At 37.1% G+C, this 57,671-nt stretch carries 43 protein-coding genes (1 of these 43 running past the window's edge); 32 read left to right on the top strand and 11 right to left on the bottom strand.

Annotated features, from left to right (window positions below; all coding sequences use genetic code 11):
- From FNW07_RS12315 to FNW07_RS12275, 9 genes are all read left to right on the top strand, one after another.
- Positions 1–1,251: the 3' portion of an efflux RND transporter permease subunit gene (locus tag FNW07_RS12315; RefSeq protein ID WP_126744543.1), read on the top strand. It extends 45 nt beyond the left edge of the window; only the last 1,251 of its 1,296 coding nucleotides appear in the window; its start codon lies beyond the left edge, outside the window; the stop codon is at positions 1,249–1,251.
- Positions 1,248–3,185 (top strand): efflux RND transporter permease subunit, encoded by a 1,938-nt coding sequence (locus FNW07_RS12310; protein ID WP_126744542.1) that lies wholly within the window; start codon positions 1,248–1,250, stop codon positions 3,183–3,185. The genes FNW07_RS12315 and FNW07_RS12310 overlap by 4 nt, the downstream gene beginning before the upstream one ends.
- Positions 3,172–4,428, top strand: coding sequence for a TolC family protein (locus tag FNW07_RS12305; RefSeq protein WP_126744541.1), 1,257 nt, complete (start codon positions 3,172–3,174; stop codon positions 4,426–4,428). Before FNW07_RS12310 ends, FNW07_RS12305 begins: the two co-directional genes overlap by 14 nt.
- Positions 4,429–4,430: 2 nt before the next feature.
- Positions 4,431–5,678 (top strand): efflux RND transporter periplasmic adaptor subunit, encoded by a 1,248-nt coding sequence (locus tag FNW07_RS12300; RefSeq protein WP_126744540.1) that lies wholly within the window; start codon positions 4,431–4,433, stop codon positions 5,676–5,678.
- Between the two features lie 2 nt (positions 5,679–5,680).
- Positions 5,681–6,790: an efflux RND transporter periplasmic adaptor subunit gene (locus FNW07_RS12295; protein WP_126744539.1), complete on the top strand. Its 1,110-nt coding sequence runs from the start codon at positions 5,681–5,683 to the stop codon at positions 6,788–6,790.
- A 29-nt stretch (positions 6,791–6,819) separates the two neighbouring features.
- The gene (locus FNW07_RS12290; protein ID WP_126744538.1) at positions 6,820–7,380 is read left to right on the top strand and encodes an AraC family transcriptional regulator; all 561 of its coding nucleotides are present in this window, start codon (positions 6,820–6,822) and stop codon (positions 7,378–7,380) included.
- Positions 7,381–7,457: 77 nt separating this feature from the next.
- Positions 7,458–9,995, top strand: a complete 2,538-nt coding sequence (locus FNW07_RS12285) for a heavy metal translocating P-type ATPase (RefSeq protein WP_126744537.1) — start codon at positions 7,458–7,460, stop codon at positions 9,993–9,995.
- A gap of 84 nt (positions 9,996–10,079) precedes the next feature.
- A complete protein-coding gene (locus FNW07_RS12280) occupies positions 10,080–10,565 on the top strand; it encodes a DUF305 domain-containing protein (protein ID WP_255512769.1) in 486 nt (161 codons plus the stop codon).
- A 39-nt stretch (positions 10,566–10,604) separates the two neighbouring features.
- Positions 10,605–13,274: a multicopper oxidase domain-containing protein gene (locus FNW07_RS12275; RefSeq protein WP_126744535.1), complete on the top strand. Its 2,670-nt coding sequence runs from the start codon at positions 10,605–10,607 to the stop codon at positions 13,272–13,274.
- 338 nt (positions 13,275–13,612) lie between these two features.
- Here the strand turns inward: FNW07_RS12275 and FNW07_RS12270 are convergent, their stop codons facing one another.
- Positions 13,613–16,174 (bottom strand): PAS domain S-box protein, encoded by a 2,562-nt coding sequence (locus tag FNW07_RS12270; protein WP_126744534.1) that lies wholly within the window; start codon positions 16,172–16,174, stop codon positions 13,613–13,615.
- Between the two features lie 537 nt (positions 16,175–16,711).
- On the opposite strand from FNW07_RS12270, the gene FNW07_RS12265 reads away from it, so the two are divergent.
- The 4 genes from FNW07_RS12265 to FNW07_RS12250 all read left to right on the top strand — a co-directional run bounded on the left by FNW07_RS12265 (position 16,712) and on the right by FNW07_RS12250 (position 20,123).
- Complete coding sequence (locus FNW07_RS12265) at positions 16,712–18,238, top strand: PAS domain S-box protein (RefSeq protein ID WP_126744533.1); 1,527 nt, start codon at positions 16,712–16,714, stop codon at positions 18,236–18,238.
- 105 nt (positions 18,239–18,343) lie between these two features.
- Positions 18,344–18,886, top strand: coding sequence for a response regulator (locus FNW07_RS12260; RefSeq protein ID WP_126744532.1), 543 nt, complete (start codon positions 18,344–18,346; stop codon positions 18,884–18,886).
- 293 nt (positions 18,887–19,179) lie between these two features.
- Complete coding sequence (locus FNW07_RS12255; RefSeq protein WP_126744531.1) at positions 19,180–19,647, top strand: Gmad2 immunoglobulin-like domain-containing protein; 468 nt, start codon at positions 19,180–19,182, stop codon at positions 19,645–19,647.
- A gap of 134 nt (positions 19,648–19,781) precedes the next feature.
- Positions 19,782–20,123: a hypothetical protein gene (locus tag FNW07_RS12250; RefSeq protein ID WP_199745238.1), complete on the top strand. Its 342-nt coding sequence runs from the start codon at positions 19,782–19,784 to the stop codon at positions 20,121–20,123.
- A 170-nt stretch (positions 20,124–20,293) separates the two neighbouring features.
- On the opposite strand, the gene FNW07_RS12245 is transcribed toward FNW07_RS12250, so the two are convergent.
- The 4 genes from FNW07_RS12245 to FNW07_RS12230 form a co-directional block, all read right to left on the bottom strand.
- Positions 20,294–22,285: a PAS domain-containing sensor histidine kinase gene (locus tag FNW07_RS12245; protein WP_126744530.1), complete on the bottom strand. Its 1,992-nt coding sequence runs from the start codon at positions 22,283–22,285 to the stop codon at positions 20,294–20,296.
- Positions 22,286–22,304: 19 nt separating this feature from the next.
- A complete protein-coding gene (locus FNW07_RS12240) occupies positions 22,305–22,646 on the bottom strand; it encodes a circadian clock KaiB family protein (protein WP_126744529.1) in 342 nt (113 codons plus the stop codon).
- A 55-nt stretch (positions 22,647–22,701) separates the two neighbouring features.
- Positions 22,702–24,210, bottom strand: a complete 1,509-nt coding sequence (gene kaiC, locus FNW07_RS12235) for a circadian clock protein KaiC (protein WP_126744528.1) — start codon at positions 24,208–24,210, stop codon at positions 22,702–22,704.
- A gap of 136 nt (positions 24,211–24,346) precedes the next feature.
- Positions 24,347–25,390 (bottom strand): alpha/beta hydrolase, encoded by a 1,044-nt coding sequence (locus FNW07_RS12230; protein ID WP_221931747.1) that lies wholly within the window; start codon positions 25,388–25,390, stop codon positions 24,347–24,349.
- An 813-nt stretch (positions 25,391–26,203) separates the two neighbouring features.
- Here FNW07_RS12230 and FNW07_RS12225 point away from each other — a divergent pair.
- From FNW07_RS12225 to FNW07_RS12215, 3 genes are all read left to right on the top strand, one after another.
- The gene (locus FNW07_RS12225) at positions 26,204–26,851 is read left to right on the top strand and encodes a hypothetical protein (RefSeq protein ID WP_126744527.1); all 648 of its coding nucleotides are present in this window, start codon (positions 26,204–26,206) and stop codon (positions 26,849–26,851) included.
- 107 nt (positions 26,852–26,958) lie between these two features.
- On the top strand, positions 26,959–27,726 hold the full coding sequence (locus tag FNW07_RS12220; protein ID WP_126744526.1) for a ferritin-like domain-containing protein: 768 nt from the start codon (positions 26,959–26,961) through the stop codon (positions 27,724–27,726).
- 25 nt (positions 27,727–27,751) lie between these two features.
- Positions 27,752–28,552 (top strand): ferritin-like domain-containing protein, encoded by an 801-nt coding sequence (locus tag FNW07_RS12215; protein WP_126744525.1) that lies wholly within the window; start codon positions 27,752–27,754, stop codon positions 28,550–28,552.
- A gap of 138 nt (positions 28,553–28,690) precedes the next feature.
- Here FNW07_RS12215 and xth read toward each other — a convergent pair whose 3' ends face one another.
- The 3 genes from xth to FNW07_RS12200 form a co-directional block, all read right to left on the bottom strand.
- A complete protein-coding gene (gene xth / locus FNW07_RS12210; protein ID WP_126744524.1) occupies positions 28,691–29,467 on the bottom strand; it encodes an exodeoxyribonuclease III in 777 nt (258 codons plus the stop codon).
- A 144-nt stretch (positions 29,468–29,611) separates the two neighbouring features.
- The gene (locus FNW07_RS12205; RefSeq protein WP_126744523.1) at positions 29,612–30,295 is read right to left on the bottom strand and encodes an SIMPL domain-containing protein; all 684 of its coding nucleotides are present in this window, start codon (positions 30,293–30,295) and stop codon (positions 29,612–29,614) included.
- Between the two features lie 51 nt (positions 30,296–30,346).
- The gene (locus tag FNW07_RS12200) at positions 30,347–30,988 is read right to left on the bottom strand and encodes a rhomboid family intramembrane serine protease (protein WP_126744522.1); all 642 of its coding nucleotides are present in this window, start codon (positions 30,986–30,988) and stop codon (positions 30,347–30,349) included.
- Positions 30,989–31,095: 107 nt separating this feature from the next.
- On the opposite strand from FNW07_RS12200, the gene FNW07_RS12195 reads away from it, so the two are divergent.
- Positions 31,096–31,980 carry a lysophospholipid acyltransferase family protein gene (locus tag FNW07_RS12195; RefSeq protein WP_126744521.1) on the top strand — a complete coding sequence of 295 codons (885 nt, stop codon included), beginning with the start codon at positions 31,096–31,098 and terminating at the stop codon, positions 31,978–31,980.
- A gap of 50 nt (positions 31,981–32,030) precedes the next feature.
- On the opposite strand, the gene FNW07_RS12190 is transcribed toward FNW07_RS12195, so the two are convergent.
- Positions 32,031–33,518 (bottom strand): aminotransferase class V-fold PLP-dependent enzyme, encoded by a 1,488-nt coding sequence (locus FNW07_RS12190; RefSeq protein WP_126744520.1) that lies wholly within the window; start codon positions 33,516–33,518, stop codon positions 32,031–32,033.
- 156 nt (positions 33,519–33,674) lie between these two features.
- Between FNW07_RS12190 and FNW07_RS12185 the strand changes: the two genes are divergently transcribed.
- The 3 genes from FNW07_RS12185 to FNW07_RS12175 are packed head-to-tail and all read left to right on the top strand — an operon-like array spanning position 33,675 to position 35,513.
- The gene (locus FNW07_RS12185; RefSeq protein ID WP_126744519.1) at positions 33,675–34,448 is read left to right on the top strand and encodes a hypothetical protein; all 774 of its coding nucleotides are present in this window, start codon (positions 33,675–33,677) and stop codon (positions 34,446–34,448) included.
- Between the two features lie 22 nt (positions 34,449–34,470).
- Entirely contained in the window at positions 34,471–34,941 is a 471-nt protein-coding gene (locus FNW07_RS12180) for an SRPBCC family protein (protein ID WP_199745237.1), read from the top strand.
- 35 nt (positions 34,942–34,976) lie between these two features.
- Positions 34,977–35,513, top strand: coding sequence for a hypothetical protein (locus tag FNW07_RS12175; protein ID WP_126744518.1), 537 nt, complete (start codon positions 34,977–34,979; stop codon positions 35,511–35,513).
- 53 nt (positions 35,514–35,566) lie between these two features.
- Here the strand turns inward: FNW07_RS12175 and glmM are convergent, their stop codons facing one another.
- Complete coding sequence (gene glmM, locus FNW07_RS12170) at positions 35,567–36,955, bottom strand: phosphoglucosamine mutase (RefSeq protein ID WP_126744517.1); 1,389 nt, start codon at positions 36,953–36,955, stop codon at positions 35,567–35,569.
- Positions 36,956–37,071: 116 nt separating this feature from the next.
- Here glmM and FNW07_RS12165 point away from each other — a divergent pair, with 116 nt between their 5' ends.
- The 12 genes from FNW07_RS12165 (at position 37,072) to FNW07_RS12110 (ending at position 55,993) form a co-directional block, all read left to right on the top strand.
- The gene (locus tag FNW07_RS12165; protein ID WP_126744516.1) at positions 37,072–37,656 is read left to right on the top strand and encodes an ACP phosphodiesterase; all 585 of its coding nucleotides are present in this window, start codon (positions 37,072–37,074) and stop codon (positions 37,654–37,656) included.
- Positions 37,656–38,324 (top strand): DNA alkylation repair protein, encoded by a 669-nt coding sequence (locus FNW07_RS12160; RefSeq protein ID WP_126744515.1) that lies wholly within the window; start codon positions 37,656–37,658, stop codon positions 38,322–38,324. The genes FNW07_RS12165 and FNW07_RS12160 overlap by 1 nt, the downstream gene beginning before the upstream one ends.
- A gap of 44 nt (positions 38,325–38,368) precedes the next feature.
- Complete coding sequence (locus FNW07_RS12155; RefSeq protein ID WP_126744514.1) at positions 38,369–40,153, top strand: chloride channel protein; 1,785 nt, start codon at positions 38,369–38,371, stop codon at positions 40,151–40,153.
- A gap of 218 nt (positions 40,154–40,371) precedes the next feature.
- Positions 40,372–41,109: an outer membrane lipoprotein-sorting protein gene (locus FNW07_RS12150; RefSeq protein ID WP_199745236.1), complete on the top strand. Its 738-nt coding sequence runs from the start codon at positions 40,372–40,374 to the stop codon at positions 41,107–41,109.
- 60 nt (positions 41,110–41,169) lie between these two features.
- Positions 41,170–44,250 (top strand): hypothetical protein, encoded by a 3,081-nt coding sequence (locus FNW07_RS12145; RefSeq protein WP_126744513.1) that lies wholly within the window; start codon positions 41,170–41,172, stop codon positions 44,248–44,250.
- A 308-nt stretch (positions 44,251–44,558) separates the two neighbouring features.
- Positions 44,559–47,390, top strand: a complete 2,832-nt coding sequence (gene uvrA, locus FNW07_RS12140) for an excinuclease ABC subunit UvrA (protein ID WP_126744512.1) — start codon at positions 44,559–44,561, stop codon at positions 47,388–47,390.
- 141 nt (positions 47,391–47,531) lie between these two features.
- Positions 47,532–48,260, top strand: coding sequence for a TIGR00730 family Rossman fold protein (locus FNW07_RS12135; RefSeq protein ID WP_126744511.1), 729 nt, complete (start codon positions 47,532–47,534; stop codon positions 48,258–48,260).
- Between the two features lie 202 nt (positions 48,261–48,462).
- Complete coding sequence (locus FNW07_RS12130; RefSeq protein WP_126744554.1) at positions 48,463–51,207, top strand: aminopeptidase; 2,745 nt, start codon at positions 48,463–48,465, stop codon at positions 51,205–51,207.
- Positions 51,208–51,397: 190 nt separating this feature from the next.
- Positions 51,398–53,797, top strand: coding sequence for a thiamine pyrophosphate-dependent enzyme (locus FNW07_RS12125; RefSeq protein ID WP_126744510.1), 2,400 nt, complete (start codon positions 51,398–51,400; stop codon positions 53,795–53,797).
- Between the two features lie 267 nt (positions 53,798–54,064).
- Positions 54,065–54,487: a response regulator gene (locus tag FNW07_RS12120; RefSeq protein ID WP_126744509.1), complete on the top strand. Its 423-nt coding sequence runs from the start codon at positions 54,065–54,067 to the stop codon at positions 54,485–54,487.
- 119 nt (positions 54,488–54,606) lie between these two features.
- Complete coding sequence (locus tag FNW07_RS12115; protein ID WP_126744508.1) at positions 54,607–55,695, top strand: class I SAM-dependent methyltransferase; 1,089 nt, start codon at positions 54,607–54,609, stop codon at positions 55,693–55,695.
- A gap of 76 nt (positions 55,696–55,771) precedes the next feature.
- On the top strand, positions 55,772–55,993 hold the full coding sequence (locus tag FNW07_RS12110; protein ID WP_126744507.1) for a hypothetical protein: 222 nt from the start codon (positions 55,772–55,774) through the stop codon (positions 55,991–55,993).
- Positions 55,994–56,099: 106 nt separating this feature from the next.
- Here the strand turns inward: FNW07_RS12110 and FNW07_RS12105 are convergent.
- A partial coding sequence (locus FNW07_RS12105; protein WP_144265637.1) for an MBG domain-containing protein occupies positions 56,100–57,671 on the bottom strand: 1,572 nt, incomplete at its 5' end.

Genomic DNA, 57,671 nt, shown 5'->3' with positions numbered 1-57,671 from the left:
GTCCTTCTCGTGTCAGCCTGCTTATTTGCTTGGGGTATTTATAGTGTACAACAAAATCCTATAGATGCAATTCCTGATTTATCAGAAAATCAAGTTATTGTTTTTACAGAATGGATGGGAAGAAGTCCACAGGTTATAGAAGCCCAAGTAACTTATCCTTTAGTTTCTAACCTGCAAGGAATACCAAAAATTAAAAATATACGCGGGGCATCTATGTTTGGGATGAGTTTTGTCTATATCATTTTTGAAGATGATGTAGATATATATTGGGCACGAACCCGTGTACTGGAAAGATTAAATTATGCCCAACGATTGCTGCCTCAAAATATTGTTCCAACATTAGGTCCCGATGGCACGGGGGTTGGACATATTTTTTGGTATCATTTAGAAGCCAACGGGATGGACTTAGGAGAGCAACGTGCCCTACAGGATTGGTATGTGAAATTTGCATTGCAAACCGTTCCTGGTGTGGCTGAAGTAGCTTCCTTTGGAGGTTTCGAAAAGCAATATCAGTTGGTGTTAGATCCTTTAAAAATGCAATACTACAATGTAAGCATGATGGAGGTGATGAATGCTGTAAAGGCAAATAACAATGATGTTGGGGGCAGAAAATTTGAAATGAGCAATATGTCCTATATTATAAGGGGATTAGGCTATATTAAAAACATCAAGGATGTCGAAGATATTGCTATTAAAAATTATAATGCTGTTCCTGTTAAAGTAAAAGACATTGGTTCAGTACAAATGGGAGGCGATTTGCGTTTGGGAATTTTTGACGAAAATGGCACAGGCGAAGTCGTAGGCGGAATTGTAGTCATGCGATATGGTGAAAATGCTGATGAAGTAATAAAAGCAGTAAAAGAAAAAATGAAAGAAGTCGAAAAAGGACTGCCAGAAGATGTTTCATTTAAAACTTCCTATGATAGAAGCGAACTAATAGAACAAGCGATTGAATCTGTTAAAGGAACTTTAATCGAAGAAATGATTGTAGTCTCTATTGTCATTCTCCTTTTTCTTTTTCATTGGAGAAGTGCATTGATTATTCTTATACAGTTGCCAATATCCGTTGCTGTCGGGTTTATTCTACTTCAGGCGTTTGGTATTTCATCCAATATTATGTCATTAACTGGTATTGCTCTTGCAATAGGGGTTGTAGTAGATGATGGAATTGTGATGGTAGAAAATGCCTATCGGAATATTTCGGAAAAACAGGAAGAAATGGATAATAACCAGCAATCAATTGAAAAATGAAAAGCTTTCTGAAAAAAATATTCAAAAAAGAACACGACTCATTATCTTCTGAAGAAAAATTGAAGATCATTGAGGCATCCTCCAAATTGGTCGGGCCAGGTGTTTTTTTTTCAACGATAATCGTAATTACTTCGTTTTTGCCGGTATTCCTTCTTACGGGGATGGAAGGCAAATTGTTTAGTCCGCTGGCTTGGACAAAATCTTTTATACTTATTGTGGATGCGTTTTTGGCCATTTCACTGACGCCCGTTTTGATAAGTTTTTTACTTAAAGGCAAACTTCGCCCGGAAGCAAAAAATCCAATTAACAAAAAACTGGAAAGCATTTATACTCCTATCCTTATTTTTTGTTTAAAATGGAGAAAAACGGTGTTGGGTGTAAATATCATTGCATTACTAATTGGCGTGTTGATGTTTACACGTTTGGGTTCCGAATTTATGCCACCATTGGATGAAGGCTCCATTCTGTTTATGCCCGTCACCCTACCCGATGTGTCAAATTCGGAAGTAAAACGAATTTTACAGGTACAGGACAAACTGATAAAATCGGTACCCGAAGTAGCCCATGTCCTTGGTAAAGCCGGAAGGGCGAACACGGCAACAGACAATAGTCCCATAAGCATGATTGAAACCATTGTTTTGCTAAAACCCCAAAGCGAATGGAGAGAAGGAAAAAGCAAAAATGATATAATAACTGAAATAAACAATAAGCTGCAAATACCCGGTGTCACTAACGGTTTTACACAACCCATTATTAATCGTATCAATATGCTTTCTACCGGTATCAGAACTGATGTAGGCATAAAAGTTTATGGAGCAGATTTAGATACTATAAATGCTTTATCTCAAAAAATAAAAAAAGCATTGGAAGGTACAGCTGGAGTAAAGGATTTATATTCAGAACCTATAACTGGAGGGAAATATATAGATATTGAAGCAAAGAGAGAAGCAATTGGCAGATATGGACTTACCATTGATGATGTAAATAGCGTTGTCGAGGCTGCCATTGGAGGTATGAAACTGACTACGACGATTGAAGGAAGGCAACGTTTTTCGGTAAATGCACGATATGCACAAGAATACAGAAATAGCATAGAAGCTTTGAAAAAACTACAAGTGCAAACCATGCAATTCGGACCAATCCCATTAGAAGCTATTGCTGACATAAAAATAAGTGACGGACCTCCAATGATAAATAGTGAAAATGCGATGCTTCGTGGTAGTGTCTTATTTAATGTTCGGGAGCGCGATTTAGGAAGTACCGTAAAAGATGCACAGAAAAAACTCAATGCAATGATTTCAAAAATGCCTAAAGGATATTATGTGGAATGGAGCGGACAATGGGAAAATCAAATCAGGGCCAATAAAACATTACGCATGATTTTGCCCATAGTTGTTGTTATAATTTTCCTTATTTTATTCTTTACCTATCATTCGATGAAAGAAGCTTTAATCACAATGATAACAGTGCCATTTGCCTTAATAGGAGGAATTTTTATGGTCTATTTCTATGGCATCAATTTATCGGTCGCAGTAGCAGTTGGTTTTATTGCACTATTCGGAATGGCCATAGAAACAGCTATGCTAATGACCATTTATTTGAATGAAGCCATGAATAAAATGGTAGCAAAATATGGCAACAGTAAAGAGGCGATCACCGAAGCTATTTTACGGCAACATATTATTGATGGCTCGGCAAAAAGATTGCGGCCAAAACTAATGACCGTTTCCGTTTCTCTATTTGGATTAATCCCGATTCTGTGGGCAACAGGAACGGGGGCCGATGTGATGCTTCCCATTACAGTTCCGCTCATCGGAGGAACAATCACTTCAACTATTTATGTATTATTGGTAACACCGGTTGTTTTTGAAATAGTAAAGCTACGTGAATTAAGAACAAAAGGTAAAATAGAACTTATAGATGTTAAAGAATAATTATTTTCTCGTTATAAGCTGTTTGCTTTTAAACACTGCTAATATAGTAGCGCAAAAACTTTCGTTGGAGAATGTTTTGACTACTATCAAAGTAAGTAATCCACAGCTAAAAATGTATGATGCAGATATACTAAGTATGGATGCAGCAGCAAAAGGGGCTAAAAGTTGGATGCCGCCACAAGTCAGTACAGGCTTTTTTATGACGCCATACAATCCCAAAATGTGGAAGGCCGACGAGATGACGCCCGGAATGGGATTTTATATGTTAGGTGTTACTCAAATGATACCTAATTCAAAAAAATTAAAGGCAGATTACAATTATATGAGCACCATGTCTTCGGTGGAAACCGAAAATAAAAACTATACCAGTAATCAATTGTATGCTATTGCTAAAACAAATTACTATCAGTGGCTGATACTGAATAAAAAAATAAAACTTGCCAATGATAATTTATTGCTTTTAGAATATATGATTAAAAGCATGGAGATACGATACCAGTATAACATGGATAAATTACCCACGTATTATAAAGCAAAATCGCAATACGGCACATTGGAAAGCATGATAGTAATGTTACAAAATGATATTTATCAAAAACGAATTATGCTTAATATGTTGATGGCGAGAGATAAAAATACCGCTTTTGAAATAGATACAATCTATAAATTAAACGATTTTAATTTGTCGAAATCAGATACAACATTCCTTTCTCAAAATCGAAGCGATGTAAAAGCTATTGAAAAAACAATGGCATTGAATCAATTGAAAATAGCTGCTGAAAAAGCAAAATTATTACCAGAGTTTGGGGTCAAATATGATCACATGTTTGCATTTGGAGAACAACCACAACAATTCTCTTTGATGCTGATGGTTAATATTCCTTTTGCACCATGGTCAGCGAGAATGAGTAAAGCCAATATCAATAGTTTTAAACTAAAAAACGAAAGCCTGAACTGGCAGAAACAAATGGTTTTGAACGAAGCTTCAGGAATGATTTCAGGAATGAATGCAGAACTTGTGAACTTAAAAAAGCAATATGACATTGCCGAAGAAAGTGTCATCCCGGCTCTTCGCAGGAATTATGATACTTCAATAATAGCCTGGCAAAATAACACTGGCGATTTATTTGTTGTTCTGGATGCCTGGGAAGCATTCAACATGTCACAAATGGATGCTTTGGATAAATTACAAGCTATTTTGACAACACAAATAGAAATAGAAAAACAACTGGAAACTAAATAAATATGAACAGGTATTTAAAATATAGTTTAGTGGTTATTGTAATTTCAATTATTGGATTGGCAATTTATTTCTTTGCAGTAAAGTCAAATAGGCCAGCTGATAATCAGCATCAAAAAGAAGTGTACACCTGTTCCATGCATCCTCAAATTATTCGCGACAAGCCTGGAAATTGTCCTATTTGTGGAATGACTCTGGTAAAAAAAATAACTCAAAATCATCTTGTAGAAAATGACTCCATTGAAAACCTTTTAAAGCCTACGGATAATTTTATTGTAGGTAATTATCAAACCACGACACCAAAAGACACCACGATAAGCAGTGAAATCAATTTACCAGGAATAGTTGCCTACGATCCAACTGCTGCAGTAAATATTGCCGCGCGTATAGGTGGCAGAATAGAAAAAATATATGTTAACTATAAGTACCAACAAATTAATAAAGGGCAAAAGCTTTTTGACTTATACAGTCCGGAATTGCTGACTGAACAACAAAATTTTATCTACTTAATCACCAATGATGCTTTAAATGGTTCCATTATCAAAGCTGCCAAACAGAAATTAAGGCTTTATGGGATGACTAATAATCAAATAAATTCACTCTCTGTAACCAAAAGAGCAAACCCTATAGTTTCTGTTTACAGTCCTGTCTATGGAATTGTCCAAGGAAAGGATAACATGACCAAAAGTGCTGATGATAGCATGCAAAATACTAATGTAACTCCAGAATTTTTGACAGTAAAAGAAGGTGATTACGTTAAAAAAGGCGAAGTCGTTTTTAAATTACTGAATACCAATAAAGTATGGGGTATTTTTAATATCTCACAAGGATCGAATAGTCTTATTAAGATCAATCAATCCATTAGTATTTCAACAGAATTAGATGAAACTGAAACCATTACTGCAAAAGTAAATTTCGTTGAAACTCAATTTAATCCGGAAGATAAGACGAACAGAATTAGGGTTTATTTAAATAACAGTACGCTAAAATTACCCATTGGTTTACGATTACAAGGCATAATTAAAACAAACCCTTTAAAAGCAATCTGGTTGCAAAAACAGGCTTTTGTGAGTATTGGAAATAAAAAAATAGTTTTCATAAAAATGCGTAATGGTTTTAAAGTAAGAGAAATAAAAACAGGAATTGAAACCAACGATTTTGTTCAAATTATTGATGGAATTTCAACTCAGGATACAATTGCTGAAAATGCACAATATTTAATTGATAGCGAAAGCTTTATAAAAACCGAGTAATCATGAAAAATAAAATCAGCATTCTGTTTTTGATTTGTATTGCTTTTGCAGCATGTAATTCTAAAAATAAGGATGAACAAATTAACCCAATGAAGAATGAGGATACTTCTTCAAACGAAATAAGTTTGACTGACCAGCAAATACAATTGGGTAATATCACTACACAAACTATTGCAGAAACTCAAAGCAATTTAGAACAAACATATACCGGTATTTTAACGATTAATCAGGGAAAAATTAAAACCATATCAGCAAGAGCAATGGGGCGTATTGAAAAGTTATATTTCAAAACTACAGGCGATTATATTAAAATAAACGACCCCGTATGTGTACTGTATAGTGAAGATATTGCAATAGCCAAACAGGATTATTTTACCGCTTATAAACAACTGGCAATGCCCGGAGATTTTGGAAAAAATGCACAAAGTATGTTAAATGCAGCCAAACAAAAACTTTTGTTTTATGGTTTATCACACAAACAAATTGAAAGTATAAAAACAACCTCTGAAGTTTCTCCTTACACTACTTTCTACAGTACATCCAGTGGATATGTTACAGAAATAGTGGCTACAGAAGGCAGTTATATTATGGAGGGTTCCGCTATAATTAAATTGACTGATTTAAGCAATCTTTGGCTTGAAGCACAAGTAAATGTAAACTATGCTAAAAGTTTACACCTTGGTCAAAACGCAAAAATTTCATTTTCCGATTATCCTGACAAGACTATAAATGCAAAAATATCATTTATTGACCCTGAAATAAATCCTGATACCAGACTGTTATTAATACGCCTGGAAGTGCCTAATCCAAACGTACAATTAAAACCAGGTATGCAGGCGATGGCAAAATTATCGCAACCTAATATAGAAGGATTATTTATTCCAACTGATGCGGTTATCAGAGAAGAAAATGCATCATATATATGGGTAGAAAAAAAACATGGGTTATTTGAAAGCCTGATGGTGGAAACAGGAGCGGAAACCAATGGCATGATTGAAATTAAATCTGAAATGGACCCCTCAAAAAAAGTAGTGATTACGGGAGCTTATGCTATAAACAGTGAATATAAATTCCGCAAAGGAAGTGATCCCATGGAAGGAATGAAGATGTAGAACGTCTTAAAAATAACAACGAACAACGAATGAAATTACATATAAAAAACATGGTCTGTAGCCGTTGCAAAATGGTAGTAAAGTCGGTATTTGAAAATTTAAGCATTAGTACTATTTCGGTTGAATTGGGGGAAGTCGAATTGAAAAATGACATTCAGGAAAAGCAAAAACAGGAATTACTAAAAAACCTCCGGGTAATTGGTTTTGATTTAATTGATGACCGAAAAAGTAAAACTATTGATAAGATTAAAACGATTATTATTGATTTGGTTCAGAATAAAAACAATGATTTGAAAACGAACTTGTCAGATTTTCTATCGCAACAAATACATCAGGATTACAATACATTGAGTAACCTTTTTTCAGAAGTTGAAAATACCACTATCGAGAAGTATTTCATTAATCAAAAAATAGAGAAAGTAAAAGAATTGATTATTTATGACGAACTCTCATTAAGCGAAATTGCTTATTCTTTAAACTACAGTAGTGTTTCGCATCTGAGTAACCAATTTAAAAAAGCGACGGGCTTTTCGCCAACCTATTTCAAAAATTTAAAGTCCATCAAAAGGAAGCAAATTGAAGATTTATAAATCTTGCAAATCAAACCCAAAATTGTGCAAATGCAATAAACAGTTAAACTGGAAATTTGTATTAAAATAATAGAAAGATGATACATACTTACAACATTACCGGAATGACTTGCGATGGTTGCCGTACCAAAGTCGAAAAAACATTGAATGCTATTGATGGCGTTGAAGCAAAAGTTTCATTAAACCCACCCATAGCCACTATATCTATGGAAAAGCACATTCCAACGACACATTTTCAGGACGCATTAACAGCAGCGGGAAAATACACTATAGAAATGACCAATGTCAAAATGCCCCAGGATTTAACAACAAATGAAGCCGCTGTAAAATCCTGTTGCTCCATGCATTCTCATAGCGATGAAAAAGAAATCAAAATTCCCGTTAACGCGAATGGCAAATATTATTGTCCAATGCATTGTGAAGGCGAAAAAGTCTATGACAAAGCAGGTGACTGTCCTGTGTGTGGAATGGATTTGGTCATAGCACCCGAGTTGGCGGTTAGCAAAACATTATATACTTGTCCGATGCATCCCGAAGTAATCAGTGAGACTCCAGGTTCATGTCCTATTTGTGGTATGGACTTAGTACCAATGGAACCAAGCGAAAGCGAAGACCAAAAGACATATAAGGATTTGGTTAAGAAAATGAAAATAGCGGTAGCATTTACTGTTCCCATTTTCGCTATTGCAATGATAGAAATGGCACACAACAATCCTTTATTTAGAATAATGGATGCCTCAAAATGGAATTGGGTGCAATTAATATTGTCGCTTCCTGTTGTTTTTTATGCCTGTTGGATATTCTTTGTTCGGGCTTGGAAATCAATAATTACATGGAATTTGAATATGTTTACCCTTATCGGAATTGGCACTGGTGTAGCATTTCTATTTAGTTTGGTTGGAATGTTTTTCCCTGATATTTTTCCAAGCGAATTCAAGACGGATCATGGTACAGTACTATTATACTTCGAAGCGACAACAGTTATTCTAACTTTAGTTTTATTGGGGCAACTATTAGAAGCAAGAGCACACAGTCAAACCAGTGGAGCTATAAAAGAATTATTAAAACTCGCGCCAACCGAAGCAACTTTGGTTATTGACGGGAGCGATAAAGTAATCTCTATCCACGACATCAAAAAAGGTGACTTACTACGAGTAAAACCCGGAGACAAAATTCCGGTTGACGGAAAAATAACCGATGGCGAAAGCAGTATCGATGAGGCCATGATTACAGGAGAACCAATACCCGTTGACAAAAAGAAAGATGATAACGTAATTGCAGGAACAATTAACGGCAATAAATCTTTTGTGATGATAGCTGAAAAGGTAGGTTCGGAAACATTGCTTTCTCAAATCGTACAAATGGTCAACGATGCTTCTCGTTCGAGAGCGCCAATTCAGAAATTAGCAGACAGTATCGCTAAATATTTTGTTCCAATTGTTGTGATTATTTCTGTAGTGACCTTTTTCGTTTGGGCTAACTTTGGTCCAGAACCTGCGCTCGTTTATGGATTCATCAACGCGATTGCGGTATTGATTATCGCGTGTCCTTGTGCGTTAGGGTTGGCTACGCCAATGTCTGTAATGGTTGGTGTTGGTAAAGGTGCTCAATCAGGAGTTTTGATTAAGAATGCCGAAGCACTGGAAAACATGAATAAAGTAAATGTATTAATTACAGACAAAACGGGAACAATCACCGAAGGAAAACCATCTGTCGAGAAAGTATACGCTTCCATTAATGACCAAGATAACTTGTTACAAAATATTGCTTCATTAAACCAATACAGTGAACATCCATTAGCACAAGCGGTAGTGAATTATGCCAAATCAAAAACAGTTTCATTAATCGAAGTAAAAGATTTTGAAGCGGTTGCCGGTAAAGGAGTTACTGGAACAGTGACCAACAAAAAAGTGGCATTAGGGAATAAAAAGCTAATGGAGCAAGTCAAAGCAACAGTTTCTGACGATTTAGAAAACAAAATCATAGCTGAACAGAAATTAGGAAAAACGGTTTCATACATAGCTGTTGATGGAATTGCTGTTGGTTTTGTATCAATCACAGATGCTATTAAAACTTCAAGTAAGGAAGCAATAAAGGAATTAATGCGCCAGGGTGTCGAAGTAATTATGCTCACTGGCGATAATGTCAATACAGCCAAAGCTGTTGCCGATGAATTAGGTTTGTCATCTTACAAAGCTGGTTGTTTGCCGGAAGACAAACTAAACGAAATTAAAAGATTGCAGGCAGAAGGTAAAATTGTAGCCATGGCAGGGGATGGTATAAATGATGCTCCGGCATTGGCACAAGCTGACATCGGAATAGCAATGGGAACAGGAACAGATGTAGCCATAGAAAGTGCCAAAATTACTTTAGTCAAAGGAGATTTACAGGGAATTGTGAAAGCAAAAAATCTAAGTCATGCGGTCATGAGAAATATTAAGCAAAATTTATTTTTTGCATTTTTCTACAATGTACTTGGTGTGCCAATCGCAGCAGGGGTTTTATATCCGGTTTTCGGTATTTTACTATCGCCAATGATAGCAGCTTTAGCAATGTCTTTCAGCTCAGTATCTGTAATCGTAAATGCCTTGCGATTAAGAAGTTTAAAACTCTGAAATGAAGTAATATAATATTCAAATCTAGATTATCGATAATGGAAAGAATAACGTTTAATAACTTTTAAATCAAAAATTATGGAAATGAAACACACAACACAGCAACACATAAAAGAAGCAGGTTCATCAATGTACAAAAAATTAGCACTTATGATAGTATTGTCGTTTGCAGCGATGTATGCGCTAATGTATGCAATGGTAGATATTTTTGCTAATGTAATACCGAATGTAAACCAATTTTATATGGCTGGGCTTATGACAATGCCTATGATTATACTTGAAGTTATCATAATGGGTGGAATGTACAAGAATAAGAAATGGAATATTTCATTAATAACCATTGCTTCCATTGGTTTGATCCTATTTTTTATAGGCATCAGGCAACAGATAGGAGTTGGAGATAAACAGTTTTTAAAATCAATGATACCACATCATGCTGCTGCCATATTAATGGGTAAAGAGGCATCAGTAACCGACCCTGAAATAAAAGAATTGATTAAAAACATCATTACCAGCCAACAGGCCGAGATTGATCAAATGAAAGCAAAGCTTAAAGAATTAGATAAATAACTCCATAAAAATTAGTAATTCATCTTTAAATTAAAATAAATGAAAAAAATAGCAATTATTTCATTCATACTCGCAATATTTTCTTTTGCACAAGCACAGGAGATGAAAGGTATGGATATGTCAAAAAAAGAAAAGGTGCAAAAGGTACAACCCACAACGTATACTTGCCCAATGCATCCCGAAATCCATTCACCCAAACCCGGTAAATGCCCAAAATGCGGAATGGCACTGGTAAAGGAAAAGTCAAAGTCAATTAAGCCGAAAGCAAGTGCAAAACCAAAAGCCGTAACTCGGGTTAAAAAGGAAAATCCTGAAAAAGCAAAATCTTCCTCTACAGATAAAATCGACACGGATAAGGGCCATGATATGAAAAACATGGAGAAGGTAACGGTTAATCCACCCGTAAAAAAAAGAGTGCTAAAAGATGAGCCGCCAAAAGTAGTCCGATACGATTTATATGTCCGCGATACAGTGGTAAATTTTTCCGGAAAATCAAGAAGAGCAATAGCAGTGAACGGACAAATACCAATGCCTAGATTAACCTTCACTGAAGGTGATACCGCAGAAATTTATGTTCATAACGAACTCAATGAGGAAACTTCATTACACTGGCATGGCTTGTTTTTACCAAATAAGGAAGACGGTGTGCCTAATCTTACTCAAATGCCAATAAAGCCACACAGTACATACAAATATTCTTTTCCAATCCGGCAGCATGGGACACATTGGTATCATAGCCATTCCGGATTGCAGGAGCAAATCGGGATGTATGGTTCGTTTGTGATGAATAAAAGAAACTCCGATCCGAATTTCCGGGATGGAATAGATGATCTTCCTACAATTCCGATTGTTTTAAGCGAATGGACTGACATCAACCCGGAGAATGTACATAGGATGTTACATAATGCTTCCGATTGGTTTGCAATAAAAAAAGGCACAACCCAAAGCTATAGGGAAGCCATACAACAAGGTTATTTCAAAACGAAGGTTATTAATGAATGGAAGCGTATGAACGCCATGGATGTAAGTGATGTTTATTACGAGAAATTCTTAATCAATGGAAAAAATGAGAGCCAGCTTTCGCAGTTTAAAGCAGGTGATAAGGTAAGATTACGTGTGGCGAATGGTGGTGCTTCCAGTAATTTTTGGCTTACGTATGCCGGAGGCAAAATTACCGTGGTGGCAAGTGATGGAAATGATGTTGAGCCTATTGAGGTAGATCGTTTGCTTATTGCAGTTTCTGAAACCTATGACGTTATCCTGACCATTCCCGCAGAAAATACCTCCTATGAGTTTTTAGCTACACCAGAAGACCGTACAAAGTCCACTTCCCTCTACATTGGTAATGGCATCAAACAACTCATCTCTCCTTTACCCAAACTGAAATACTTTGAAGGGATGCAAATGATGAACGATATGATGAAGATGAATGGCGACCTGGATGATATGGGAATGCAAATGTCGTTGAACCAAATGGACATGAACGCCGTGATGTATCCCGAAATTACAGGCCCACAAGAAAAGGGTTCCGAGGAAATGCCGATGGACATGAACAAAGGGGAAACCAAAAAAGAGACTCCTGATAAAATGCCAATGGACATGAATAAAGGGGAAACCAAAAAAGAGACTCCCGGTAAAACGCACGATATGCACAATATGGAGAATAAGTACAATCCCAATGAGCTTGCCGATATCGTGACATTAAATTATGCGATGCTAAAATCCCCTACAAGCACAGCACTATCAAAAGATGCTCCGGTAAGGGAACTCAAATTTGAGCTTACGGGAAATATGAATCGATATGTTTGGAGCCTGGATAACAAAGTGGTTTCGGAATCTGATAAAATCCTGATTAATAAGGGAGAAATTTTACGAATTGTTTTGCATAACAATTCAATGATGCGTCACCCAATGCATTTGCACGGACACGATTTTAGAGTCATTAACGGGCAGGGTGATTATGCTCCATTGAAAAATATTATCGACATCATGCCAATGGAGACAGATACGATTGAATTCTCCGCAAGCGAAGATGGCGGTGATTGGTTTTTTCATTGCCATATTTTGTATCACATGATGAGCGGAATGGGAAGAGTTTTTAGTTATGAAAATTCACCTGCAAATCCGGAAATACCAAATCCTAAATTAGCACAACGAAAATTATTTGCTGATGATAGAAGGTTTCATTTCATGGCAGAAAATGATTTTGCTACTAACGGAAACGATGGTATGGCAATGTTAAGCAACACACGTTGGAGCATTGCAACAGAATGGCGATTGGGATACAATGACCATCACGGTTACGAAACAGAAACACATATTGGTAGATATATTGGAAAAATGCAATGGCTGATGCCATTTATAGGTTTCGATTGGCGTTACAGAGAAATGGAAGATGGTGAAATGGAAGAAAACCTTTTCAATCAGTCTAATACTAAAGATAATCGCTCCGTTTTTAGTGCAGGTATCGAATATACTTTACCCATGCTTATTAAAGCACAAGCGGAGGTCTTTACTGATGGGAATTTCAGGTTTCAGTTAGAACGAATGGACATACCTGTTTCTAAAAGAGTAAGAATGGATTTGATGTGGAATACAGATAAAGAATACATGGCAGGATTACGATACATTGTTAAAAGAAATTTTAGCATTAGAACCCATTATGACAGTGATATGGGATTTGGAATTGGTTTGAATTTGAATTATTAAAAATTTAAGTTTAAATTACACTTGTGAGTTCAATGAATAAAAAGTTCTAAAAAATTATATTATAGAGTAACGAGAATTCAAAAAGCAATATATTAGGTAACTAATTAATAATCAATTAAAAATAAAAATAATGAACATAAAATAACCTCAATTATTTTAGCAGCAATGATATCCATGTATAACAAGATGTAAAAATTCTGACGATGCTGAAACTATAAATTTAGAAGGTAACTGCTATGACAGAATCTTAAATAGATGCGTGACATATAGAATCCTTTTTAATTCCTTTACGATGCTTTGCACTCCAATTGTTTTTTCCTGTAGAGCACTTTCGCTCTTCAATTACAGTCCTCATCTAAAGGTTTATTAATAGGTAACGTGAAATAAAAAGATGACCCCATTCCTTCCTCACTTTCAACCCAGATGCGGCCTCCATTTTTTTCTAAAAATCCTTTGACCAGTAACAATCCAATTCCGGCTCCTTTGCCACCTTCTCTCTCTTTGGACAATGAATCCAGTTGCGGGGTAAAAAGTCTTTCCCGCGTTCTCATATTCATTCCGATTCCGGTATCCTTTATCTCCACCACTATTTCCTCTTCTACTTTTTTTGCAATAACTGTTATTGTATCACAGGGAACCGAATGTTTTATTGCATTTGAAAGCAGGTTCTGCAGAATGGAAAGCACCATTTTTCTGTCGGCCCAGACAGTTATTTGCTCTTCAACTTCATTATGAAGCGTGACGCCGTTTTGAGCAGCACTTTCGTTTAAAAGGTCAAATACTTTTTTTACACAAGATCCTAATTCTATTTCTTCGGGACAAAACACTTCCGAAGCATATTTTATACGGGCCCATTCCACCAGATAATCCAGCATATTTAACTCTTTTGTCGATGCTTCATACAAGAGTCCCAATAGTCCTTTTACTTCAGCAGGGTCCATTTTTTCTATATTTTCCTGCAGGTATTCCGCTGCACCGATAATCCCGGCTAATGGACTTCTTAAATCATGTGAGAGAATGGCAAGGATGCTGTCCTTGTGAGCAATAAGTTCCTCTTTCTCTTTCAGATCAGTATTGGCCGCAGCTAATTCGGCATCCTTTTTATCTTTCTCCTCGATGTGATAAATAAGTTCCTGATTGGTTGCACTTAATTGTGCTGCTCTTTTTTCATTTTCTTTATTTTTCAGTGCCAGTTCCTTATTGAGGAGGACCAACTCCCTGGATGTTTGCTTTACCTTTTCTTCGGCTATTTTTCGGTCGGTAATGTCCTGATAGGAAGTTATGGTATAGCTTTGATAACCAAATCTGATAGTTTCATAAAACACAAGGGCATAGAAGGTTTCTCCGTTTTTTTTGGTGTACTGAACTTCAAAATCATTCATGGCATTGGTCTGCTTCAATTTTATAAGCAATGCTTCTGTATCTTCCACAGTCATGGATTGCAACTCGGATATAGGACGTTCTTCCTGGAGATAATTCAAAATGAGGGAAGTTACTCTTTCTAACTCTTCGGGCGCCATCAAGCCCAATTCTTCCGAAGTTTGGCCAATAACTTCTTTAGCCGTATAGCCAAAAACATTATAAAAAAGCTGATTGGCATACGCAATTTTATTGGTTTTTATCTCGGATAAAGTCATAGCAACCGGGCTGTTGTCAAATATTTTTAAAAACCGTTCTTCGCTTTCTTTCAGTTTATCTTCTGCAATTTTACGTTTTGTAATGTCTTTTAGAAAGCCGATAAAAAAATCCTTTTTCTTAAATTGATAATGTGAGATGCTTAACTCTATCTGAATTTCGGAATTGTTTTTTCGCAGAGCAGGAATCTCGATCGGTTTGTTTAAAATAGGTCCTTCACCTGTTGCCAAAAAGTGTTTCATGCCATTGAGATGCGCTTCACGAAAACGTTCAGGAATAAGTATTTCGTGCAGCGGCTGACCTATCACTTCGTCAGCATTCCAGCCGAAAACTTCTTCTGCTCTGGGATTCCATTTCGTAATGATTCCGTCATGGTCAATAACAGTAACTGCATCAGGTGCTCTTTTAAAAATAGTCCGGATTTGCGTTTCGCTGTCTTTAAGTTTATCTTCTGTTAATTTTCGGTTAGTAATATCACGAGTTAATTTGGCATAACCCTGAAAATTATCATTGGCATCATATAAAGAGCTAATAATGACATCGGCAAAAAAAGTGGAACCATCTTTACGTACACGCCAACCTCCACTTTCGTAACGGCCGAGCTCTTTCGCCATTTTCAGGTTCCGCTCGGGCTCCTTTCTGGAAATCTCCTCCGGGGTATAAACAATAGAAATATGCTTTCCTATAATATCGTTTGATGTATATCCTATAATTCGTTCTGCACCTTTGTTCCAGGTTTTAATATTTCCATTGGCATCCAGCATAATTATGGAATAATCTTTCACATTCTCTACAATCAGCTTGTATCGCTCTTCGCTTTCTTTTAATCGAAGCAGGTTTTTCTCCAATTCTTCTGTTTGTCGATTTAATTCATTTTGATGTCTATTACGGATGGAAACATCAGTCAGAATAACACTCATTAGCGCTTTATTATCCTGTATAAAAGTCGCTGTAGAAATAAGTACCGGCATTACCATTGCAATATTAGGATTTAAATGTATTTCGTCCTTTACAGGTTCACTCCAACTCTCTTTATATAAAGTATCAAAATGGTCTTTTGAAGCGTCAGCAATATAAGTTTTGAATTTTGTTCCTGTCACTTGCTCAGGTGTTAGGTTTACCATCTGTGCAAAACTCGGATTACAATAGAGAATCACTCCTTCTTTATTAAGGGTCGCCACCCCCTGAGCCATAATATCGAGTATTAGTGGATTCATGTCGGGATTTTGGTTTACATCTTCTGATTGGTATTTAATGCTTCTCATAATCTTTTAAAATTTAATTTAATTAAAAAATAAGATAACCAGCTAAAAGTTTGTGTTGGGCACAATGAAAAATTCGATTTTTCGAAATCGACAAAAAAATTTTATTACTTGCAAAAAGTATATTTTCTTCAGATTTATAAAGAAAGTTTGACAAGATAATTATATATTATATGCAATTAGTACGGTATTACCGTATATTTTGTTAAATTTTAGTCCATATACTTAATGATTTTAAGCCAAAGAAAAAAATTAATTACCTTTATAAAGATAAGTATTTAAATTCCAGATACATAGAGCTTTCAGATGTTTTTTTATATGTGAAATCAAACTGACAGTTATTTTTGATTTACGGTAAAACTCCGGAATTATTTCCAATTGGACTCTATACTTTTAATTTAAAGATGTTCATGTGAAATAACAAATAATTATATAAAAATCATCTGTATATACATAACACTTCACGCCGGTTAAAACTATAATTTTACTATTATATTAATATATCCCAGAGTGTTAATATTACCTTTTAATTAATAAGTTATGAAACCTACAGCAAAAGGGTCTTCAAAAGCTGAAATCACAGCAGCAGAAAATGCGCTCAGCGAAAAATATCTGTTTGAGAACAATCCGCTTGCAATGTGGATTATTGATGTAAAAACCGCTAAATTCCTTGATGTCAATAAAATGGCCATCCTTCAATATGGTTATAGCCGTGATGAATTTTTGCAGATGACTGCCATAGACATACGGCCCGAAGAAGATAAGGAGCTATTTAGGCTATCAAGGTCATCACAGCAAGGTGAAGCACCTAATTTTAATAAGGGTATATGGAAGCATCAAAAGAAAAATGGAGAAATTATACTGGTTGAGATTTTTGCACAGGATATAGCATTTGAAGGAGCCCCGGCCCGAATTATTCTGTCAAATGATGTCACTGAACGGAAAAAAACTGAAACAGATTTGGAATTGCGTAATAAAGAACTGGCTGATTATAAATTTGCTTTGGATGAAACATCTATAGTAGGTATTACAGACAATAAGGGAAAAATAATATATGCCAATGACAATTTCTGTAAAATTTCAAAATACAGCAGGGAAGAACTAATAGGCCGCGACTATAGAATCATTAAATCCGGTCATCATTCTAAAGCATTTATTAAAAATTTGTTGGAAACGATACGTATCGGAAAAACATGGAAAGGTGAAATTAAAAACAGGGCAAAAGACGGATCAACCTACTGGGAAGATACGACAATTGTACCCTTTCTCGACGAACAAGGGGAGCCTTTCCAATATGTCTCCACCAGGTTTGACATTACTAAAAGAAAAGAAGCGGAATTAAAACTACGCCATCGAAATAAAGAGCTCGTAAGGATCAACAATGAATTGGATCGCTTTGTGTATAGTGTCTCCCATGATTTAAGATCTCCCCTTACGTCCATCCGTGGTCTGCTGTCCTTTATTGAAGAAGAAAGCAGCGAAGCAGATACAATAGAATATGCTAAAATGATTCGTAGCTGCATTAATCGGCAGGACGCATTCATAGAAAATATCCTGACTTATTCCCGAAACAACCGTCTTAAAGTGGTGTCGGAAAAGATAATTATACAGCAAACCGCAGCGGAAATAATTAATTCACTTCAAGGCACAAAGGAAGCCGAAGGAATTACTTTCGATATCGATATTACGGAAGATGAACCTTTTTATTCGGACCGTCTGCGCTTTTACAGCATTATGGAACATCTTATTTCGAATGCGGTAAAACACCATAAGCAACGGGTAAGTGGAAGATATATAAAAATATCCGGGAAGTCCGACCCCGACAAATTAAAGCTCAGCGTCGCCGATAATGGTATTGGTATTGATAAGGAGTACCACAAAAAAATATTTGAAATGTTTTTTCGCCTATCGGGTCAGGCAGACGGTTCAGGTATTGGCCTGTACATCGTAAAGGATACCATTGACAAGTTGCAGGGATCTATAGAGGTTCAGTCTGAAAAAGGAATTGGCAGCATTTTTAATATTACTTTGAAAAATTTAAATAAAGTAAAAAGAATCAAAACTTAAATAATAATTGACAAGTACGTATAATGATATAAGGCATTCACCTAATAAAAACATAACCTAAGAATTCAACCCATGTAGGGCTATTCCAGGATAAATTAAAAAATAATGAAAGAAGAATCCAAAAGTATATTCCAAAAGGTAATGATTGTCGATGATAATAATATTGATGTTTTTATCTCGTCTCGTATGATTATAAAAAATTATTTTAGCAAAGAGGTACTCCAATATACAAATGCACCGGAAGCACTCCAATATCTGAAGGATAATCAGGAAAATATAACGGAATTACCACAGATTATTTTTATCGACATCTACATGCCAATGATGTCCGGCTTTGAATTTTTTGAAGAGTATGAAAGGCTGTCTGATACTTTAAAAAATCACTGCAAAGCCTATATGCTGTCTTCCACTATTGATAAAGAGGATATTTCTCTGGCAGAGAAGAATAAAAACATAGTCGGTTTTTTGGCTAAACCTATCACAAAAGAATTCTTTGAAGAATTTAATAGCGAAGCATCAAATAACTTTTATCCCTATAAAAAACCTTGTAATATGATTTACAAGGCTTTTTTTCAGGTTTATCTACAATTATCTCCCAGCTTGAAATTCCTTGTTAGAATACAATCGCCTCCGCTTTCTTCAATTTAGAATCAGATTTGGCTTTGCTCCGTTCTGCTGCGTCTTGGGTTTGATTTGCTTCTTTTGCAGCAGCGTCAATTTTAAGTTGAAATTCTTCTTGAGCTTTTCAAATCGTTGAAGTGAACGGAGTATCTATTCCTATTGGCAGAGACTACCGCGGTATTATAGAAGACTTATAGTCTCAAAACTATTGCCTCGAACTTATATTGTAAAATTTTAATTATGACAATTAAACTAATAAACTGTATCCGAACGAAGTTTTTGCTCCAAAATCCAGTATTGAATTATTTAATTTTACCGACATGCAACACCATTTATTTTTCAGAAAAAAAATCATCTTGCTATTCGCAATTGTATTGACCGCCTGTAATAACCGGCAGAATGACACTATAACCAATGATACAGAGACATTAAGACCAGCATCACATGAAAAAATAATACCGCAGAAACCAACGATTCCTTTACCAAAGGTTTTTTCCAATGAAAGGTTTAAAGAAGTAACTGTCGTTAAAGCAGAAGAGAATAAATATGTGATAAAGGGTAAAGGACAAATATTTGAGGCAAGTTTCAGCTGGGTAGTCGATGATGGTCACGAAGAATTGCAAAAAGGTTTTCAAATGACCGATGCCGGTGCGCCCGAATGGGGAAATTTCCTATTTACTGTGGAGGTGAATAAAAAACGACCAAATTCAACGTTAACTTTAATCTTATTTGAATCCAGCGCTAAAGATGGGAGCCGTCAATACGAACTGCCGATTATTTTATACTAAACCGATAATTTCAAATCGTGTAGAAAACAATTTAACGCAATGCGCTTAAAATTAACAAGTTAGTGTGACTATATCCCCCAATCTATTTGTAAATTTATAATATTAGAATTAGTAATAATATAAATATTTACAATATGGAAACTAAAGAAAGTGCTCGTTCAGAAGGTAAAGTAGCAAAAGCTATCGAAAGCCAGACTGCTAAATTACCCTCCGATTTATTCCTTTGGGCCGCTGCAGCCTCAATAGGAATATCTGCAACATTTAAATTATTTGGGCAAAAAAACACGGCGTTGTTTATTGGCCAATGGGCACCAACATTTTTATTGCTTGGTGTGTATAATAAAATAGTAAAAGTGGAGGGTCACGACCAGCAGGATCGCGGTACAACTCAAAGTACCTCAAGAGAAGAAAATGCAGGTAAAATGGGAACTAAAAGTGTTCCTGAAAGTGATTATAAACCACATTATCATAACTAGTTTTTTCTTGTAGTACATTTTTACCCATTCATCAGAATGAAATCACTAAGCTATATTGAAAATTTGATTTAGAATTTACAATACAGCAGTTTTAAATCCTGATGAGTGGGTATATTTGTGATGAAAAATGACTCGCTTATCCGTTCTTCTATGAAGATTTCCTGAATTTATTAAATCTTATTTAATGGGCTGTTAATCGGTAATGTGAAATAAAAGGACGAACCAACTCCCTCCACACTTTCAACCCATATTCTGCCGCCATTTTTTTCTAAAAACCCTTTTACCAGTAACAGTCCGATACCGGCCCCTTTGTCGTCTTTTCTCTCTTCGGTAAGCGAGCTCATTTGTGGGGTAAAAAGATTTTTTTGTATTTCTTCAGACATGCCGATTCCGGTATCTTTTATTTCAACAATAACCTCATCGTCGGTTCTTTTGGCTGTGATGGTGATTTTTCCATCCGGGCTGGAATGTTTGATGGCATTAGAAACAATATTCTGAAGAATCGATAGTAACATTTTACCATCAGCAAACACAGTCGTATTTTCTTCAATTTCCTGATGCAGGTTAATGGTGTTTAAGGCTGCAGTGTCTTTTAAGGTTTCAAACACTTTTCCAACATATTCCAACAATTCTATTTTTGTGGGAGAAAAAACATCTGATGCATATTTTATCCGGGCCCATTCCACCAGATAATCCAACATATTCAACTCTTTATGGGAAGATTCATAAAGGAGATCGAGCATCTCTTTGATGTCAACATTGTCCATATCTTCGAAATTGGATTTCAAAAATTCGGCAGTTCCGATAATACCGGCCAGCGGACTTCGTAAATCATGGGATAGAATGGCAAGTATGCTGTCTTTATGCGCCACGAGTTCTTCGAGTTCTTTAACATTGGTGTTAGCAATGCTTAAATCGGCCATTCTCTTTTTTTTCTCGGCAATTTGAAAAGTAAGGTCTTTATATGTGTTTTCAAGTTCCTCATATTTTTCCTGAAGGGCTTTATTACTTTCAGCCAATAATTTTTCATGTCTTATCCGTTCCATCTCTGCCTCCACCCGTTTGGCCACAATTTTTAAAATGGACGTTACGGTTTCGGGATCTTCAATTTCCTTTTTATGCATCACGGCAATTAATCCTATGGCAGCTCCGTGTATATCGTATAAAGGATAACCTATATATCCCTCTACATTAAATTGTACCAATGTTTGGTTTTTAGGAAAGAGTCCCCGACAATTTTCAGGATAAGAATATGATGTCCCTCTTGTCACTTGTTCGCAGGGACCATGGGGCAAAGGGTATTCGATATTTTCAACCAGCTTCCCTGCGGCAGCAATCGCGACGGTACGTATTAAAAAATCTTCCTCGGTGAATTGTTTCATTTCACCTACCAGTACATAATCAAGCCGCGTGATGTCGGATATGTATAAAACCATGGAATTAAAAAAATCATTGTGGCTCGCATAGGTAGAAAATTGTTCCGAGAATTGGGTTAAAAACCTTTTGTTATAAAAGCTTAGGGCGATTTCCTGATTTTTTTGTTGCAACTCATCATTTTGATTGGCAATTTCTTTATTTGCGTTTGCCAATTCTGTAATATTTTGTTCCAAGTGACTTGAACTCAGTTTCAATTCCTGTTGGACACTATTCAGAATAGAGATATCAGTCAGAATAATACTTAGGACCAAATGCTCGTTAAGCATAAAAGTACTTGCCGATAGCAGTACTGGCATAACAATAGACTTGTTGCCATTCAGATGAATTTCACCCTTGACATTGTCTTCCCATCCCTTTTTTAATAAAGCATTAAAAGTGGTTTCGGAGGCATCCGCAATAAAAGAACTGAATTTTGCCCCAATTACTTTTTGCAAAGGCAATTCCAGCATTTCTGCAAAACTGGAATTACTGTATAAAATAATTCCTTCTTGATTGAGCGTAACGGCGCCTTCATGCATTTTCTCAACGATAGTCCGGTAGTTTTGGTCAGCGGTTTTTTCTGTAAAAATCTTGATTCTATTTTTATCGGCCTCCACCAAGGCATCAATATTTCCAGCCTTAATCAGGTCAATAGTAATCTGTGCCTCACTAAGCTTTAGGTGAAGTGCTTCAATTTCTTTTTTCAGATTTTGAGTATCCTGACTATTTCGCTCCGTGTTTTTCATATCTATTTTACAAATAGAATTAGTAAATGAGATCAAGGTCCTTGAGCACCTTTTTAATATCAGACAAATCGCCAATCACCCTTCCTTCAGGTAATGGAAATTTTTTTATAAGGACTGGTACCGCAATTATATCTTCCGCAAGGGCGTATTCCGGCTGCTGGTATATATCAATGATCTCCAGCTCATACCTGTTTTCTAAATATTTTTCGCAAAGCGCCTTACAGTTTATTATGGCACGAACGGAGTTGGGCAGAATGCCTGTAACAAATAGTTTGAAAACATAGGTTTCCTCAGCAACATCAGTGGCATCTGTCTTAGCTTGGTTAACAGCTTTTACATTTATGAGGCTTTCTTTTGACATGAGAATTGATTTCCTTTTTTAAATTATAAAAGATTGCTTCCGTGATGGATTCATCCTAATTTTTCGATGTCGATATATTTTTATTTTCCTTCTCTGTTCTTTTGGTCCCCGGTATGTCTTCTGCTACATTCCGGACAATTTCGGACATGGTAATTCCTTTTTTTGAAATATTAAATTGCCTTAATGAAGTGGAGTGTGACATACCTCTCGATTTCATGACACAGATACTTCGCAGACGTTCCTCCTCCACTTCTATATCCTGGACCATAACCCACGTATCTACCATCGAGGAGATACCTTCATCACTTGGATTTCGGGATATCGACCCCACCGTTATTGCGGCGGTAAACAGTACTGTTATTTCCTCCAGTTTTAGATAATCGACTAACCGGGTGAGCATAGACCGTATATCACTGTTGGGCCCCTCGGTCATCAGATTGGTAATGGGATCCAGAATAACAACCGTAGGTTTTAACTCTTTTATTAATTTCCTGATGGCGATAAAGTGCATTTCCAGATTCTGTAAGGTGGGTCTGGAATAGTAAAAAGTCAATATCCCTGAAGTGACGAAAGGTTTTAAATTAAGTCCGATGGATTTCATATTCCGGATAATCTGATTGGGCGCTTCTTCAAAGGCACAATAAAGGCTGCGCTTTTTAGCTTCACACACACTGAGGGCAAATGAAGCCGCCACGCTCGTTTTACCTGTTCCTGCCGTTCCTGATATAAGAACACTACTTCCCAGGTAAAATCCTTTTTTGCCAAGCATCTCGTCTAAGGGTTCAATACCCGAAGATATTCTATCTGTGCTTACTTTTTGGTTAACGATTTCGCTTACGAGGGGCAGTACGGTAATTCCTTTATCATCAATGGTAAACGGATATTCATTGTTGCCATGAAACGAACCCCGGTATTTGACAATGCGTAATCTTCTGGTGGAGACTTGATTCGTAACACGGTTATCCACTACAATAACACAATCGGCTATATACTCTTCTAAACCATGGCGGCTGAGGTATTTCCTTCCGATCTCCCCGGTGATGATTGCGGTGACTTTCTTTTCTTTGAGCCAGGATACCAGTCTCTTGAATTCCTGTCTTAGTACCCGAATATCGTATCCGGCAAAAAGCGCATCGAGCGAATCCAGCACGACACGTTTGGCTTTAACCTTATCAATAGCCAGTCCGAGTCTTATAAACAACCCTTCCAAATCGTATTTTCCGGTTTGTTGGACCTCATCCGGATTAATCTTTACCGAATCCAGATATAATTTATTATTGGCAATAAATTTGTCGAGTTCATATCCCAAGGAACTGACATTCGTAACCAACTCCTCCGTTTTTTCTTCAAACGTCATGTAAACCCCACTCTCATCAAACAATCTGATTCCATTAAGAAGAAATTCCATGGATAGGACGGTTTTCCCACAACCTGCATTCCCCAGTAAAAGCGTTGGACGATTTTTAGGCAGCCCTCCGGTAGTAATATCATCTAAACCCAATATTCCGGTCGGGGACTTTGGAAATGTAAAACTGTTTGTTTTGGTTTTGGTATCTTTTTTCATGCGGTTCGTATTGAAGATAACTTAATGCAGATGACTCATTTAAAGGTACGCAAATTTTCTTACATAGGGCTTAAAAAAGCAATGGTAAATTACTCATTATCAAGCGTAAAGACTTAAAAAAAACAGATATTATACTTTATTTAAATGCTTTTTTTAATTCTGCCGCAGCTTGTAGCAATGCCGATTTGGTACCCGGAACTGTACTTAATCCGTTAAGCAATCCCCAATCATGAATCATCCCATTATAGCGGGTTGCTGTCACTTTGACTCCGGCAGCATCAAGTTTACGGGCATAAGCTTCTCCTTCATCCCGCAACACATCATTTTCGGCAGTTTGTACCAATGCAGGCGGCAAATTCTTGAGTTGCTCTAATGAAGCTAATAAAGGCGAAGCATAAATTTCTTTTCGCTGGTTAGGATCACTGGTATAATTTTCCCAAAACCATATCATCATGTTTCTGGTTAAAAACCGTTTGGTTGCGAACAGATTGTAAGATTCCGTTTCGAAATTAGCATCCGTTATAGGCCAAAATAAAATCTGCAACTTTATTTCGGGTCCCTTTTTATCTTTAGCCATCAGCGCTACAACTGTGGCCATATTACCACCCGCGCTATTACCGGCTACAGCCAGTCGTTTACCGTCCAAACCGACTTGTTTTCCGTGTTCTGCTACCCATTTGGTTGCCGCATAAGCCTGATTGATCGCTACCGGATAATGAACTTCCGGGGATAAGCTATAATTAACAAACACCGCTGCTGCGCCGGATGCTACCACGATATCCCGTATCATTCGCTCATGCGTTGGAAAATCCCCCAATACCCAACCCCCACCGTGAAAGAACATGAATACCGGTAAAAGTTCTTTTGCATTCGATGGTTTAACAATATTTAGCTTAATGGATAAACCGTCCTGGCTGATTGTTTTTTCAGTAACGGTTATACCTGATAAATCTACTTTGACAGAGGACTGGGCCTTAGCCAAAACCGCTCGTGCATCAATGGGTGCTAATTGTTCTATTGGTTTACCAGGTGCTGAGTTAAGGGCTTTTAAAAATGTCTTAACGTTACTTTCTATATGTGGATCCTGCGACGGATCAACAGTTTGCGCCGAAATAGTATCGCTGGCACTCACTAATACCATTATTATGGCGGCTTTACTTAAAACGGAATGTCTTTTCATATCATTTAATGTTATATTTATTATTACTCTTTTAAACTTGATGCATTAATTAATCTCATATATCCTACATAGATATTTGAGCTGTTAACTTTTGGAAAATGAAAATATGTAAACAGTATTTATAACTGCTACTTCATATAATACAATGCAGGTAATAAAAATTGGGAAGAAGGTTTTTGTGAACAATGGATAATCGTAAAATAAATCTTAAGGAATAATTTTGAGAACAGTACCTATTACAGTACGGGTATTTCTTTTTTAATTTGGAAAACTTATCATTAAGTTCAGTCTTTAAAGAACATAGTTTCCAATGTAGGAAATAGGTTTCCAGCTCCACGTAAACGAAATGTTTACTTTGTACGATTTTTGATTAGTAAATAATCCACCCTATAACACAAAGTTATTAAATTAGATTCAAATATTTAATTATCAGGTAATTAATAAAAAATATTTTTCTGCTTATCCAAATTAATTGATGAATTATTTATTTATTCTAAGAAACAATTATGAAATACCTGCGATAGTATTTTTCCAAAAATAAAACTTCAAAAAAGAAGAGGTTATATGTCATTTTCATGTTTAAATACAACATAACTTGTTAATAAAGAGGCACTTATATTTTCTTGTTAATTTTATTTTGTAAATTTATACTCCCAAAAAGTACAAAGCCACTCCAATTGTTTCAACATAATTATATCAATGTATTTGAAGGTCTAAACAATTAATACCGCCGGGATAATACATACTTCCGTTAAAATCACTAAATCAAAAGGCAAATAATTATAAAATAGTAATCATCCAAAAATAATCACAATGAAAAAAGCAATAGTAATTCTTTCGCTGATTCTCACAGCAGGATTAGGAAATTTATCAGCTCAGGACACTAAAATGTCCAAGGATAAAAAAGTAATGATGATGCCCAATTTAAGCAATTGGCCAGAAGCCTCACGTATGGCGGTAAAAGAAATCACCGGCAAATACGGTAAAGCCGATGCGGTTACAAAAGACGAACTCATCTGGATGAACAAAGGCATTTGGAAAAAAATATGCATCAATAAAAAGGAAACCAAACATAGTTTTCCAATTGAGCATACCGATATGATGCAGACCACTATAAGTTACAAAGTGCCTGTGGATATGATGGACGAACTTGGTAAATTCGATGGCAGTGTAACATTTGACCGTACGCAAGGAACCATGAGCGCCCGCTGTGATCAGGAAGGAAATAACTTTCTGGCTTTAAATCTGGCTCATGATATCATTACAGGTAAAAAGTCTGTGGAGCAGGCTAGAACGGCCTATGGCGATATTGTAAAAGAGAAAATGAATGGAGCCAACCCAGTATATATGCAAAAACTCACCTTTTCGACCCAAGAAAACGCAGCCGATCCCGATACAAACACTACAGGATTAACCAAAGAAGATGTAATGAAAGGTATTAAAAAAAGCGAGGCAAAATAAATGATTCATAAACAAAAATAGTAACAAAAATTTAAACAAATCCCAAATACATTCAACCTACTATATCATTATTAATACAATTAGTAACCTTTTAAATATAGTGAATTATGAAAAATGTAGTAAAGATTCAAGAAGTAAAACCTTCATCCACAGACAGGAGAAGCTTTTTAAGAATCAGTGGACTCACGCTTGTGAGTTCGGGATTGTTATTAGCGGGCTGTAATAAGGAAGAAGATTTTTATGCTGATCCGGATATGCTTTCAAAACCCGGACGTGGACATTTTCCCGGAGAAAAAAATGGCGTGTTTGATTTAGGCGGTGGCGACTTAGGTGTTCTGACTTATGCCTATGCTTTGGAACAGTTAGAAGCAGATTTTTATACCAGAGTAGTTAATACCACTGGTTTTACCACAAATTTTACAGCCGAAGACCAACAAGAACTAACCGATTTATATTATCATGAAGTAATTCATCGGGAATTCTTTAAAGCGGTATTGAGTAGTGCGCTTCCCAATCCAAAAAGACAATTACTTCCTGATTTAGCTTTTGATTATGGCAGTTTAAATTTCAGTAGCCGCGACCAGGTTTTGGCTACTGCCAAAGCCCTGGAAGATACTGGTGTTGCAGCTTATAATGGAGCAGGAAGATTAATCTCGAACCCAACTTATTTGTTATTGGCCGGAAAAATTGTTTCTGTTGAAGCCAGACATGCCTCTGCTATCAGAAGTCTGATAAATCCAAATTCTAAAGATTTTGCCGGCGATGATGTGGTTGATCCTTCAACAGGACTCGATGTAAAGAAAAATCCATCAGAGGTTCTTGCGATTGCTGACGGTTTTATTACGACTGAATTTTCTGCTTTATACTTACCATAACACTTAACATTAAAATATAGAAATTATGAACTTATTAAAATTTATAGAGTCTTTTACTAATGAAGGTGTAATGCAAAGTAAAGGCTCCAGAAGAGAGAGTTTGGACCAATTTGGTCAATTGGGAAAAAATTTCGCGTTGGCTTCCATTCCATTTGGATTGGCAACTCTAACAAATTCCGCCTATGCAGCAGATATTTCCCCTACACCTAATACTCCGATAGGTGCCTTACAACTTGCCCTCACCTTGGAATACCTTGAAAAAGAATATTACATCATGGGATTGGAATCTGGCGTTATACCAACTGGAAGTAGGGATGAGAAAGTATTTATGCAGATTTCAGATCACGAAACGGATCACGTTGCTTTTTTAATCAATGGATTAGGTGGTGTTGGCAGCCCAAATTTTGTTGCCAAGCCAACCTTTGACTTTACAGTGGGCGGAGCTTTTGATCCATTTAATGATTATCCAACATTTCTGGCGTTGGCTCAGGCATTTGAAGATACAGGGGTAAGAGCTTATAAAGGCCAAGCCGGAAATTTAATTTCGACTCCTGATTTATTGACTGCCGCTTTGCAGATTCATTCTGTTGAAGCCCGCCATGCCTCTGAAGTAAGAAGATTACGAGGCCAAAAGGGATGGATTATACGCAATGATCGTGGCGGCTTACCGGTTCAGGCCCAAGGAACATATGACGGCGAGCAAAATACCAATCAGGCAGGCTACAATACTGCTGCTTTATTTGGTGTTGACGCTGGAACAGAAGCATTTGACGAGCCACTAACAACCCAACAAACGGTTTCTATTGCCAATTTATTTATTGTGTAATATTTTGAATCCATTTAAAACCCATCTAAAAATCTATTTAGATGGGTTTTTTATTAAGGGTTGATTTTTTGTTAATGTTCAAAAAATATACCTAACATTCTTGTTATCGACTACAAAATTTTTATCCGTAACCTGAGTTTATTTGTCAAGCAATTCAATCCACACCGGCGCATGATCACTCGATTTTTCCCAACCGCGTACATCACGATTCACGCCGGCAGCTATCAGCCGTTTATCCAATTTTGGACTTAGCAGGAAATGGTCAATACGCAAACCGGCGTCACGTGCGTAAGCATTTCGGAAATAATCCCAAAAGGTGTAGATTTTCTCTGTCGGATACAAATGCCGTATGGCATCGGTCCATCCTTGCGAAACAAGCGCTTCATAAGCCTCCCGGGTCTCCGGACGGAACAACGCATCTTTGACCCATCTTTCTGGTTTGTAAACATCGTTCTCTGTCGGGATGACATTGAAATCCCCTACTAATATGACAGGAGTATTAAACGCCAGCAGTGTTGCTGCCCGTTCGGTTAACCGTTGAAACCATCGCAGTTTATAATCGAATTTGGGGCCCGGTGCAGGATTGCCGTTAGGAAGATAAAGACAGCAAATTACGATGCCATTAATCATCACTTCCAAATAGCGGCTTTGGATATCTTCGTCCTCGCCGGGCAATCCCCGGCCAATTTCCTCCATTTCAGCTTCCCGCGAAAGAATAGCGACACCGTTCCAACTTTTTTGTCCGTGCCAGATGGCTTTATAACCCGCATCTGAAATGGCTTTTTCAGGAAATTTTTCCTGAGGTGCTTTCAATTCCTGAAGACAAACTATATCAGGCTTTGTTTCCTCAAGCCAACGGAGTAAAACAGGAAGCCGACCATTGACACCATTGACATTATAAGTAGCTATTTTCATAGTATTCAATTAAGTTCCATTCTTAATACAACCTTGAAGATACGAAAAATCATTGAATTTCAGAGTGTTGCAGTTAATGGAAACTGTGCGAAACAGAAAAGCCTGAACAATTGTCCAGGCTTCTTATTTTATAGTTGAAGGTGTTTATTCTAAAACAAAACTTACGGCTACATTAATGATGATTTCGAGTTCACCAACGGCTAATGTTTCTCTTTGCATAGTCCCATCGGCCATTTCAGCTTTCATGCTGCGATACATTGGCTGTGGATAATACGGTTGCGAATTATCGGTAATTGTAAACACTTTCCCAACTTTCTGACTCAGCACCGAAACATAATCATCGGCTTTGGCCTTAGCATCTTTTATCGCTAGTTTTCGGGCTTCCGATTGCAGCTGTGTCAATTTTGAAGTTTTGAATTCCACCCCGTTAATTCCATTGATTCCGGAATCAACCAGACCTTCCATCAATTCATCGTATTTGGATAAATCTTTCAAAAGAATCTTAACCGTCTGGTTCGCCAAGTATTCGTGCTTCTTTTTTTGATAATCATAATTAGGATTTAAAGTAACCCGCTGCGTCTGAAAATCTTCTTTGGCAATAAATTTTTTGATGTATTTTAAGACCGCGTCCATCTTCGCATCATTGTCTTTCTTAACGGTGACAGCATTGGTTCCTTTGGTTTCCACCGAAACAGAAATGGCGGCCTGATCCGGAACTGTTTTAATCTTTCCTTCTCCTGATACATTAATCATCGGAATCGGTTTTAGTTCTTGCGCCTGCGACACTGTTAAAAACAATGTCATCAAAATTAGAAATGATTTTTTCATGGTATAGAATTTATATTTAGTTGTGTAATTTCTTTCAAATTTTATGCCAATTTATAGCTTGCCCATTTTTTCCAAAACAAAAAGCAGTACAATCGGAATTGCCAATAAGACAACCATCCCAATATTATCGGTAAACATATGCGGCTCTTTTATCAATGTAATCACGTATCCGCCGATAGCGCCGCCAAAATGCGCGGTATGCCCAATGTTATCTCTTTTGGCTTTCATGCCATAGATAGAATACAGCAGATAGCCTATTCCGAATATATAAGCGGGAATTGGTATTGGTATAAAAAACAGGTACAGACTCATATCCGGCTGCAGTAAGATTGCAGCATACAAGACACCGGTTACGGCACCCGAGGCTCCAATTGCACGATAGGAATAATCGTTTTTATGCATGAAAAGCGTGAGCAGACTTCCGGCTAAAAGGCTTCCGACATAGATCAAGGCGAAGGAAAAATTACCCAAATACGTATAAACTACCGGTGCGAAAAAATAAAGTGTCAGCATATTGAAGGCCAAATGCGGAATATCGGCATGCAGAAAAGCTGATGAGAGCATTCGGATTTGTTCTCCTGCCCGGATACTGCCAATATGGAATTCGTATTTTCTGAAGAATGCCAAATCATCAAAGCCCTTGAAACTTATGATGCCCGTAATCGCCATGATAACAATAAGTATGATATTCATAAATGAGTAAATTATTTTACTGTAAAAATAGAAATACTTTCCTTACCTTTTGTTAAACGCTGTATTCTAAATATTGTTTTAAATGTATATTTGTAAAAAATTCAAGAATGCAACTTTTACTTTTTCTTATCATATATCCATTTCTCTGGTTGATTTCCATATTGCCCTTCCGGGTGCTCTATTTTTTCTCTGACCTTACGTATGTGTTGGTTTATAAAATCATTGGTTATCGACAAAAAACGGTGCGGGAAAATTTGGCATTAGCCCTACCTCATCTTTCAGATAAGGAACGATTAATCATCGAACGAAAGTTCTTCCATCATTTTTGCGACGGTTTTTTTGAAATGATTAAAACAATGACGATTTCCCGCAAAGAGATGGACAAGCGTTTTAAATTCACCAATCTGGAGTTGTATCAGGAACTGGAATCAAAACAAAAAAGCATTGCCATTATGTGTGCCCACTACGGAAGCTACGAATGGCTGGTGTCTATGAACCGACATATTAGTTTCAGGGGTTATGGAATTTATAAAAAAATAGCGAACAAATATTTTGACAAACTCGTTCAGGATATCCGCGGTAAATTTGACGCCTACCTGATCGACACCAAAAACTCCATCAGAGTGATGTCCGATAATAAAAAAGCGGGGATTCTTGGTGTTTATGGCTTTGCAAGCGATCAGTCTCCCAAATTAGGAAAAGCTTTTCACTGGAATACCTTCATGGGAATTGAAGTCCCTGTTCATACCGGAGCCGAAATGATGGTCAAAAAAATGGATATGAATGTGCTTTTTGTAAAAGGAGAGAAACTGCGACGAGGCTATTATCAGGCGACTTTTGTACCGATGGTGGACAATCCGAAAGAAGTGCCGAATTATGAAATCACCGATATGTTTTTCAGAATGGTAGAACAGCAGATTTTGGAAAAACCGGAATACTATCTTTGGACACACAAACGTTGGAAACACGCTGATAAGAAGACAGTCAATTAATTATATAAAAAATCCCAAATAAATTCTATTTGGGATTTTTATTTTTATGATTACAGGCTAAACCATTTTTTCACCATTTCCATTTCGGTTGGTAAGGCTTGCGCATGTATGAACTCATTTGTTTTCTTGTTGTAGCTATAGTCTTTTGACCATTCCAGATGGTTTTTGGCCAAAGCCTTAATACTCTCACAAACGTATTGTATTTCAGCATTTGTAGTCGTTGGATGAATAGACATTCTGATCCAGCCCGGTTTTTGTATTAAGTCACCGGAATCAATCTGGCAGATTAAATTATGAGAGGTTTCCTGGTCCACGTGAAGCAGGTAATGTCCGTAAGTTCCCGCACAACTGCAGCCGCCCCGAGTCTGGATTCCGAATTTATCATTCAGTAATTTCACCCCTAAATTAAAATGCAAATCATCGATATAAAATGAAAACACCCCTAACCTATTTTGGTGTTGTCCAGCCAAAATATTGATATTGGTTACGTTTCCTAATTCGGCAAAAACCAATTCGGTAATTTCATGTTCCCGATTCAGGATGTTATCGATTCCCATTTGCTCTTTCAATTGAATCGCTAGGGCTGTTTTAATAACCTGCAGAAAACCTGGCGTTCCACCATCTTCCCTGTCTTCAATATTGTCAATATATTTATATTCGCCCCATGGGTTAGTCCAACTTACCGTGCCACCTCCCGGGTTATCGGGAACCATATTGTGATACAGTTTTTTATTGAAAACTAAAATTCCGGTAGTTCCGGGTCCACCCAAAAATTTATGTGGCGAAAAGAAAATGGCATCCAGATAACTTTCCGGATCTTCCGGATGCATGTCAATTTTGACATATGGTCCTGAACAGGCAAAATCCACAAAACAAACACCACTATTCTGGTGCATCAATTTGGCCACCTGATGATATGGGGTTTTGATTCCGGTTACATTCGAACACGAAGTAATGGATGCAATTTTTATTGCGCGGTCTTTGTATTTTTCTAATAAAGCTGTAAAATTATCCATGCAGAACAATCCTTCCGGACAGGCAGGAATTACTTCAACATCTGCAATGGTTTCCAGCCACGAAGTCTGATTGGAATGGTGTTCCATGTGTGAAATAAAAACGATGGGTTTCTTTTCTTTTGGAATATTGATAAAAGATTTCAGGTTTTCAGGAATTTTCATACCTAAAATACGCTGAAATTTATTGACTACACCGGTCATTCCGGTTCCATCAGCAATCAGGACATCATCATCATTGCTGTTGACATGATGTTTAATGATATGTCGGGCTTCATGATACGCCATCGTCATTGCCGTGCCCGAAACTGTAGTTTCTGTATGCGTATTGGCCACAAAGGGACCAAATTCATTCATAAGTTTTTCCTCAATAGGACGGTACAAACGCCCGCTTGCAGTCCAATCGGTGTAGATTATTTTTTGTTTGCCAAACGGCGAAACAAATTCCTGATCAATTCCAATTATGTTCTTTCGGAACTGTTGGAAGTATTGTTCTAATTGCGTAGGCGTTTCAGTAGTAGTCATGGGTATGCTTCATTTGGCGCAAAGATACAGATTTTTACGGATTTAGGCATTTGGCACGTCGGCATTAACATTTTTGAAAAGTGGATTGTTCTTTTTTTTATATTTGACAGAGCCGAATAAAACACTCTGAAATGCACGCCAAAAATTATCTCATACATGCCTGAAATCAAATCCACTGCCACAAAACCAGACCGAAACAAGGAAAACAACAATGATTTGGTATTTTCCTATATGACGATGAGAAATCTTATCGGGTTCAGCGGGATGCTTCTGCCCTTTGTGCTGGCGCTGACTACCAGTAAAACTTTCAGCGATAAAATCATCGAACCATCAATTAGCGATTATTATTATACCAGTAATGGTGATGTTTTGGTAGTCATGTTAAGTATGCTGTCTGTATTTTTATTTACATACAAAGGATATGAATGGAAAGAAAAAATGTGGACTGTCATTGCGGCGATCTGTGGTATTGGGATCGCTTTTAGTCCAACTGTAACGAAATACTCCAGAAGTTCCTTCAGCGTACATACCGCTCACGAAAAAGTACCGTTAATTCTAGGTCTGGAGAGACATTTACTGTTTGCAGTCACATTTTTCATCACCTTATCAATAATCTCATTGGTTTATTTTCCAAAATCCAATAAAAAATATTTGGTGGATTCCAAAGGCAATCGCACGCAAAAAGCCAAAAGGAATATCGTTTTTAAAGTATGCGGATGGACGATGATTGGTTGTGTGCTTATTTTAGGAATTTATTTTTTATGCACTCCGGTTCATGAAATTGCAGGTGATTTTCCGGTGATATTTGTGTTTGAAGCTATTGCAATTGAAGCTTTCGGCATTTCGTGGATTACCAAAGGGGAAACATTGTGGCCGGATGGCGAACATTATATTTCAAAAGGATTCAAAATAGCGAAAGCACTGATTTAAATACAGAACCAACCTTAACAAGATGACAAAAAATTCAAAATCCGTAGAAACACAAATGTTGATCAGAAAACCTGTTTCGGAAGTTTTTTCCGCATTTATTGACCCTGAAATCACGAAGAATTTTTGGTTTACCAAAGGAAGCGGGAAATTAGAAATCGGAAAAACAATCACATGGGAATGGGATATGTATGGGATTACAACAGACATTCTGGTAAAAGAAATTGTGGACAATAAAATTATCAGCATCGAATGGGGCCAGCCGGCAACTACGGTAGATTTTGAGTTCAAGGCCTTAACGGACAGCACAACGTATGTTACAATTAAAAACTACGGATTTGATAAAACCGGTGATGAACTTTTGGATGTAATCAAAGATTCAACGGGCGGTTTTACAACCGTGTTGGATGGTTTAAAAGCATTTATGGAGCACAACATCAACCTGAATCTGATAGCGGATAAATTCCCAAAAGAAATTACACAATACGGCAAATAATAAAGAACTTATATTTGCACAAAAAAAATACCAAAATGAAAAAAATTTATCGATTTCTAAGTTTTCTTGTATTAGCTTTTTTATTCATCCAATGCACCGGTGAAGAAACTACATCCGGCGATACGATGTTTGTAAACGATGTTGCTTTTCCTATTGGAGCCAATGGCGGAATAGGTTCTTTCTATAATTCCACCATGTTTCACGCTGGCACAAGTACTGGCGATTATAATATCAGAACGTTTACGATAGTGAAAGCAAATTCTACCAGTGAAGAAGATGCTGATACTATTAATTTATCTATTTTTTATCCTGTCAGTCAGTCCATTGACGGTACTTACAATTTAGATTTTAATTCTTCTGCATTACCATCAACATATGCTGTATGCGTTTTTGCAAATTCTGCTGAGACATTTGGCGATGGAGAAAATGCAGCAACCGGAACAGTTACTATTACAGACAATGGTAATAATAACTTCAAAATTGTATTTAACAATGTGGTTTTGACAAAAGAGGCTACAGGGGGTTCTAAAACCATAACTGGGTATTGTGCACCTACTTTTATGCAATTCTAATGTAATCACTTATTTAAAGAAAGCCCTTTCAGATTGAAAGGGCTTTCTTTATTTTAAATTCCAGCGACTGTTTTTATTTCATCAATAATGCGCAATGCCAGTTGATCGGCTTCATCCTGAGTTTTTGCCTCGGTATAGATTCGGATAATCGGTTCTGTATTCGATTTTCTTAAATGCACCCAGTTTTCTGCAAAATCAATTTTGACACCATCAATGGTAGAAATATTTTCATTTTTGTATTTTTCATTCATCCCTTCCAAAATCTTGTCCACATCAATTTCAGGTGTCAGCTCGATTTTGTTTTTGCTCATGAAATACTGAGGATAACTGGCACGCAACTCTGCCACCGTTTTATCCTGATTTGCCAGATATGTTAAGAACAAGGCAACTCCAACCAGACTATCACGACCGTAATGCAATTCCGGATAAATAATTCCGCCGTTTCCTTCACCACCAATAATGGCATTAGTTGCTTTCATCAGTTCCACCACATTCACCTCACCTACTGCACTTGCCTGGTAATTTCCGTTATGGCTGTTCGTAATATCACGCAATGCACGAGACGACGACATATTAGAAACGGTATTTCCCGGGGTTTTACTCAACACATAATCGGCACAAGCCACTAAAGTATATTCTTCGCCAAACATTTCTCCATCATTTGAAATAAATGCCAGACGATCGACATCCGGATCTACCACTACTCCAAAATCTGCTTTTTCTTCGACGACCAATTTGCAGATATCGCCCAAATGTTCTTTCAATGGTTCCGGATTGTGGGGAAAATGACCGTTGGGTTCGCAGTATAATTTTACGACTTGTACTCCCATTTGCTCCAATAATTTCGGAATGATGATTCCTCCTGTGGAGTTTACCGCATCCACAACTACTTTATATTTCTTTTTGGCTACTGCTTCCGCATCGACTAAAGGAAGATTCAATACCTCGTCAATGTGAATATCCATGTAGGCATCATTTTCAGTGATGGTTCCTAAATTGTCCACATCCGAGAAATCGAACGCTTCATTTTCCGCAATTTCCAAGATTTGGGAACCTTCGGCACCACTTAAAAACTCCCCTTTTTCATTTAATAATTTCAAGGCATTCCATTGTTTCGGATTATGCGAAGCCGTCAGGATGATACCACCATCCGCTTTTTCCAAAGGAACAGCTACTTCAACAGTAGGTGTTGTCGACAATCCCAAATCGATAACATCAATTCCCAAACCGATTAAAGTGTTTACCACTAAACTCTGAATCATGGCACCGGAAATTCGGGCATCACGTCCAATTACTACGGTTAGTTTTTCCTTACTGCTGTTATTTTTAAGAAAAGTTCCATAGGCTGAAGCAAATTTTACGGCATCAACCGGAGTAAGGTTGTCCCCTACCTTTCCACCAATGGTTCCACGAATTCCTGAAATTGATTTTATTAATGTCATATACTATTCTTGATTTGGAATGAATAAAAAATTTGTTCACAAATATAACAATTTGGTCATTTCTAAAACCCATTTAAAATTCAAAATTCATCAGTAATAATTCTTACCTTAGACGAATGAATTTTTTAGCACACATATACCTTTCCAATGATGAAGATTTCATCAAAATAGGCAATTTTATGGCCGACGGAATCCGTGGGAATGACTACCAACAATTCCCGCCGGATATCCAAAAAGGCATTTTATTGCACCGCGCCATCGATACATTTACCGATGCACATGAGATTTTCAGGAAAAGCAAACATCGCTTACATGAAAAGTATGGCCATTATTCAGGTGTGATTATCGATGTGTTTTATGATCATTTTTTAGCTAAAAACTGGACGCGATATTCCAAAACTCCGTTGGAGGAATTTGTGGGATCCTTTTATCATATTCTTCAGGATAATTTTGAATTGCTTACTTCTAAGGTTCAAAAACTATTGCCTTATATGACCACTCAGAACTGGCTTGTTAGTTATCGTACCGTGCCTGGGATTCAACGTATATTAGGCCAGATGGATATGCGGAGCAAACACACTTCCAATATGCAGTATTCGGTCAAAGAACTTGAGGAATATTACGATGAGTTTGAGAAGGAATTTACTCTTTTCTTTGAAGAACTACGAACATTTGTACAACATAAAACGGCAATTCTATAATGAATTTCATCACCGACTTAGAAAATGCCTTCATTCTGAATGCCGAACCTGAGAATGCTGTCCCTATGGCAAAATACATGAAAAATCTCTTTAGTTTTTTCGGAATAAAATCAAAGCCGCGAAAAGACATTACAAAAGAAATCTGGAAGCACCACAAAATAGAGGTAAAAAATAATGTCCGTGAGATCGCTTTGGAACTATTCAATAAAAAAGAACGTGAATTTCATTATTCGGCTATCGAAATCGGGATAAAAGAACTCAAAAACAACTATCGGAAAGAAGACATCAAACTGATTGAAAAATTGATCTTAAAAAGTTCCTGGTGGGATTCTGTCGATTTTCTATCTAAATACCTCCTGGGAAATTTTCTCCTTCAATTCCCTGAAGAAACGGAAAAAGTAATTTCTAAATTTTCGGCGTCGGATAATATGTGGCTTAATCGTTCTGCGCTCCTTTTTCAATTGGATTACAAAACAAACACCAACTCCGCTATTTTATTCCGCCAATGCCAAACACATAGCGCATCGAAGGAATTTTTTATTCAAAAGGCAATCGGATGGTCGTTGCGGGAATATGCCAAAACCAATCCGGATGAAGTGAAAAAGTTTGTCGCGGAGCATAATCTGAAACCCTTAAGCCAGAAAGAAGCCCTGAAAAAGCTGGGATAAATTAATAAAATTGTAATAATTTCGCCTTCCTTTTAAAAATAAAAATGATCAAAAAATATCTCAGCAAACTTGAAAACGTAATTATCTGGTCCCAGAGTAAATTGTCCAATAAGCAGTTTATTTTTTTATCAAGCGTTTTAGTTGGGATTTCCGCAGCTTTGGCTGTAATTGTTTTAAAAACATTTGCGCACTCCGTTTTTTCGTTTGCCACTTACATCAATGGTATTTTAAAATTGAGTTTCATCAACAGTATTTTACCCATAATTGGAATTTTGCTGACCGTTTTTGTAGTTAAAAGAGTTTTGGGCGGAACCATCGAAAAAGGAACTTCACAGATCTTATATGCCGTTGCGCAAAAAGCCAGTATCATTCCGAAAAAACAAATGTATGCACAGATTATAACCAGCTCGTTAACAGTTGGGTTGGGTGGTTCCGCAGGTTTGGAAAGCCCAATTGTGATTACGGGTGCCGCTTTCGGTTCAAATTATGCCCAGCAATACAAGCTAAGTTATAAAGACCGGACCTTACTGATTGGTTGTGGTGTTGCGGCAGGAATTGCTGCTGCTTTCAACGCGCCGATAGCGGGGGTTCTATTTGCAATCGAAGTATTGTTGGTCGATGTCAGCATTGCTGCCTTTACTCCCATTATGATTGCCGCAGCGACTGGAGCTTTAGTTTCTGTAATTGCGCTGGATGAAACCATTTTATTGTCTTTCCGTCAACAACAGACATTTGATTATCACAATATTCCGTTCTATGCAGCATTGGGAATATTTACCGGTTTTATTGCTGTGTATTACACCCGAAATTTTCAACGGGTAGAACATTTTTTTGCAAGACTTAAATTAAAACCATACAAAAAAGCATTATTTGGTGCTTCCCTTCTGGCCATTATCATTTTCATATTTCCAACTCTTTTTGGCGAAGGTTACGAAAGCATTAGAACCTTATCAGAAAATGATCCCGGACAGTTATTGGATAATACGCTCTTCAGTGGTTTTCGGAATAATAGCTGGGCACTGTTAATATTTGTAGGCTTAACGATGATGCTCAAAGCGTTTGCAACCGGAATCACTTTGGGCAGCGGGGGAAACGGGGGTAATTTTGCACCTTCCCTATTTTTGGGATCGTATGTGGGGTTTTTCTTTTCAAAATTTTTAAATTTAACAGGCTTGACCAAACTGCCTATCAGTAACTTCACTATGGTTGGAATGGCCGGAATCCTTAGCGGGCTTTTTCATGCGCCATTGACAGCCATTTTCTTAATTGCTGAAATTACCGGTGGTTATGACTTGATGATTCCGCTAATGATTGTTTCGTCCATCAGTTTTGCCATTTCTAAACGTTTTGAAAAACATTCTTTGGATGTAAAGGTTTTGGCGAAAAAAGGACATGCTTTTACCAGTAATAAGGACACCAATATTCTTTCCACTTTAGAAACCGAAAAAATCATACAAACCGATTATCTGACCATCTCCCCGGATGAGAATCTGGAGAAACTTGTTGATTTGATTTCGCATTCCAATCAGGTGATTTTTGCTGTGATCAATAAAGAAAAGGAATTGCTGGGTATTGTACATTTCAATACTATCCGTGAAATTATTTTCAGCAATTTCAAAGTCAAGTACACTTCCGTAAAAGAAATTATGATTGCACCCGCTGATATTGTCACATCCAATGATAATATGGAAACCGTGATGAATAAATTTGAAGTAGGAAAAGTTGCTTTTTTACCGGTATTGAAAAATGGAAAATATTATGGATTTATATCGAAGTCCATCGCGCTTGAAGCCTATCGGGACAAGTTAAAATCAATGACCATCGAATAAACCTTTTGCCGATTATAAAAACATTTAAACAACCAGTTTCAAAAAATTTAATGTAGACTCTGTAGATAGTTTCAAGAGAATTGTTTAAATATTTAAATTAATTTTTTGTTATTTAACCGGTTCTAATTTGAAACCACAAAGCTTTTTTTTAATAAAAAAAATTGCAATCTTTGTATTAATTAGTAGGACTAATCCTTATAACCAAAAAACGAAATAAAATGAAAACATTCAAATTATCAATTATTGCTTTGTTATTTTCTGCCATGACCACTCCGATTTTTGCTCAAAATGCAGATGAAGTTATCTCAAAATACTTTACAACTATTGGAGGTATAGAAAAATTGAAACCCCTTAAAGGTGTTAAAATGGAAATGACGGTTGATGCTCAGGGTATGGAAATTCCTGTTGAACTGGTGCAATTAACTGGAGGTAAAATGTATGTTAAAATTTCCATGCAAGGTAAAGAAATTACTCAAGTGGCATCAGATGGCAACACCATTTGGAATACTAATTTTATGACGATGAAAGCGGAAAAAAGCGACGCTGAAACAACAGCAAATGCTATATTAAGCAATAACGATTTTCCGGATGCATTATTAGATTATAAAGCAAAAGGTTACGCGGCAGATTTTGTTGGGAAAGAAACTAAAGAAGGAACGGAATGTTTCAAAATAAAATTCACTAAAAAACCAGTTACAGTTGACGGCGTAAAAATGGATGATATCACCTATTACTATTTTGATACAGAAAACTTTTTAGCAATAGCAACAGAAACAGAAATTAAACAAGGTCCTATGAAAGGTCAAAAATCGATTTCTACAATGAGTGATTACCAAGAAGTTGACGGTCTGCTTTTCCCGTTTGCAATGAATATGGGAGGACAAAATATGAAAGTTAAAAAAATAACTTTAAACCCTATAGTTGCTGACAAGGCTTTTGCTTTCCCAACAGAATAATAGCAGATCATAACAATCAATCCGCAACATTAGTTGGGGATTTTTTTTAAATTATATTTTATGAAAAAAATCAATCTATTAATAGCAACTTTACTTTTTTTTGGGTCATCAATGACTGTTGCGCAAGAAAAAGTAATCCTTAAAGGAAAAGAATTATTTGGTGATATTTCCGCAAGACATCTTGGCCCAGCGTTGATGAGCGGCCGTATTACAGACGTTGAAATGCACCCATCCAATAATAAAATAATATATACGGGTACTGCCGGCGGTGGCGTATGGAAAAGTTATGATGGCGGCGCCTCCTTCGCTCCAATTTTTGACGAACATATTCAATCTATTGGTTGTGTAACCATTGACCCGTCAAAACCCGATCAAAATATTTGGGTAGGAACTGGTGAAACCTGGACAAGAAATAGTGTATCTGTGGGTGACGGAATTTACAGATCTACCGATGGTGGACAGAACTGGAAAAACATGGGTTTGCCAAAATCCGACCGTATCAGCTCTATTGTAGTCGATCCGAAAAACAGTGATGTGGTTTGGGTTGGAATACTGGGATCTTTATGGGGAGATAGCGATGAAAGAGGAATTTATAAAACTACAGATGGAGGCACCACTTGGAAAAAGGAGTTTTTCGTTGACGCAAAAACAGGTTGCTCCGATTTAATTATAGATCCAAAGAATGCCAACATTATGTATGCCAGTTTTTGGGAATTCCGAAGAACGGGATGGTCATTCAATTCTGGAGGAACACAATCGGCATTGTACAAATCAGTAGATGGCGGTAAAACATGGAACAAAATACACAATGGTTTTCCGCAAGGTAAATTAGGAAGAATCGCCATTGCTATTGCTCCTACTAATCCTAATATTTTATATTCAGTACTCGAAACAGAGAAAAGTGTTAAGAATGGTTTATACCGGTCAGATGATGCAGGTTTAACATGGAAGCATTTAAATAGTGATTTTGGTTTAGTGGTACGACCATTTTATTTTTCCAGAATTGCAGTCGATCCAAAAAATGCTGACATCGTGGTTAAAGGAGGATTAACAGGTTCAATTAGCCGAGATGGAGGAAAGACTTTTAAAAGTTTAGGCAATATGCATAGTGATATTCATGACATTACTTTTGACAACAAGGATAGTAATCGTATTTATTGTGGAACCGATGGTGGTGTATATAGAAGTTGGGATGGTGGTTCAACCATGGAAATGGTAAGGAGTTTACCGGTTTCTCAATTTTATCATGTAAGTATAGACGATAAAGAACCTTATAATGTATACGGTGGATTACAGGATAATGGGTCTTGGTACGGACCTTCAAAAAGTCCGGGAGGCATCGAAGCCAGAGATTGGACTCGCGTAGGGCATGGAGATGGATTCAGAGTGGTAAAACATCCATCAAAAAACATTATTTATAGCGAAATGCAAGGTGCCGAAAGCGTATGGCGCTTCAATATTGACAGCCAGGAACTTATTACAATTGAGCCACTCGCGGTAAAAGGAGACCCCAAACTGCGTTTTAATTGGAATACCCCCATTGAAGTGAGTAAGAAACAAACTGATCGTCTTTATATAGGAAGTCAATTTGTTCATAAATCGGAAGATATGGGTCGCACCTGGACAAAAATTTCTCCTGATTTAACTACAAATGATTCTAAAAAAATGAATCAGGAAAATTCGGGAGGCCTATCAAAAGATAACTCGGGAGCCGAAAATCATTGTACACTTTTTACCATCGCAGAATCGCCGCTAAACGAAAACATCATTTGGGCAGGAAGTGATGATGGTAACATCCAAGTGACAAAAGATGGCGGAAAAACATGGACAAATGTTGTGGCCAACATCACAGGCTTGCCAAAAAATACCTGGTGTTATCATATCGAAGCCAGCGTTTTTGGAGAAGGTACTGCCTATGCCGTTTTCGAAGGACATACTAAAAACGATTATGCGCCATATGCTTATAAAACTACCGACTATGGCAAAACATGGAAATCCATAATCACTGCTGATGTGGACGGATTTGTCCGCAACATTCAGGAAGATTATATAAATGAAGATTTATTATTTTTAGGTACTGAGAAAGGGTTATATATATCTATTGACAGTGGAAGCAATTGGTCTCATTTTACAAACAAAATGCCATCGGTAGCTATTCACTATATGGAGTTAAACAAGAAAACAAACGATTTGATTATGGCTACCCACGGTAGAGGAATTATCATTCTCGACGACATTAGTCCACTACGTCAGATCAATCAGGTAGTCCTAAATAAAGAATTGCATTTCTTTGATTTAAAACCTGCAGTAATAGAGGAGCAGTCTAATTTTGGAGGAACAGCAACCGAATTGGAATTTGTTGGAAATAATCCTTCTTCCAGTGCTCAGATTATCTATTACCTAAAAAAACGCCATACTTTAGGGAAAATGGATATTGAAATCCAAGATGAAAATGGCAACAAAATTACCTCCCTTACCCCTGGAAAACAAAAAGGAATCAATGTTGTCAATTGGAATTACAACATGAAAAGCCCCAAAATTGCCGCAGGGAAAACGCTTTCTTATTCTGGATTTACAGCTCCTAGAGTTCAGGAAGGGAATTATAAAGTGGTGCTGACAAAAGGGAAAGAAACCTACACACACATAATAAAAGCAGTAAACGATCCAAAAAGCAGTATTTCTTTAGCAGACAGGCAAAAAGAAAAACAAATTACACGGATACTATTCAACATGAACGAAGAGTTGGCCTATACCGTATATCAAATTGACCAAACCACCAGTTTGCTAACCGAACTGATGGAAAAAGACAAAGGATATACCAAAGAAGCTACCAAAATTAAAACTGCTTTCGAGAATCTTAAAGCCAAATTGGTAATCACAACCGGTGACAACTACGTGGGTTCGGCTGAACCCCAATTAAGAGAAAAATTGGGCGAATTGTATGCCAGTATCGCCAGCAGTTTCATGGCACCCTCAGCCTCACAGCTGGAGAACATGGACGCCGTCAAACAACTATTCGAAAAGGGAATTCAAGAGTTTAAAGGTTTGAAATCCAAACACGAAGCCTCTTATCAAAAGAAAGCACAAGAAACCAATACTACTTTTGCACTTAAGCCTTTTACGGAATTTGTAACCGAATAACATTCATCAAATTCAACAAAAAAGCGTTAACAAGTATGTTAACGCTTTTTTTTATACTATACTTTTCAGTTTCGCCGGAGCAAAAATCTTGGGCATAATTAGTATTCATTTTCCCGCTGTCCACAGTATCTTTTTGTCAGCCAAAAATGCTGACAAAAAAGGATACTTGATCCCATCGGGGCTAAAGGATAAATCATTTAACAAAAAAAAATCTCGGAGAAAATAAAATCACCTTTAACAAAATCTTCCCAAGGGTTGCATCGAAAGAATAAATCAAAGTGGTAACTTTGCTTTTTGCTCCTTAATTTATGCTAGATTCAGACAATAACATCGAAGTCCTTGGCGCGCGGGTACACAATCTAAAAAATATAGACGTCCTCATTCCTCGTGAAAAACTGGTTGTGATTACCGGACTTTCGGGTTCCGGAAAATCATCGTTAGCTTTTGACACGATTTATGCGGAAGGCCAGCGCCGCTATGTCGAAACATTCTCTGCGTATGCCCGTCAATTCCTGGGTGGATTGGAGCGTCCCGATGTTGATAAAATCGACGGATTATCTCCTGTTATTGCAATAGAGCAGAAAACGACCAGCAAAAGTCCCAGGTCTACTGTAGGGACAATTACTGAGATTTATGATTTCCTAAGATTACTTTTTGCCCGCGCCGGGGATGCTTACAGCTACAATACCGGTGAAAAAATGGTCAGTTACAATGACGACCAAATTAAAGAACTGATTACCGAAGATTTTAACGGCAAACGCATTAATATTCTGGCACCGATTATTCGGGCGAGAAAAGGACATTATGGCGAATTGTTTGTCCAGATTTCGAAACAGGGATTTGTAAAAGTCCGCATCAATGGTGAAATCAAAGAGATTACGGCCGGAATGAAACTGGACCGTTATAAAACCCATGACATTGAAATCGTCATTGACAGAATCGTAGTTGATGGAACTCCGGAAAATGAAAAACGTTTGACGGAAAGTATCAAAACGGCGATGTATCATGGTGAAAATGTCTTGATGATTTTAGACCAGGACAGCAATGAAGTTCGGTATTTCAGTCGGAATTTAATGTGCCCGACCACCGGAATTTCATACCAAAATCCGGAACCCAACATTTTTTCATTCAATTCCCCAAAAGGAGCCTGCGAACATTGTAAAGGTTTAGGGACGGTCAATGAGATCAACCTAAAGAAAATTATACCCAATTCGAAACTGTCCATAAAAAAAGGTGGTTTTGCACCTTTGGGTGAATATAAAAGTTCCTGGATTTTCAAACAATTGGAAATTATAGGCGAAAAATTTGAATTCAAACTTACCGATCCTATTGAAAGTATTTCGGAAGAAGCAATGGACATGATTCTGAATGGCGGAAAAGAAAAATTTTCGGTGGCGTCAAAAGTTTTAGGAATTACCAAAGACTATAAAATCGAATTTGAAGGGATTTCCCATTTCATCAAAAACCAATATGACGAAAGCGGTTCCACCTCCATCAAACGATGGGCGAAAGAATTCATGGATGAAGTCAAATGCCCGGTATGCGAAGGAACCCGTCTGAAAAAAGAAGCGCTTTTCTTCAAAATCAACGAACAGAATATCGCTGATTTATCCAATATGGATATTTCGGATCTGACCTTGTGGTTCCATGATTTAAAACATAATCTATCCGAGAAGCAATTGGTCATTGCCACGGAAGTCATCAAAGAAATCAATGACAGGTTGAACTTCCTTATGAATGTTGGTTTAGACTATTTGGCTTTAAGCCGAAGTTCCAAATCCCTTTCCGGAGGAGAAGCACAACGGATCCGGTTGGCTACGCAAATAGGTTCGCAATTGGTTGGGGTTTTGTATATTTTGGATGAGCCAAGTATCGGTTTGCACCAAAGGGACAACGAAAAACTGATTCATTCCTTGGAACAATTGCGCGATTTGGGAAATTCCGTAATCGTTGTAGAACATGATAAAGACATGATCGAACGCGCGGATTATGTAATTGATATCGGTCCAAAAGCAGGAAAACATGGCGGTGAAATCATCAGCAAAGGTACACCTGCTGAAATCTTAAAAGAGCATACGTTAACGGCTTCCTATTTAAATGGGGAACGCAAAATCGAGATTCCGAAAACCAGGCGTGAAGGCAATGGAAAATCATTGAAATTAACGGGAGCCACAGGAAATAATCTAAAAAATGTTTCCATCGAATTACCTTTAGGTAAAATGATTTGCGTTACGGGAGTTTCGGGAAGCGGAAAATCGACCTTAATCAACGAAACTTTATACCCGATTTTGAATGCGTTTTATTTCAATGGGGTCAAAAAACCACAACCGTACAAAAAAATTGAAGGTTTGGAACATATCGACAAAGTCATCGATATTGACCAAAGTCCGATTGGAAGAACTCCACGTTCCAACCCCGCAACGTATACTGAAGTTTTTACAGAAATCAGGAATTTGTTTACAATGACTTCCGAGAGTATGATACGGGGATACAAAGCCGGACGTTTTAGTTTCAACGTGAAAGGCGGACGTTGTGAAACCTGCGAAGGATCTGGGGTGCGTACCATCGAAATGAACTTTTTGCCGGATGTATATGTGGAATGTGAAACCTGTCAGGGGAAACGTTTCAATAGGGAAACACTTGAAATCCGATACAAAGGAAAATCTATATCAGATGTGTTAAATATGACGGTTGATGAAGCTGTCCCTTTCTTTCAAAACATTCCGAAAATATACCGAAAAGTGAAAACCATTCAGGATGTTGGTTTGGGTTACATAACGCTGGGCCAACAGAGTACCACACTTTCGGGCGGGGAAGCACAACGAATTAAGCTGGCGGGAGAATTGTCCAAAAAAGACACAGGGAATACCTTTTACATTTTGGACGAACCCACGACGGGACTGCATTTTGAAGACATTCGGGTACTGATGGAAGTGATTAATAAGTTGGTTGACAAAGGAAATACGATCCTGATTATTGAACATAATATGGACGTAATCAAGCTGGCCGACTATATTGTCGACATTGGACCAGAAGGCGGAAAAGGTGGCGGAGCAGTAGTTGCGAAAGGAACTCCGGAAGAAATTATTAAAAATAAAAAAAGCTATACGGCTCAATTCTTAAAAAAAGAATTAATTTAGTATGTTTGCTTTTAGCCCGGATGGAAACGGCATCCTTTTACTGGCTTTTTTGCCATAAAAAGATATAATGGACAGCCGGACATCGAAGATTCAGCGTAGCTAAACAGCTCCAAAAAATATTTAAAATTTATAAATAAAAAAATGAGATTAGAAGATTTCGATAATGATGAGGATAGAGTAATCCATAATAAGCTGAAAAAGAAAACATGGAATGAGATAAGAGCGAATGACTCTTGGGGAATTTTCAAAATCATGGCTGAATTTGTGAATGGGTATGAAAGCATGAGCCGTATTGGTCCGTGTGTTACCATATTTGGTTCTGCCAGAACAAAACCGGAAGAGAAATATTATCTGCTGGCCGAAAAAATAGCCTATAAAATCAGTAAATCCGGATATGGTGTCATCACAGGTGGTGGCCCCGGAATTATGGAAGCCGGAAACAAAGGAGCCAGCTTAGGTGGTGGAACTTCAGTTGGACTGAACATTGAATTGCCATTTGAGCAGCATTACAACCCTTATATCGACCGGGATAAAAATCTTAATTTCGATTATTTCTTTGTCAGAAAAGTAATGTTTGTCAAATACTCGCAGGGATTTGTAATTATGCCGGGTGGTTTTGGAACTTTGGATGAGATGTTCGAAGCCGTTACCTTGATACAGACCAAAAAAATAGGGAAATTTCCAATTATATTAGTCGGAAGGGAATTTTGGAGCGGTCTGATGGACTGGGTAAAAGCCGTCTTAATTGACAAATATGCGACAGTAAGTCCTGAAGATATGAACCTGATAAAAATCGTAGACACTGAAGATGAAGTCATCGAGGTGCTGGATACCTTTTATAAAAAATACAATTTAAGTCCGAATTTCTAAGTAAAAAAGCTGTCTCAAAAACAGCTTTCTTTTTTTAAGATATTTTTAAGCAACCTATCGTGAAAATTGTATCTAATATAAGTATCTTGGCATTCTTTATTTTAAAATTCGAAAAAAATAGTTGAAATCACCCTTAAAAAAAATACTGTTTATTCTTGTTTTATTTGTCTCCATAAAACAATATGGCCAGCATAATTCCAAAATGAATGTGGAGGTCAATGCAGAGAGTAAAATATTAAATATTCAGCAGGAAATTATCTTTTTCAATCAATCAGACGATACGCTGACTTCCATTGTATTGAATGACTGGAACCATGCCTATTCCTCGAAATCCACTACTTTGGCGAAACGTTTTTCGGATGAATTTTATCGCGGTTTTCATTTGGCAAAAGACGAAGAGCGAGGAAATACCGAAAATCTGACCATCATCGGACCAGAAAAATTACTTCTTTCGTGGGCCAGACCTGAAGAAAATTCAGATTTCATAAAAGTACAGCTTCGGGACAAACTGCTTCCGAATCAAAAAATCGTCATAACACTAACCTATAGCGCCAAAATTCCAAGCGATAAATTCACCAAATATGGTTATTCCGATAAAGGCGGGATGAACTTAAAATACTGGTACCTGACTCCGGCTCGCTATGAAAACCATGCTTTTGTTCAATACAATAACAGTAATTTGGATGATATCACCAATGCGATTTCTCATTTTGAAATTGACATCAAAGTTCCCAAAAATCTGCAGCTTTTTACGGATTTAAATACGCTGGAGCCAACTCAGGAAGAGATGTTTTCAGTTTATCAATTAAATGGAACTAACCGCACCGATTTCAATGTTTTCCTGGAACCAAAATCAACCTTCTACACTTTTAAAAACAGTCAGGTTGAAGTAGTCACGAATCTGAAAGATGACAATTTAAATACCATTCAAAAAGCGATTGTCATAGATCATGTGGTCACTTTTGTAAATGAACATATTGGTCAATATCCCCATCAAAAAATCACGGTTGCCCAAACGGATTATGAGCGTAATCCTTTTTATGGGTTAAATCAATTACCGTCTTTTCTGAGTCCGTTTTCAAATGAATTCATCTATGAAATTAAGTTTTTAAAAACATATCTAAATAATTATCTGAAAAACAGTCTTCGCCTCGACCCTCGAAAAGACAATTGGATTTATGACGGGATTCAGGTGTATGCGATGATGAAATATATTGATCAAAACCACCCAGACAGTAAAATGCTCGGAAGTCTGTCTACCTATCTGCTTTTGAAAAGCTATAATTTGGCCAATATCAATTTCAATGAGCAGTATAGTTATTTTTATATGCTGATGGTTCGTAAAAATTTGGACCAGCCTTTGGGTAATCCAAAAAACACTTTGATAAAATTCAACGAACAGATTGCCAGTAAATACCGTTCGGGTTTGAGCTTCAGGTATTTGGATAATTATCTAGGAAATGATATTGTTAACAACAGTATCAATAAATTTTATGCGCTGAATAAAACCAAGCAGGTAACCCGGACTGACTTTGAAACTATTCTAAAATCGAATACTGATACCGATATCAATTGGTTTTTCAATACCATTATTGATTCACGGGATATCATCGATTATAAATTTGCAGCCGTTTCGAAAACAAAAGACCAGATATTTTTTTCGGTCAAAAATAAAACCAATGTGACGGTTCCAATCCCTGTATACGGAATCAAAAAAGGCGAAGTTATTTTTAAGAAGTGGATTGCAGCGCCATCGCCTGATAGTATTTACAAATGGGACAGACAGAATGTCGATAAAATCGTTCTTAATTACAAGAACGAGGTTCCGGAATACAATTTGAGAAACAACTGGAGGTCATTGAAATTTTTTCCAAATAATCGTCCCATAAAATTTAATTTTATGAAAGACATGGAAGATCCGTATTATAATCAGATCATGTATGTTCCGACACTGACATACAATATTTATGATGGTTTATCGCCGGGAATGAGGCTTCATAATAAAACACTTTTGGACAAACCATTCATATTTGATATTAATCCCTCCTATTCCACCGCTGCGAAGACCTTTTCAGGTGGTGCTTCTTTTGCTGCAAACCAGAACAACAGGGACAGTAATTTATTCAATATCCGATATGCCGTTTCAGGTTCTTACTTTCACTATGCGCCAGATGCCACCTATCTAAAAATCAATCCGAGCATCACCTTTAAAATTCGGGAACCCAACTTCAGGGATAACCGAAAACAGCAATTTGCTATACGCCAGGTATTGGTAAACAGGGAGAAAAGCGAATTTATAACAAATAGTGGAGATGAAAATTATTCGGTTTTTAATGCTAAATATTTCAATTCCCGCACAGAAGTTACAAATCATTTTAATTTCTTAACTGACGTTCAATTGGGTGGGAATTTCGGAAAACTATCAGGCGAAATTGGGTACAGGAGACTATTTAACGACAACCGTCAGATCAACCTGCGTTTATTTGCGGGAAGCTTTTTATACAATAAGACCCAGTCTGACTTCTTTAGTTTTGCACTCGACCGTCCGACCGACTACCTATTTGATTATAATTTCTATGGAAGATCAGAGAGCACTGGGCTTTTCAGTCAGCAATATATTTTGGCGGAGGGTGGTTTCAAATCAAAATTAGATACGCCTTTTGCCAATCAATGGATAGCCACGGTAAACGGAAGTTTCAATATTTGGAATTGGATTGAAGTCTACGGAGATGCCGGTTTTATAAAAAACAGACACCAATCTGAAAAATTTGTTTACGATAGTGGTATCCGCCTTAATTTAGTCACTAATTATTTTGAATTATTTTTTCCGGTATATTCTAATAATGGGTGGGAAATTGCCCAAGACAACTATAATGAGAAAATCAGGTTTGTTGTCACAATTGATCCAAAAACGCTAATCAATCTTTTTACAAGAAAATGGTTGTAAATAACGATAATATCATTTGTTGTTAAATTATTTTCATTGTTTCAGTAAATTAATTAAACATTCCGTAAATTAAAGCACGGTTCCTCCTATTCTATTATCAATAATTAAATTATATTTTATTCAAAGCATTATGAAAATAAATAGTTTTTATTTATTTTTGTTTTTCAATGTTCAATAATACCGATTCATTATGACACAAGCAGAAACAAAATCCCTGTCTTTTGAGGACTTCAAAATGGAAGTACTAACCGATTATAAAGTGGCCACCATCAGCAGAGAATGCAGCTTGTTAGGTAGACGTGAAGTATTGACTGGAAAAGCGAAATTTGGTATTTTCGGTGATGGAAAAGAAGTTCCGCAACTTGCCATGGCAAAAGCTTTTAAAAATGGTGATTTCCGTTCTGGTTATTACCGTGACCAGACTTTTATGATGGCTATTGGTGAAATGACTATCCAGCAGTTTTTTGCCGGTTTGTATGGCCATACCGATTTAGCGCATGATCCTATGAGTGCAGGTCGTCAGATGGGCGGGCATTTTGCCACCCATTCATTGGACGAAAAAGGGAATTGGAAAAACCTGACACAACAAAAAAATTCGAGCGCTGATATCTCTCCAACAGCAGGGCAAATGCCACGTTTGTTAGGATTGGCTCAAGCTTCTAAAATATACCGAAACGTTTCCGGAATAAACCAAACCAATTTTTCTGAAAAAGGAAATGAAGTTGCCTGGGGAACTATTGGAAATGCTTCTACTTCTGAAGGCTTATTTTTTGAAACCATCAATGCTGCCGGAGTACTTCAGGTCCCGATGGTAATGAGCGTTTGGGATGACGAATACGGAATTTCCGTACATGCCAAACATCAGACAACCAAAGAAAATATCTCTGAAATCCTGAAAGGGTTCCAAAGAGATGAAGATAATAAAGGGTATGAAATTCTGATCGTTAAAGGTTGGGATTATCCTGCATTAGTAGACACATATCAAAAAGCAGCAGCTATTGCCCGCGAAGAGCACGTTCCGGTATTGATTCACGTTCAGGAATTAACGCAGCCGCAAGGACATTCCACTTCAGGATCGCACGAGCGTTATAAAAACGCGGACCGTTTGGAATGGGAAGGTAATTTCGATTGTTTACGTAAAATGAAACATTGGATTATTGAGAATAATTTCGCTACAGCTGAAGAACTGGATGCTATCGATATGCAAGCCAAAAAAGATGTTCTTGAAGGTAAAAAAGCAGCATGGACCGCGTTTGTTTCTCCGGTAAAAGAGGAACAACAGGAATTGCTGGCACTTTTAAACTCTCTTGTCGCTTCAAGCTCTAATAAAGTTTTTATTGAGAAATCTGCAAATGATTTAGCTTCCATTAAAGAGCCGATTCGTAAAGATATCTTAACGACAGCCCGAAAAATATTGCGCTTGATTGTAAAAGAAAACGGAAAAACGGAATTAGCGGCATGGATAACGGCTTACACCAATAAAATTCAACCCAAATTCAGTTCCCACTTATTTTCGCAATCTGATGATAATGTTTTTTCTGTCAAAGAAGTGCAGCCAACATATGATGCTTCCGCAGAAGATGTAGATGCACGTCTGGTATTGCGTGATAATTTTGATGCCATTTTTACAAAATATCCTGAATCGTTGATTTTTGGGGAAGATGCCGGAAACATTGGGGATGTTAACCAAGGTTTGGAAGGCATGCAGGAAAAATATGGTGAACTTCGTGTTGCCGATGTCGGAATCCGTGAAGCCACTATCTTAGGACAGGGAATCGGAATGGCGATGAGAGGCTTACGTCCTATTGCCGAAATACAGTATCTGGATTACCTTTTATATGCAATCCAAATTATGAGCGATGACTTAGCCACTTTACAATACAGAACATCGGGGCGTCAAAAAGCACCGCTAATTATACGAACCCGTGGTCACCGTTTGGAAGGAATCTGGCACTCAGGTTCTCCAATGGGAATGATTATCAATGCTGTTCGTGGAATTCATGTTTTGGTACCCCGAAATATGACCAAAGCTGCCGGTTTTTATAATGCTTTATTAGAAACCGATGAACCGGCTTTAGTTATCGAATGTTTGAACGGTTACCGATTAAAAGAAAAAATGCCAACCAACTTAGGGGAATTCAAAACACCCATCGGAGTTGTTGAAACTATAAAATCAGGTAATGATATCACATTAGTGTCTTACGGATCTACATTACGTTTGGTTGAACAGGCAGCGAAAGAATTACTGGAAGTGGGTATCGATGCTGAAATTATTGATATTCAATCCTTATTACCATTCGACATCAACCACGATATCGTTAAATCTTTGACAAAAACAAATCGTCTTTTAGTGATTGATGAAGATGTTCCCGGTGGTGCTTCAGCGTTTATACTACAGCAAATTATTGATGAGCAGAAAGGATACATGGTATTGGATAGCCAACCAGAAACTTTGGCTGCAAAAGCCCATCGTCCCGCTTATGGAACCGATGGTGATTACTTCTCAAAACCTTCTGTTGAAGATATTTATGAAAAAGTATATGCGATGATGCATGAAGCCAATCCTGCTGATTACCCAAGCTTGTACTAAACTTCAATTAATATTTAGTCATTTATGCAGTTTTATTTTCCGATACAGGCCGCATAAGTGACTACTTTAACAATTTTTACAGAAAAACCGTATTCATCTCTTCTATTATAAATTTATATTTGTAGTATAGCATTATTGACTGCTATGCTTTTCAAAATGATATAAACATGCATTTGGTGCCTACTCCAAATTGGTTTGCCCGGTATTATAATTACGCCATATAAAGGAAGTAAATTTGCGCCTTAAGCTCTCTAAAAATGATGAGTCATGAAAAAAATTGAAAATATATGCTTGATTGATGATGATATGATTTTTCAGTTTTTAACGCAAAAAGTCATCTGTGAAACCAAGCTCGTAAAAGACATTGATTTATTTTCGAACGGACTTGATGCCATCAAATTTTTGAAATCGGTTCAGAACGAAAGAGAATTACTTCCTGACATTATTCTTTTAGATCTTTTCATGCCAGTAATGGATGGCTGGGCTTTCCTGGACGAATATCGTAAACTAGAATCTAAACTGGCGAAAGAAATACCGATATTTATCGTCTCTTCTTCCATTGACCCATCTGATTTACAAAAATCAAAATTAATAAGTTCGGTCTCGGATTTCATTGTCAAACCGATGACCAAAGAAAAGTTTTTGCATATTATAAAAAATTTCTCTTTAAGCAGTTCGGGGACTTCATAACTAATTTCTAAAGATAATTTACTTATTCTGAATAGTTTATATACTATTTTTAGTAAATTTACGAGTATTAGTTATCGCATATCATCTTATTTCAAATTCCATTTTTAACCTCGACTGTCATGACATTGTCTGATATTATAATAGAAAAAATTAAAAAAGAAGGTCCTATTTCCTTTCAAGCTTTTATGGAAATGGCATTATACTATCCTGAGTTGGGATATTATGCTTCCACCAAAGACAAAATTGGTAAAAATGGGGATTTTTACACAAGTTCCAACCTCACTTCCGCTTTTGGGGCCATGATTGGAAAACAAATAGAAGAAATGTGGAATTTGATGAATCAGATCCCATTTACCATAGTCGAATATGGCGCTGGTACCGGCGCGTTATGCCACGACATTCTGGTTTATCTTGAGAACAATCAAAAATTATACGTAAATCTGAAGTACTGCATTATCGAGAAAAGCCGCGCTATGTGCGAAAAAGAGAAAGCCCATTTACATGAAAAAGTCAGTTGGCACGAATCCATTGCAGAAATTGGAAAAATTAACGGATGTATAATTTCAAATGAATTATTGGACACCTTTTCAATCCATCAGGTCATTATGAAAGAAAAACTCATGGAAATTTTTATAGACTACCAAGATGATTTTATCGAAATATTAAAACCTGCGGATGAATCCTTAACCAATTATTTTTCAGAGTTGGGAGTGAAATTACCAAAAGAATTTCATGCCGAAATAAATCTTCAGGCAATCCAATGGATAAAAGAAATAGCATTATCGTTACAAAAAGGCTTTATCATCACCATCGATTATGGATATCTTTCCGATGATTTATATAGTCCTAAAAGAAGTTGGGGGACTTTGATGTGTTACAGCAAACATAAAGTCAATAGTCATCCTTACATCGACATTGGACATCAGGACATCACCTCTCATGTTAATTTTTCAGCGTTGACACATTGGGGTTTAAAAAATGAAATTGGAATCTGCGGTTTTACAGATCAGCCTCGATTTTTATTAGGCTTGGGTTTTAAAGAATATCTAAGACAACAGGAAGAAAAAAACGAAAATATCAGCCAGGCCGCACTTAAGGAAGCCATTTTAACACATACTTTTCTAATGGATATGGGGACAAAATTTAAAGTACTCATCCAACAGAAAGGGATTGCCACAAGAGAACTGAGCGGATTAAGGTTCTCTTAAAATCCATTGTCTTATTAACAATAAAAATCATATTTTTTGAGTTATATTAGTAGAAACCAATTTAAAAAAAATTAAGATGAAAAGAGTAATCCTTTTGGGAATGGTATCCATTATGATCATGGTTTCCTGCAAGCAAAAAGAAGAAGTGGTTAAGGAAGAAGTAATTGTGACCCCTGCACCTCCACCTGAAAAAATTATCGTACCTGCTCCACCACCACCTCCACCCGCACCACTTCCTGAAAAGGGAACATCCGTAAGAGTGGATAGAGAAGGTGTAGACATTGAAGTAAAAAAATAGATTTAAATAAAGGACAGCTTTAATAACTGTCCTTTTTTATTTTCATGCCAACAAAAAAAAATCCATTCAGAATCAACTGAATGGATTTTTTAATTATTTGATTGATTTATTTTTGTTTAATTAATTTAATGGTTTTTACATTTACTCCCTGTTTGATTATGGCAATATAGGATCCTGCAGGTAAATCGTTACCAAAACGGATTGGTTGCTGATAATTTTCTTCCATTTGTTTCACTTTTCTACCAAGAAGATCATACACTTCAACAAATAGTTTTTCGCTCGTATCAGTTTCTAAAACCAGGTTAAATTCACTGTTTGTAGGATTTGGATACGTTACAACATTAAATGGTGTAGCTATTACAGTAGTGGCAGTTTCCATTCTGGCAGTTTTCTTAGGATCATGTATTACAATGGAGCCGCCACCTAAAACAGTTGTGGGTACGCCATTATCATCCATCCCTAAATTATTATCGTAAACCATAGCGCCAGTAATCTTATTCCATATTTTAATGCGGAATTTGTCAATATTACCACCTCCGTTAACTTGACCATCCACGGCAGATACCATAAAGCCATACTGACCAGTTCCATTAATAGTTCCCACACCTTTATAAATGGCTTGGGACCCCGCGACAACAAGCGATCCCAAATCATAAGCGGAACTTGCAAAGTTTAAATTACCTGCTTGAAATTGAAATTCTGTGTTTCCTTCAGGAACATTGGATCCCTTTTTATATTTAGAGACAAATCCAAAATTAGCTTTACCTACCAAGGTAGCGTTTGCAACATATGCCCCTGCTGGGGAATTAATCCAACCTCCACCTGTCACAAAACCGCCATTCGGATCATATACCGGTAAATAGGCAATGGAAGAGGCGCATCCACCACCGGCAATTGCTTCAATTTTGTAAACATCGGCAGCCAGCCCGCTTATGGCATAAGTAGCAATTCCTAATGAATTTGTGGTTACAGTTGCTTTTAAAATTCCATCCATATAAAATTTTACCAAAACTCCCGCTACTGCTGGAGTAACTTTTGCCGACAGCGTAGCAGTAGATCCTAATGGTATAGGAGTGCTACTGGCATTAGCGTCTATGGTGACACCGTTAATTGTCAAAACTCCATTAGCGTAGTTGAAACTATAATTATTATCCACACCATTTGCTGGAATAATACTGTATGAACTTAGAATACTGCTTACATCTGCTGCTGTAGTTGCTGTAGGAAGAACGTCGATCACAGCTGAAGTTTCACTATTCACAAATCCAATTATTGACACCGTCAGAGGCGGATTTTCCTGACCACAATATTTAGCTTTATTATCCGCCGTTACTGTTAATACCGCTTTTGCGATAGCATCGCTTACCGTTCCATTCGCATTATTATAATTTCCGGTGACATCAGCAAATACCCACGGGTCGGTTGCATATGTTCCCGCATTAGTATGGATGGTTCCGCTTAGATTAAGACCTGCAAGGTTTTCCGATAATACACCCCTTGCAGTTCCAGTTGCTGTGCGAGCTAAGCCATTATAAGTGACATTATATGGTGAAACATTAATTGTTGCATTTGCTTTTGCAATTACATCACTTACTATTCCGTTCGCATTATTATAGTTTCCGGTGACATCGGTGAATACCCAGGCATCTGTAGCATAAGTTCCGGCGTTGGTATGGGT

The sequence above is a fragment of the Flavobacterium sp. GT3R68 genome (assembly GCF_007109225.1).
Lineage (GTDB): Bacteria > Bacteroidota > Bacteroidia > Flavobacteriales > Flavobacteriaceae > Flavobacterium.
The sequence above is the reverse complement of the archived record's forward strand: the minus strand, read 5'-3'. Positions and strand labels throughout refer to the sequence as shown.

What these genes read in the sequence shown, in the direction of transcription:
- FNW07_RS12205 (WP_126744523.1), bottom strand. Translation starts at nt 30,295, where the DNA reads ATGAAAAAATCATTTCTAATTTTGATGACATTGTTTTTAACAGTGTCG.
- FNW07_RS12195 (WP_126744521.1), top strand. Translation starts at nt 31,096, where the DNA reads ATGCAACTTTTACTTTTTCTTATCATATATCCATTTCTCTGGTTGATT.
- FNW07_RS12130 (WP_126744554.1), top strand. Translation starts at nt 48,463, where the DNA reads ATGAATGTGGAGGTCAATGCAGAGAGTAAAATATTAAATATTCAGCAG.
- FNW07_RS12160 (WP_126744515.1), top strand. Translation starts at nt 37,656, where the DNA reads ATGAATTTCATCACCGACTTAGAAAATGCCTTCATTCTGAATGCCGAA.
- xth (WP_126744524.1), bottom strand. Translation starts at nt 29,467, where the DNA reads ATGAAAATAGCTACTTATAATGTCAATGGTGTCAATGGTCGGCTTCCT.
- FNW07_RS12230 (WP_221931747.1), bottom strand. Translation starts at nt 25,390, where the DNA reads ATGAAAAGACATTCCGTTTTAAGTAAAGCCGCCATAATAATGGTATTA.
- glmM (WP_126744517.1), bottom strand. Translation starts at nt 36,955, where the DNA reads ATGACATTAATAAAATCAATTTCAGGAATTCGTGGAACCATTGGTGGA.
- FNW07_RS12190 (WP_126744520.1), bottom strand. Translation starts at nt 33,518, where the DNA reads ATGACTACTACTGAAACGCCTACGCAATTAGAACAATACTTCCAACAG.
- FNW07_RS12255 (WP_126744531.1), top strand. Translation starts at nt 19,180, where the DNA reads ATGCAACACCATTTATTTTTCAGAAAAAAAATCATCTTGCTATTCGCA.
- FNW07_RS12145 (WP_126744513.1), top strand. Translation starts at nt 41,170, where the DNA reads ATGAAAAAAATCAATCTATTAATAGCAACTTTACTTTTTTTTGGGTCA.
- FNW07_RS12285 (WP_126744537.1), top strand. Translation starts at nt 7,458, where the DNA reads ATGATACATACTTACAACATTACCGGAATGACTTGCGATGGTTGCCGT.
- FNW07_RS12215 (WP_126744525.1), top strand. Translation starts at nt 27,752, where the DNA reads ATGAACTTATTAAAATTTATAGAGTCTTTTACTAATGAAGGTGTAATG.
- FNW07_RS12225 (WP_126744527.1), top strand. Translation starts at nt 26,204, where the DNA reads ATGAAAAAAGCAATAGTAATTCTTTCGCTGATTCTCACAGCAGGATTA.
- FNW07_RS12115 (WP_126744508.1), top strand. Translation starts at nt 54,607, where the DNA reads ATGACATTGTCTGATATTATAATAGAAAAAATTAAAAAAGAAGGTCCT.
- FNW07_RS12275 (WP_126744535.1), top strand. Translation starts at nt 10,605, where the DNA reads ATGAAAAAAATAGCAATTATTTCATTCATACTCGCAATATTTTCTTTT.
- FNW07_RS12265 (WP_126744533.1), top strand. Translation starts at nt 16,712, where the DNA reads ATGAAACCTACAGCAAAAGGGTCTTCAAAAGCTGAAATCACAGCAGCA.
- FNW07_RS12295 (WP_126744539.1), top strand. Translation starts at nt 5,681, where the DNA reads ATGAAAAATAAAATCAGCATTCTGTTTTTGATTTGTATTGCTTTTGCA.
- FNW07_RS12260 (WP_126744532.1), top strand. Translation starts at nt 18,344, where the DNA reads ATGAAAGAAGAATCCAAAAGTATATTCCAAAAGGTAATGATTGTCGAT.
- FNW07_RS12125 (WP_126744510.1), top strand. Translation starts at nt 51,398, where the DNA reads ATGACACAAGCAGAAACAAAATCCCTGTCTTTTGAGGACTTCAAAATG.
- FNW07_RS12180 (WP_199745237.1), top strand. Translation starts at nt 34,471, where the DNA reads ATGACAAAAAATTCAAAATCCGTAGAAACACAAATGTTGATCAGAAAA.
- FNW07_RS12280 (WP_255512769.1), top strand. Translation starts at nt 10,080, where the DNA reads ATGAAACACACAACACAGCAACACATAAAAGAAGCAGGTTCATCAATG.
- FNW07_RS12310 (WP_126744542.1), top strand. Translation starts at nt 1,248, where the DNA reads ATGAAAAGCTTTCTGAAAAAAATATTCAAAAAAGAACACGACTCATTA.
- FNW07_RS12175 (WP_126744518.1), top strand. Translation starts at nt 34,977, where the DNA reads ATGAAAAAAATTTATCGATTTCTAAGTTTTCTTGTATTAGCTTTTTTA.
- FNW07_RS12200 (WP_126744522.1), bottom strand. Translation starts at nt 30,988, where the DNA reads ATGAATATCATACTTATTGTTATCATGGCGATTACGGGCATCATAAGT.
- FNW07_RS12240 (WP_126744529.1), bottom strand. Translation starts at nt 22,646, where the DNA reads ATGTCAAAAGAAAGCCTCATAAATGTAAAAGCTGTTAACCAAGCTAAG.
- FNW07_RS12150 (WP_199745236.1), top strand. Translation starts at nt 40,372, where the DNA reads ATGAAAACATTCAAATTATCAATTATTGCTTTGTTATTTTCTGCCATG.
- FNW07_RS12290 (WP_126744538.1), top strand. Translation starts at nt 6,820, where the DNA reads ATGAAATTACATATAAAAAACATGGTCTGTAGCCGTTGCAAAATGGTA.
- FNW07_RS12155 (WP_126744514.1), top strand. Translation starts at nt 38,369, where the DNA reads ATGATCAAAAAATATCTCAGCAAACTTGAAAACGTAATTATCTGGTCC.
- FNW07_RS12185 (WP_126744519.1), top strand. Translation starts at nt 33,675, where the DNA reads ATGCCTGAAATCAAATCCACTGCCACAAAACCAGACCGAAACAAGGAA.
- FNW07_RS12165 (WP_126744516.1), top strand. Translation starts at nt 37,072, where the DNA reads ATGAATTTTTTAGCACACATATACCTTTCCAATGATGAAGATTTCATC.
- FNW07_RS12270 (WP_126744534.1), bottom strand. Translation starts at nt 16,174, where the DNA reads ATGAGAAGCATTAAATACCAATCAGAAGATGTAAACCAAAATCCCGAC.
- FNW07_RS12135 (WP_126744511.1), top strand. Translation starts at nt 47,532, where the DNA reads ATGAGATTAGAAGATTTCGATAATGATGAGGATAGAGTAATCCATAAT.
- FNW07_RS12110 (WP_126744507.1), top strand. Translation starts at nt 55,772, where the DNA reads ATGAAAAGAGTAATCCTTTTGGGAATGGTATCCATTATGATCATGGTT.
- FNW07_RS12245 (WP_126744530.1), bottom strand. Translation starts at nt 22,285, where the DNA reads ATGAAAAACACGGAGCGAAATAGTCAGGATACTCAAAATCTGAAAAAA.
- FNW07_RS12250 (WP_199745238.1), top strand. Translation starts at nt 19,782, where the DNA reads ATGGAAACTAAAGAAAGTGCTCGTTCAGAAGGTAAAGTAGCAAAAGCT.
- FNW07_RS12300 (WP_126744540.1), top strand. Translation starts at nt 4,431, where the DNA reads ATGAACAGGTATTTAAAATATAGTTTAGTGGTTATTGTAATTTCAATT.
- FNW07_RS12120 (WP_126744509.1), top strand. Translation starts at nt 54,065, where the DNA reads ATGAAAAAAATTGAAAATATATGCTTGATTGATGATGATATGATTTTT.
- kaiC (WP_126744528.1), bottom strand. Translation starts at nt 24,210, where the DNA reads ATGAAAAAAGATACCAAAACCAAAACAAACAGTTTTACATTTCCAAAG.
- FNW07_RS12305 (WP_126744541.1), top strand. Translation starts at nt 3,172, where the DNA reads ATGTTAAAGAATAATTATTTTCTCGTTATAAGCTGTTTGCTTTTAAAC.
- FNW07_RS12220 (WP_126744526.1), top strand. Translation starts at nt 26,959, where the DNA reads ATGAAAAATGTAGTAAAGATTCAAGAAGTAAAACCTTCATCCACAGAC.
- uvrA (WP_126744512.1), top strand. Translation starts at nt 44,559, where the DNA reads ATGCTAGATTCAGACAATAACATCGAAGTCCTTGGCGCGCGGGTACAC.